Source organism: Brucella rhizosphaerae (assembly GCF_002252475.1).
Classification (GTDB): domain Bacteria; phylum Pseudomonadota; class Alphaproteobacteria; order Rhizobiales; family Rhizobiaceae; genus Brucella; species Brucella rhizosphaerae.
This window is the reverse complement of sequence record NZ_NNRK01000025.1, coordinates 1-57,671: the sequence shown is the minus strand read 5'-3', so window position 1 is coordinate 57,671 and position 57,671 is coordinate 1. Positions and strand designations below refer to the sequence as shown.

Genomic DNA, 57,671 nt, shown 5'->3' with positions numbered 1-57,671 from the left:
AACTCAAACATTGTCCAGCCTTGCTACGGTCTTACATCTCCGCCACATGGCTCCGGAGAATTTTCGCCATATTTAACCAGTTTATGAGCGTCTCGTAAGCCCTGCATGTTCAATTCGACTGATATTTTGTGATTTTAAGCGGATTGTATCTTCCGTCCCCGAACCAGTCGGAAGCACAGCTATCGCTCAATGTGGTGATGAGCAATCACGCCGCTTCAGCGCGCGGAGCCATCGCGCCAGTCATCAGAGCCACGGCATCCGACATCGAATATTCCTTGGGATCAACCACCGTCAGACGACGCCCAAGCCGGTGGATATGGATGCGGTCCGCCACCTCAAACACATGCGGCATGTTATGTGAAATCAGCACAATAGGCATGCCGCGCGCCTTCACATCCTGAATAAGCTCCAGAACCCGGCGCGATTCCTTGACGCCGAGAGCAGCTGTCGGCTCATCCATGATAATGACCTTGGACCCAAATGCCGCGGCGCGCGCAACCGCAACGCCTTGCCGTTGTCCGCCTGATAGCGTTTCCACGGCCTGACCGATGTTTTGAATGGTCGTCAGTCCCAGTTCCGAGAGCTTCTCACGAGCAATCTTTTCCATTGCACCACGATCCAGCATCCGCAGCCATGAGCCAAGCGGCCCTTTGCGGCGGATTTCACGCCCAAGAAAGAGATTATCGGCAATCGAAAGGGCCGGAGACAGAGCAAGGTTCTGATACACCGTCTCGATGCCTGCCTTGCGCGCTTCCATTGGCGAGTGGAAGCTCACCGGTTTTCCATCCAGCATGATTTCACCTTCATCAGGACGAACCGCGCCCGACAAAGCCTTTATGAGCGAAGATTTACCCGCGCCGTTATCGCCAATAATGGCAAGAACCTCTCCCGGATAAAGATCAAAATCGGCATGATCGAGGGCAGTGACACGGCCATAGCGCTTGACCAGACCACGTGCAGAAAGAACGGGCGTAACTGAGGGTTTCATGCGGCAGCCTTTCTGATCCACTGGTCGATTGCAACAGCGGCGATAATGAGAACGCCGATCAGGAGATATGTCCATTGTGGGTCTGTACCCCACAGGCGCAGGCCGAGTGAGAAGACACCAACGATCAAAGCACCAAACATTGTGCCCAGAATAGACCCGCGTCCACCAAAGAGCGATATTCCACCAATCACCACGGCGGTGATAGATTCAATATTCGCAAACTGACCGGAAGTCGGTGATACAGAGCCAAGTCGCCCGATCATAGCCCAGCCAGCAAGCGCGCAGATGAGCCCGGCGAGAATATAGACTGACATCAGGATCGGCTTGACCGAAACGCCCGATAGTTTTGCCGCTTCCGGATCATCGCCAATAGCGTAAACATGTCGTCCCCAAGCGGTGTGGTTCAAAACAAACCACAGCAGCAAGACCAGAAGGACCATGGCGATAACGCCATAGGTAAAGACAGCACCACCAAAGCGAATACTCTCGCCAAAGAACTGCAGGATCGGTGCCTCGGCGGAAATTTCCTGGGCGCGAATAGTTTCATTCGCCGAATAGAGGAAATTGGTAGCGAGGATCACCTGCCACATGCCCAAGGTGACGATAAAGGGAGGCAGTCGAACATATGCGATCAAAAAACCATTGATAAAGCCGCATAGTGCACCGGTCGCAAAGCCAAACAGAATTGAGAGTTCGGCAGGCAAACCATAGCGAAATGTAAATTGTCCCATCACGACTGACGACAGTACCATGATAGCACCGACAGAAAGATCGATACCTGCAGTCAGGATGACCAGTGTTTGCGCTGCCGCCACGATGCCGGTTATCGCAACCTGTTGCAGAATGAGTGTCAGTGCAAAGGCGGAAAAGAATTTGCCACCAAGCGTAATGCCAAATACCAGCAACGAAATCACCAGCACGATCAGTGGCACAGCCGCTGGATTTTGATGCAGAAAACTGCGGAGACGATAGAGCACTGAACTATCGCCAGTATCGAAGGATGCAACATCGCTCGCACTTCGCGACAATGTATTTTCATACTCCTGCATCGATGGCTTTACGGGGGCGGATGTCGCCTCTGGCTCACTCATGTCAGTCTCCTGCTGTCTGGTGCAAGAGCACCCGGCAAAAACTGCCGGATGCAAGGGTTGAAAGCATTGCCTACAAAAGTGCGCAGCAGTTTTGCATCAGATAATGCGTAGAACAAACAATCAGAGCACCTCTTATGGTTAGTCAAAACCCGAAGCGCTCCGAGCTGCTAGCCCCAGCACTTTCCCAAAGCCGTTTTGGTGTCGATCGACTCCACACCTTCTACAGGTTTGTCAGTGACCAGCGCCACGCCGGTATCAACAAAAGTCTTGCCCTCAGTCGGCTTGGGCTTTTCGCCAGTATCAGCGAACTTCTTGATCGCTTCGATGCCAAGGGCCGCCATCTGCAATGGATATTGCTGCGATGTGGCGCCGATCACTCCGGCTTCAACGTTTTTGACGCCGGGGCAACCACCGTCGATCGAAACAATCAGAACGTCTTTTTCACGTCCCACTGCCTTCAATGCTTCATAAGCACCAGCGGCAGCTGGCTCGTTGATCGTGTGGACGACATTGACGGTCGGATCTTTCTGAAGAAGGTTTTCCATGGCGCGACGCCCACCTTCTTCATTACCATCTGTAAGATCACGGCCGACGATCCTTGGATCATCTTCATCGCCGAGTTTGGTCTTATCCTTCGGGTCAATGCCGAAGCCGACCGCAAAGCCCTGATCGCGCAGAACATCCACACTCGGCTGCGATGCTGTGAGATTAAGGAAGGCAACACGTGCATCCTTGACCTTATCGCCAAGCGTTGCTGCGGCCCATTTGCCAACCAGCTCGCCTGCAAGGAAATTGTCAGTCGCGAAAGTCGCATCAGCCGCATCGGCTGGTTCCAGAGGCGTATCCAGCGCAATGATCAGCGCACCTGCATCGCGCGCTTTTTGCAGCGATGGCACAATACCCTTTGTATCGGATGCGGTGATCAGAATGCCCTTGGCACCATCTGCAATACAGGTTTCAATAGCAGCAACCTGACTTTCAGAATCGCCATCAATCTTGCCAGCATAGGTCTTGAGATTGACGCCAAGTTCCTTGGCTTTGGCAATCGCACCCTCTTTCATCTTAACGAAAAAAGGATTGGTGTCGGTCTTGGTGATCAGGCACGCGCCAACGTCAGCGGCATTGGCTGGCCCGACTGCGGAAGCGGCAACGCCAAGCGTAAAGGCAGCAAATGCTGCCGAGAGAACTGTCTTCTTCATGAACTCCTCCCAGAGTGAAACCGGTTCCTCTTCCCCCGGTATACCCAAAGCAAAACACGGCTTCTCGATAGAGTCAATTAATAAATCCACTTGATTTATTAATCTGCTGTGCCACTCTCTGACTGGTAGATTGAATTTTGCCGATCTGCTTTGCGGACGCCATCAGAACCTAAGTTAATGTTTTTATTTAATATGTTCTACAAAAGAGGGCTTTTTCTGCTGCATCGAATGAGATAGGCCAATCGACGTTAGAGCGTGTCCCTCAAAAGAGGAAACCGGTTTTGGGAGACATGTGTACAAACAAAAAGCTAACGCGTGACATTGCGCTTTAGAATATGCGGGACCTGGGAGAGGATATGGTCAGGCACAATTCAGAACGTGGTTCTGACCAACGCGGCGGACCAGCCGCGGCAGGCGCCGCCATGCCGCAATTTGCAGAACCCGGAGCCAGCATCAATCGCGGTTCCAATCAGATTGGCGTGCGCGCCTATAATGAGCGCCTCGTTCTGGCGCTCGTGCGTCGACATGGTTCGATGGCACGCGTGGATATCGCCCGCAAGACGGGTCTGTCAGCGCAGACGATTTCGGTCATCATTCGTGAGCTGGAAAAGGACGGTCTCATCACGCAGGGCGAACGTGTACGTGGTCGGGTCGGGCAGCCTTCCATGCCCATGCGGCTTGCCGCAGATGGTGTCTTTTCGTTTGGGCTTAAGATCGGACGACGCAGCGCCGAAATCATACTGATGGATTTTCTGGGTGAAATCCGTCAACGCCGCCACATCACTTATCGCTGGCCTGTACCGGATCAGATCCGCCAGTTTGCATTCGACAGTATCGAAGCATTTACTGCCGCGCTCGACCCAGGTAAGCGTGAACGAATTGCCGGACTTGGCATTGCACTGCCTTTTGAACTCTGGAATTGGGTAGAGGAAGTGGGCGCACCTGCCGCCGATATGAATGCTTGGCTTGATGCCGATCTGATCAACAATTTCGGCTCCGCCCTACCCTTTCCTGTTTATCTGCAGAATGACGGAACAGCCGCATGTGGCGCGGAACTGACATTCGGACGTGGGCCTGAGTTTACCGATTTCGTCTATTTCTCCATCGGGTCTTTCATTGGTGGTGGCGTTGTTTTGAATAACACGCTCTATCCCGGGCGCACGGGCAATGCAGGCGCACTCGGCTCTATGCCAATGCGTATGCGTGGAACTGATGACGCCCGCGAAACCATGCAGCTGATCGACACCGCGTCGCTCTTTGTGCTCGAACGTATGTTGCAGGAGAACAATATCTCTTCCGATGATCTCTGGCTTTCACCAGAGCACTGGTCGAATTTCGGCCCTTTGCTTGATGAATGGATTGCGTTGGCCGCGCGTGGGTTGGCTCATGCTGCTGTTGCAGCGACTGCCGTTATTGATTTCCCGGCGGCTATTATCGATGGCTGGCTGCCAGAAAGCGTTCGTCATCGCATCGTAGAGGCAACGAAACTTGAACTTGCCCGCATTGACCTGCAAGGCCTCTCCGCTCCGGAAATCGTAGAAGGAAAAGTTGGCGTTCATGGCAAAGCAATGGGCGCTGCCAGTCTCCCTCTTTCGCACCGCTATCTCTTCGATCAGAGCGTTCTTTTCAAAGATGGATCCTGAATTCTGCATATGGTGCTGCCTGTAACTGGCAGCACCATAGTCGGACGCAAAAATCAGAATGAACGCTGGAAGCGCACTTTCAAACCAAGCGCATCCTGGCCATCAAGCGAGGTGCGCTTGTTGTTCCATTGAACGTAAGTGAGTTCTGGCGTGATGTTGAAACCTGGCACCAGAGCATAGCTGACATTGCCAGTAGCCATCAGAGTTTCACTGGCATCATAACCAACCTGCAGATTGAGTTTTGCCTTCTCCGTCGCCTGATAGGCCAGGCCACCCCACAAAGCCCAATCACCACCCCAGGTACCGTAGAAGCTGTCTACAATACGATAGACTTCGCCATTCGCATTGGCTTTGTAGTGGTCATCATTGGATTTATAGGCAAACTGCGACCACAACGAGAACTTGTCGTTCACTTTGAGATCGACTTTTACCTTGCCTGCCCATTCTTCATTGCGAGCATCATAGGCAGCGACGCCAGTTATGCTGCCCCATGATTGCGCGTATTTCAGACCACCAACCACATGCGGCATATAATCGTCGATTGTTACATCAACATCCGCATCGGTATTCCCCCCCTGTTCGAGCGACAGGGTTGCAGAAAAGCCCTCTTTATTCTTGTAGGTATAGCTGATCAGATTGGTGCGGTAGCCACCTGCGAGAATGACGTCATCATTGAGCACATTGCCCAGATAATCCGTGAATGTCACGAACGCCGATTGGTCAAGACCAACGCGCAGACCACCAAGCTCAATAAAGCCCAAACGCAGAGAGCCCGACGATGAAGAGTCTGCTCCATTATACCACTGGTAACGCACTTCAGTGACCGTCTTGAGTGTACCGAGTTCGGTTTCAGTGCCGGTAAAAGTACGAAACGTAAAGCGGGTCAGCTGTGCATAAGTGTCCATATCTCTGGTGCTTGGAACGCGCGCATAAGCATTGTCGCCGCCGCTTACATCATAACGGACATAACCGGCAAATCGCAGACAGGTTTCCGTACCTGGAATATAGAAATACCCTTTGCCATAAGCATCACAAACGCGAACATATTCAACAGCTTCAGGCTCTGGAGCAACAATGGTGTCAGCCGCCGATGCCACTTGTGACATTGCCAGCACTGTGACTGATGCAGCTAGAATTTTCTTCATGTGAGTAGTGTCCCCTTTATTTTTGACAATAGGAGTTTTTCGGCGGAAAGAGACTTTCCGTCGTTCTGAGAACAAGCTGTCGGAACTCGCTAAAACCGGCCGCCCGCTATGGCTGTGAATGCTGGGTATTCGACTAAATGTGATGGCACATTGCGTTCCATCACAAACTCAAAACCCCCACTTACTTTTCTAAAGCTTGCAGTGACGCGCCATCATTTCGGCCACATCATCGCGCCCCTCTTCACGCAGCTTTTTGACGGCAGCACTCATATCCGCCGATCGCTCGTCCTGACCGAGCTTGAACTTGATCTCCAGCTTCTCAATAGGCATCTCATAGCCGACGATATTGGGCAGACGGCGCTCAAGGCCACCGGGGCCCAGTTCCTTCATTTGCCAGGGCTTATCGCGCCCCTTTTCCATATGTTTGACGAGTTCGTGGAGATGTTTCGCAGTCGCCGCTTCCGACAATATTTTCGGTGTTCCGTGAATGTGAGCAACCATGAAACTCCATGTCGGCGCACTGTCTCTTTCCGGATAACCGGGATACCAGGATGAGGAAACATAGTGACCAGCGTCCATCAGGATTGCGATAGACGGCAGTCCGCGTTTTAGAAACTCAACATGATCATTGGATGCTGCAACATGTGAAACAAGTGTACCGCTCTCGCCTCTTGTTCTATCCATCATGAAGATCGGATGTGAAATTGCGACACCGCCCTCATGGCTGGTGATCAAAGTGCCGAGCACCGTTCTGTCAACAAGATCGAAAACTTCGTTCATGTCGGCCGGCTGGAAATAGGGCTTTGTATAGAGCATCGTTTGTCTCTTGGTTTCAGGCGTGAATTGCGGGTAGTCGATCAGACCATGGGCACATGGCTTCCAATTGGCCCGCGAGTTCAAATAACAGGTTGTCCGCCCCGTAAGGTGCAATGAACTGGCTGCCAACAGGGAAGCCATCGGATGTTTCATTAAGTGGAACGCTCATCGCTGGCAGACCAGCGGCATTGACCGGGTGTGTGAAAGCTGTGAGTTCCAGAAACTGCCGAACAAAGACTTCCCAGTCAGGCGAGCGCACGTCGAGCATTCCAAGCGGAAAGGATGCAACCGGCATAACCGGGCTTAGCACCACATCGCATCCTTCAAAAAGACGACCGAAACTGCGCGCCGTGCTGTTTGCCGTCAAACGCGACTGAATGACTTCCGTTGCCGCCAAACTATCGCCATAGGTGGCTAGTCCAAGATTTGAAGGCTCGAAGTATCGATCATTGGCGGGCTTTGCCATCGTCGCAGCAACATCAGCCACTTCAATCGCTGTGTAGACAGCAATCAATTTTTTCACGGCATCTGCCAGTTGAGCACCGTCAAAATCTGGTTGAACGGAAACGACTTTGTGGCCAAGCTGTTCACACAACGCAATTGTCGCCTCGAGCGCTGTGGCAGCATGATCATCCAGATGTTCACGAAGAGCGGACTGCTGCCAAACCCCGATGCGCAGCTTACGCGGCACGGTTTTGGCACTTTCAACAAAGAGGTCAGTCTTTACCGGTGCAGCATAAAGTGAACCCGGCTCTAGCGCGTCTGTCAGATCGAGCATCATTGCGGAGTCGCGAACAGAACGCGTCAGCACGTGGTGGCTGACCATCCCGCCCCAGTTTTCCGTTGAAACTGGACCGCATGGGACACGCCCACGCGATGGACGAAGTCCGAAAAGCCCGCTGCAGGATGCAGGAATACGGATCGAACCCGCTCCGTCATTACCGTAGGCCACCGGCACCATACGTGCCGCAACCGCTGCCGCCGCACCGCCAGATGACCCCCCAATGCTTCGCTGAACGTCCCATGGATTAAGCGCTGGACCGTGCAGAGAGGATTCCGTTGCAATATTGCAGGAAAACTCAGGCAGATTGGTCTTTCCCACAACGACCAGACCCGCAGCCTTGTAGCGCTTGACCAGTTCATGATCGCGCTGCGAAATATTGCCTTCAGCCGCCCGGCAACCAAAAGACATGGCCGCCCCTTCATAGGAAGGGCAATCATCCTTCAGCAAAACCGGAACACCACTGAGCGGCCCTTCCGGCAGTGCTTTAAGCTGTTCTTCGGCCTGATCGCGCATCTCGTGGATGACTGCGTTGAGCTGAGGATTGCAGCGATCAATTGCTGCAAATGCTTCCTGAACGGCTTCGCGCGGCGACAGAATTTTGGCGCGAATGGCCTCTCCCAGACCAACCGCGTCGGTCCGGGTATAATCAAACGATGTAGACGTCATGAGACTATCCTGATGTGCTAAGCTTTAGAAACGGAGCGTGTCACTGCGCCTTGCTAACCGTCCAGAAACGGCCCGTGTCGCCAGCCCAGCCCTTATAATCATTCACTTTTGGGCCAGATGCGGTGATAGAAGGCAGATTGACGAGGCCAAGGATCGGCACCTGCTCGGCCATCAGTTTGTTAAGTTCGCTGAAGAGCTTTTTGCGCTCCTCAACATCGCTCGTGACTGAAACCTGTTTGAGAAGTTCTTCTGCCTTGGCGTCATCCCACTGGCGTGCAGCGTCGACCTTCTTGTCACCGATCATCGACTGGAAAGACAACAACGGATCGAGACGTGCGGAATAAGCGAAGACTGCAAGTTCGTATGCACCACGACGATATTGATCGAGCTGTGTCGCCCAATCACGCACTTCGAGCTGCGCATTGATACCAGATCCCGCGAGGAATGCCTGAATGATGGTGGCGACCTGCACACGGTTCTGGCGGTTGGCAACCAGAAGACTGATCGACTCGCCCTTGTATCCAGCCTTGGTCAGCAGTTCCTGTGCCTTGGCGGGATCATAAGCAGGCCAGGCCGCCGCCTGATTGTCGGAATAGATCGTATTTGGTGCGATGACCGACGGGTTCGGCGTATACATACCTTCACCAATAGCAGCAGCCAGCTGATTAAGGTCGATGGAATGCGCTATCGCCTGACGCATCTGTGGATCTTTGAGCTTGTCAGAAGCCGACTGGATCTGAAGCACCATCCATGCAAGTGTCTGCTGGACATTGACCTTCATGCCCTTCGCTTCCAGATCCTTGACGATAGTTGGCTCTACTTCATCGATGAAATCGATTTCACCTGAAAGCAAGCCATTCGTGCGTGTGCTTGCATCCGGAACAGTCATGAACTGAATGGTCTTTACGTGACCCTTTTTGTTGCCGGCCAAACCATCCGCTGCGCCAGATAGTGCTGCGTAATCGTCAAAACGGTTCAGGTCCAGAAAACGACCGCGTTCCCACTTGGAAAAGGCATAAGGACCAGTGCCAATCGGCTTTACAAACTTACCATCGGCATCAACGGATTCAGGGCTTAAAATCCATGGCGTGCACTGAATGGTCGCCATGGTGATGATGAAGTTTGGCGCAGGCGATGCGAAGTTGAAGCGCACAGTGCCGTCATCAACAGCTTCTATCGACTTCAATTCAGAATCCACTTTGCCGTTATAGCGGTTCACACACTGGAAACTCGTTTCAGGTTTAAGATAACGCTCGAAGTTCCAGACAACATCTTTGGCAGTCAGGTCTTTACCGTTCTGGAATTTCACACCCTTGCGCAATTTGAAATCATAGACCGTGTGATCAGCGTTTGCAGTCCAGCTTTCCGCCAGCATCGGCTTGATCGCCAGATCATCGCCATAGGCAACCAAACCCTCCACAATGTGCGCTACGACCAAATCGGCATTGGCGTCTCGGTTCACGCCCGGATTGATGCTTGCAACATCGGAGTGAAAGGCCACGCGTAAAGTCTCGTCATCTGCGGCTTTTGCCTGAAAGGATGTGGCACAGAGGCCAAGAAGCGCGATGCTGAACGCTGAGCGTAGTGAAGTTGGATTGAACATTTTGATTTCCCCTTTTTATTTTTGATTTTGTGGCGTGGTCAGTTTTGCGACCTCAGAACATCTGCGAAGAACGCTTCGACAGGTTCCAGCACTTTGAAAGGCTCGTGTGCCACGCCCGGCACTCTGTCTCTGCGAACTGCAATGCCATGTGTCTCGAAAGACCGGGCCAGCGCCTCAATACGGTCGATACGGCAATCGCCCTGCAAATCTGCACCATCTATCCAGAAGGCGCTGTCGCGCGGAATGGCGATTTCCCAGGTTGCAGTATCTTCCTCGCCGATAACCGTTTGAACCGTCACCGCTTTCATCGCTTCAAGATCAATACGACAACCAAAACGCGCTTCAACATCGCGCACGCCCGTCCACCAGTCATAATCCTGATTGAGCAGTGTCACGACGCCGGGTGCACCTATGGATACGGCCTTGAGCCGTTGCGGATGCAGCATGAAAAAGCGCTGGCAGAACTGCCCGCCGCCAGAAAAGCCATACATGATCGCGCGATTACTCTTGAGGCGATATTTGGCCGCCACTTCATCAATCATCGACAGCAGAATGAGATCAAAGCGAATACCGTGAAACTCGATACGCTTGTAATTGGCGAGGTCGCCCTGCACGACAATGCCCGCAGGAAACAGCGGTGCCAGCACAATGCAGCGGTTCTTCTGCGCAAAATTTGCAAAATGATCGCGATATTGCGCCGCGGTGCGTCCAGTGCCGTGAATTATAACGATCAGCTCGTGTGTTTCCGTACCGTCTTCATCATAGTCTTCCGGCACATAAAGGCAGTAGCTGAACCGCTGATCAAACTGGCTCGCAAAGAAAGTTGTCGCTCCAAAATCATAGAAACTGAGCTTTTTGCCATGGCCCTGCCGCTTGGTTACAGGCTGTTCTTCAATGATGGACATGACCGCCCTCCTCCCCGGATTTCGTATGTGTACCGTCGCCACGCCACTTCAGTTTGACGCCGCCCTCGCCTGTCAATTCGAGCATCGGAATGGCTGATAACAGACGGCGGGTATAATCGTTTTGCGGCGTGTCGAATATTTCATCCCGCGTTCCCTGCTCGATGATGCGTCCTTCATTCATGACCACGACACGGTCCGCAATCTGCTCCACCACGCCCAGATCATGGGTGATGAACAGACAACCAAATCCATAGCTCTGCTGAAGCTTTGCAAAGAGATCGAGAACTTGCGCCCGCACCGTGACGTCGAGTGCCGAGACGGCTTCATCGGCAATCACAAAAGCCGGACGGCGCGCAAGTGCACGCGCTATCGCCACGCGCTGGCGCTGGCCACCCGACATTTCGTGAGCATAACGACTGGCATAATCACCACCGAGCCCCACATCTTCCAGTGTTTCGCGAACCCGCTCGGCCTTTTGAGGCGAAGTAAGTTCTCTTGAAAACCGCAGCGCCTCACCAACCAGTTCGCCTACTTTCATACGCGGGTCGAGCGATGAATAAGGATCCTGAAACACCATCTGTGTGTGGTAGCGATAATCCTGATAATGCGCTGAACGTCTTTCGACTGGTTGTCCTTTGAACAGCAACTTACCTTCGCTTGGCTTAATCAATCCGGCCATAACGCGCGCGGCTGTGGTCTTGCCCGAACCCGAACCACCAACCACTGCAACGACCTCATTTGACAAAACATCGATGGTCACGCCATGCAGAGCGCGCTTACCGTTCGCTTTTTTGAACCAGCCACCGCGACCCTCGAAGTCGACAACGAGATCGCGCACACTGATCAACGGCTCAGCCGGTGGAATCACACGCGCAGGTCCGCGAACCGGCAATGTAGAAAGGAGCTTGCGAGTGTACTCATGCCGGGGTTTTGCGAGAACATCTGCTGTATCGCCTGTTTCAACCACTTCGCCATGACGCATGACGACAACGCGATTGGAGTAACGCGCAATCATCGGAAGATCGTGGCTGATGAGAAGAACGGTCGTGCCGCGCTCACGCGTGAGATCGACCAGCAGTTCCATGACTTCCCGCTGGATAACTGCATCGAGCGCCGTTGTCGGCTCGTCGGCAATCAGCAGATCGGGCTGCATCAGCATAGCGCAGGCAATCATGATGCGCTGGCGCATCCCACCGGAAAACTCATGCGGAAACGCCAGGACTGCACGATCAGGATCGGTGATACCAACACGCTGCAACATGGCTCTGATCCAGTCGGCATGTTGTGCCTTCTCCGCCGGAAAGTGGAGCTCAAGCCCTTCTTCAAGCTGTCGACCGATGGTCAATGATGGAGTGAGCGACGTCATTGGCTCCTGAAAGATCATGGCGATGCCATCACCGCGCAGACCGCGCAAAGCAGTCTGTGACATCGCGGAAACATTCTGCCCCTTGAAGCGGATCGCACCGTGGCTGGTTTTGATCGATGACGGCACCAACCCCATGATCGCACGTGCGAGCATTGTCTTGCCAGAACCGGACTCACCAACAATGCCAAGGATTTCACCACGCTTGATGGAGAAGGACGCGCGCTTGACAATCTCCAGCGTGCTGTCGCCAACGCGCAGGCTTACATCATCGATTTGGAGCAGTGGTGCGGAAGTCATGAACGCTTCCTCATGCGTGGGTCGAGGCGGTCGCGCAACGCGTCACCAAGAAGATTAATACCGAGCAGCGACAGCGAAATTGCAAGGCCTGGAAAAATGCCAAGCCACACGGCCTGCTCAATGAAATTCCGGCTTCCGGCTAGCATGTTACCCCATGTGGGTGCTGGCGGCGGCACACCCAAACCCAGAAAGCTGAGCGAGCTTTCTGCAAGAATTGCCCAGCCGCACATAGACGTCGCCATGACCAGAACAGGCGCAAGGCAATTGGGCAGAATATGGCGCACCATCGTGTAAAGTTCCGAGTTCCCCATAACGCGGGATGCCTCGACAAACTCTCTTTCACGCAGGCTCAACACCGTACCGCGCACAACACGGATAACCGATGACATATAAGCCAGAGCCAGTGCGAGGATGATGCCGTTCTTGTTGGCACCAAAGACTGCCAGAAGACCAAGAGCCATCAAGATGCCGGGGAACGCCAGCAGCGCATCATTGACCATCATAAGCAACCGGTCGAACCAGCCACGCAGAAAGCCACTGGTCGCACCAATCAAAACCCCACCCAAAGTGGCGAGAAAGACTGTGAAAACGCTGATGGAAACGCTGGCTGATGCGCCTTGCATGAGGCGGCTTAGCTGATCACGTCCAAACTCATCCGTACCCAACCAATGTGCAGCATTTGGCGATGCAAGACGTGCCGAAAAGTCGAGCGCGAGCGGATTATAAGGTGTCCAGACTGAACCAACGATTGCTATCGTCAGCAGCGTTGCAGTCAATGTTCCACCAATTAGTGCGTTGAGAGAGATATTTTTCATTTTGCCGTCACCTTCGGGTCGAAGAACGGATAGAGAAGATCCACGATCAGATTGACCAGCACATAAACACAGGCTGTAAACAGCAAGCAGCCCTGAATAACCGGATAATCGCGGGCAAAAATCGCATCAACCAGAAGCCTGCCGAGACCCGGAATGGTGAAAACCGTTTCCACTACAGCAATGCCACCAAGAAGATTTCCGAGGATCAAACCAAGCAATGTCCAGGTGGGACCGAATGCATTGCGAAAGGCATGGCGCCACATGACCGTCGCTTCCGAGAGGCCCTTGGCACGCGCATGCGTGATGTAATCAAGGTTCAGCACTTCAAGGGTTGATGCTCGCGCCATGCGCAGGATGACGCCAATTTCATGCAGAAACAGCGTTGTGATTGGCAGCACCAGATAGAGGAAAGCCTTCCACGGGTTCTCGCCAAAACTGACATAGCCGACAATCGGCAACCAGCCTAGTTTCAGGCCAAAAGCGAGCAACAGAAGCAAGCCCATCCAGAAAGCGGGGATCGACAACAGCAATGTGGCACAGGTCACAAGTGTCAGATCCGTCAGGCTATTCTGCTTCCACGCCGCAATCATTCCAAGTGGAACAGCGACGAGCGTGGAAAGTACCACTGCAGACAATACAATACGCGCGCTGACGGAAAACCGCTCCAGAACCAGCGACAACACTGGCTGCTGATTGGCAATGGAAACACCAAGATCGCCATGCAAAACATTGCCACCCCAGATCAGAAACTGGGTCAGAATACTGTGATTAAGCCCCAGCTGTTCGCGCAAGGCAGCCAATGTCGCCGCATCCGCAGAATCGCCCAGCATCAGGGCCGCAGGATCGCCCGGTATCAACCGGACAATCACAAACACAGCCACTGCCACGATCAGCAATGTTGGAATGGCCATGCCTATTCTGGAGAGCGCAAAGCGCAGCATTTCTTTAGCCTTCGATAAAGAGGGATTTTGCGCGCGGCGCGGCATCGGAAGGAAGCGGCGTATAATCCTGCAGACAGTAGGTTGCGAACTGTCGATTCAATGCCGGCAAGGGCGCGATTTCCATCATGCCAAGAGCTGCTTCCATCACCACCATGGCAACCGTTGCCGTGATATTGTCGTGGTTGCCGGGTCGTGGTGGACGGCACACGGCATAAGGTGTCAGGAAGTCATCAAACAGTGCCTCTTTAAGTTCAGCGCGACCAATCTTGCCGCCATGCGCTTCAAGACACTGACGTACGCGCCAATCGCGGTAGAAACTTTCCGGCACATATGGAATGCCGGTATCGCGCAACTTTGTCAGCGCAATCGGGCTCACCCAATGATTGGCATGAACGATCAGATCGTTTTCCGGCAGGATCGGGAAGGATTCATCCGGAGCACATTCGAAGTCGATACCAAAGCCCGCGCTTGTCGCGATCATGATGTTGTTTGAGCAAGACTTTGGCGTTGAGGCCACTGCTTTGATCGCCTTGGCGAAGTGCTCCTGCTCAAGCACCTTGCGACGTACTAATCCCAGCGGAACACCCAGCTTCTTATAGTCGCGCTCGCATTCGAGATAATTGGCAGTGATCGAGATACCGGCTTCGTTAAAGCCGCTACGCGCCAGACCACCAGCCTCTACAAAAGTAACAAAATCTGGACCGCTATTGTTGCGGACACGCAGCACAATTCCGGTTTCCACACACTCCGAACGCCAGTCCCAGTTCTGGCCATGCACCAGATTACCCGATGCACTTTTTGCAGGCATGATGAGAGCGCCAGTGCAACCATCATCCTGCTCTTCCGGATCAGGTGCACCCGTTTCCGCACGTGCCATCGCAACGACTTCCGTACGCGCATTGATCATGACGATCTGCTCGAAAGGAACGTCTGCCCCCTTGCCGATACCGCGCATTTCCTCGACGTAAGAAGCATCGAATTCTTCGATCCGTCCGGCGAAATCCTCAATCAGGCTCTGTTTACGCTCAGGCGAAAGACCGAACGCATCAAGTGTGCCTGAGTAAAGGCCAGCACTCCGCCGGATGCGCTCTGCAGCCAAAACCCCATATTGGCGACCGCGCTCTTCCGGTGCACCAGAAACTGTAATGAAAGGAAATGGGGTAATAGACATTGTCGTTCCATTTTTTGTATTTTGCATCTTCTTAATACAATTCACATTCAATCATTGCGGAGTCAACAGTTTTTTATTAGAATATGGAACAATTTGATTTATACCCATCACATGCAGAGTCAGCCTGTCATTCCAATGGGATAGGCATTACGAGAAAGAAATGGCCTATTGCGAAATATCCCGTATTCTTTGAACTTACATTCATGGGAGAACGCACATTCAGGGGGTGTTGGGCGTGAATATGAACGTTAGGAGATCGACAGAGGGCGAATCCGGTCTGAGCAGCCTTCAGGCGGAAGTTGCGCATAAAATGGTCTCGCTCATATCCGCCGCTCGCTGGAATATTGGTGATCGGCTGTCTGATGCGGCGATTGCCAAGGAGCTTCGCGTATCGCGTTCGCCCGTTCGACAGGTGCTTAACCTGCTGGTGCAACAAGGTATTGTGAGTCAGACCCCAAATCGCGGCTACCAGCTGCATCGCCTTCCTGAACCGGACGAACTCAACGACAAGCTGCTGCCACCCTCGGAGGCGGAAGAGCTTTACAGACGTCTGATGAGTTCACGCGCCTCTGGTGTTGTCGGAGATGAAGTCTCGGAAGCAGAACTTGCGGACCAACTCGGTGCGACGCGCGGTGTGGTCCGGCGTGTATTGATGCGCTTTGCAACCGAAGGTCTGGCGGAGCGCCTGCCTGGCCATGGCTGGCGATTTGCGGAATCCCTCGACAATGAGCGGGCTGTCAACGAAAGCTATGCCTTCCGTCTGGTGATTGAGTGCGGGGCGCTTTCACAAACCGATTATTTCCCTGATCCGAACCAACTTGCTGCGCTACAACGTGAGCAAAAAGAAATACTCGTATTGCCGCTCCAAAGCCTCACCCGGGACCTTTGGTTCAATGCCAATGCGAACTTTCACGAAACCATCGTTTCATGGGCAAACAATCGCTTTTTCACGCAATCCGTCCGCTGGCAGAACCATCTGCGCCGTATGACGGAGTATTCTGACTTCGACCGTTTGGGCGAAGAACGTATTCGCAAGGCCTGTACAGACCATTTGGGTATCTTGGACGCCATCGAGAATAAGGATTTCGAATTCGCGGCAGCATTGTTGAAGCGCCACATCAGCCGATCTGGTGCCGAGGACGTGTAAGTGGTGAGACAAACTTAAGTGCAGAGTTCGCGTCGCTGGGTCAAACTCGTTCCAGCGCTATCGCAATCCCTTGCCCAACACCGATACACATTGTCGCCAATGCGTATTGGCCACCAGTCAGTGAAAGTTCAAGCGCCGCCGAACCTGTAATGCGTGCGCCTGACATGCCCAGCGGGTGCCCTAATGCGATTGCTCCACCATTTGGATTGACGCGGCTATCGTCATCAGCAATTCCGAGTTCCCGCAGAACGGCCAGCCCTTGCGACGCGAACGCTTCGTTAAGCTCAATCACATTGATCGCATCAATCCCGACCCCAAGCCGGGTCAGAAGTTTTTGTGTGGCAGGCAGAGGGCCGATGCCCATGATCCTTGGCGGAACACCGGCCGCCGCACCACCAGCGATACGTGCAAGAGGTTTCAGGCCATATTTCTGAATAGCCGCCTCAGAAGCAATGATTAACGCCGCCGCACCATCATTGACGCCGGATGCATTGCCTGCCGTCACAGTGCCACCGTCTCGAAAAGGCGTGCCCAGCTTTGCAAGTGCTTCCATCGTGGTGGCACGCGGATGTTCATCCCTATCCACAACGACCGGTTCGCCTTTACGCTGCGGAATGCTTACTGAGACGATTTCTTGCGCAAGACGTCCATTGGCCTGTGCTGCGGCAGCTTTCGCCTGACTGCGCAGCGCAAAGGCATCCTGATCTTCACGTGAGATCTGGTAATCTTCAGCAACATTTTCGCCGGTCTCCGGCATGGATTCGACGCCATATTGCTTTTTCATCAGCGGATTTACAAAGCGCCAGCCGATTGTTGTATCAAAGATTTCCGCTTTACGGGAAAATGCAGCATCGGCCTTCGGCATCACAAATGGGGCGCGGCTCATGCTTTCGACGCCACCTGCGATGATCAACTCCGCTTCGCCCGCTTTGATTGCACGCGCGGCACTGATAACCGCATCCATGCCTGAGCCACACAGGCGATTAATGGTGGTGCCGGATACACTCTCGGGTAATCCAGCAAGAAGCAGCGACATGCGTGCGACATTGCGGTTGTCTTCGCCTGCCTGATTGGCTGAGCCGAAAATAACATCGTCGACGGCTTCCCAGTCGACCAATGCATTGCGTGCCATCAATGATCGGAACGGAATAGCTCCGAGATCATCCGCTCTTACAGACGAAAGCGAACCGCCAAAGCGACCGATAGGCGTACGGACATAGTCACAAATATAGGCGTCACTCATTATGAAGTCTCTTGGCTCTGGAAAAATTCTGGACGCATTCAGGCCTGCAAATGCGAAACGAATTTCGTATTCTGGTAAGCATCCAGCGCGTCGGCACCACCTTCGGTTCCGTAACCGGAATCGTTGATGCCGCCGAATGGCACTTCCGGCAGAGCCAGACCATAATGATTGATGGTGATCATCCCGCTGCGCACGGACGATGAGATTTTCGCGGCATTGGCTGATGATCCGGTGAATGCATAGGCCGCAAGGCCATAGTTAAGCCGATTAGCCTCACTCAACGCCTCGTCCAGTGTCTGAAAACTATTGAGAAGAGCCACAGGACCAAACGGTTCTTCATTCATGATTGCGGCATCGCGCGGCACATCGGCCAGTACGGTTGGCTGGAAAAAATTGCCGCGATTACCGATGCGCTCACCACCTGTAACCACAGCGGCGTTGTGTTCTTGTGCTTCGCCTATCAAGCGTTCCATAGCATTGACCCGGCGCGCATTGACCAGCGGCCCCATGGTCGTTTCGGCATCCAGACCATTTCCAACTTTCAACGCGCTTGCATAGTTGGAAAGTCCCTCAATGACCCGTTCGTAAGCCGGTTCTTCGACCAGAAATCGAGTTGGTGCGATACAAATCTGTCCCGCATTTCGAAACTTTGCCGCAGCCGCTACCTTGATCGCCTGATCAACGTCAGCATCTGCCATGATGATGACCGCCGCATGCCCGCCCAGCTCCATCGTCGCCCGCTTCATATGCAAGCCGCTTAATGCCGCGAGCTGCTTACCAACCTGCGTAGAACCGGTGAACGATACTTTTTTGATAACCGGATGAGAGATCAGATAAGATGAAATTTCCGCCGGATCGCCATAAACCAGATTGATGACGCCGTCTGGCAAACCAGCATCAGCAACAGCACGCACCAACTCGGCTGGAGCAGCAGGCGTATCTTCCGCAGCTTTCAAAATAATAGAACACCCAGCAGCAAGTGCTGCCGATATTTTACGAACCGACTGATTGATCGGGAAATTCCATGGTGTGAACGCCGCTACAGGCCCGACCGGTTCCTTAACCTCGGACTGCATGACATGGGCAAAACGCGGCGGGACAATGCGCCCATAGCTGCGGCGCGCTTCTTCTGCAAACCAATCGATCAAATCGCAGGCAGCCGCAGCTTCGGTGCGTGCTTCCGCCAGAGGCTTGCCCTGCTCCATCGTCAGCAAATGGGCTACGATTTCGCCACGACTGCGAAAGATATCAGCCGCCTTTCGCAAAACTTTATAGCGATCAAAGGCCGAGACCTTACGCCAAATCTCAAACCCGCGATCGGCAGCAGTCAATGCATCATCAAGATCAGTGGTGGTGGCTTTGGCGATATGCCCAATGACCTCATTGGTGGCAGGATTTAGAACCTCTATCGTCTCGCCACGCGACCCATCACGCCATTTTCCATCAATGAAGAGCTGCACGTCGGAATATTCAACCTGAGTTCCCATCGCTCTCTCCTATTCTTAAACTGTCGGCTGGTATTGGTGAATGACGCCCGCATCGATCAGCTCAGCCAGCTTGACCTTGTCCATGCTGAGAACATTCTCCAGAATAGAAACACTGTCCTCACCCAGCATCGGTGGTGCTTTGTAAGATGCCTGCTTTTGGGCTTCCAACCCCTGTGCTGGCCGCACCAGAGATACCGGCCCCAGATAAGGGCTCTCCAAGGTTTGCACGACTTCGCGCGCCAGCACATTCGGGCTTTCAAAAGCTTCAGGAACGGTTTTCACCTGGCCGGCGGGAACACCCGCTCGCAGGCACTCAGCCATCCAGAATTCGCGGGTATTGGTGGAGAAGCGTTTTGCCATAGGCGGGATCAGATCGACCCGATTTAAGGCGCGACCGCTTGCTGTCTTGAAGCGTTCATCTGCTGCAAGTTCAGGCAGATCGATGATCTTTTCGCAAAGGATAGCGAACTGGCGATCATTGCCAACCGCAAGCGCAAAAGCACCATCTGAACATTCAAAAATCTGATAGGGAACGACCGTGGGATGCGCGTTGCCAAAGCGCTTGGGTACGTGACCGCCATTCAGGTGCGCGCTGCCGATATTGATGAGCGTATTCAGCGCGCATTCAAACAAGGAAATATCGACAAACTGCCCGACACCAGTGGTTTTGCGCTGATAAAGTGCCGCAAGAATGGATTGTGTACCGACCATCCCGGCAACAATATCCGTCATGGCGACACCAATACGCATCGGTTCACCGTCGGTTTGTCCGGTTATCGACATCAAGCCACTTTCAGCCTGAACCACAAAATCATAACCCGGGCGCTGAGCTTCAGGTCCAGTCTGACCATAGCCGGAAATGGAGCAGTAGATGAGCGCAGGGTTAAGCGCCTTCAGAGTATCGTAATCGATCTTGAGGCGCTCGACGGTTCCGGCGCGAAAATTTTCGACGACGACGTCAGCCTGTTTTGCCAACTCGTAAATAATTTTCAGGCCTTCAGGTGATTTTAAATCGAGCGCCAGGCTTTTCTTACCGCGGTTCGCGCAGAGAAAATAAGTGCTAGCCCCCTTATAATTGGGAACGGACCATGCACGCGTGTCGTCACCACCCTGAATATTCTCGATCTTCCAGACCTCGGCGCCCAGATCAGCGAGGCTCATCGTGGCCCAGGGACCGGCAAGAACGCGAGAGAGATCGAGAACTTTTATTCCAGCCAATGGCAGGGCAGCGTTACTATCGCCCTGAGCCGGAACCTTCAGTTCATTCATTATTGTCAAGGTCACGTCCTTCTCAAACAACCCCGCAAATGGCGGGAGCCGATAGCCAAAATTCATTGGCGGAATTACTGTTATGATCGCCATTCCTGCGGAAAGTGGCAGGCCACACCATGGCCATTTCCCTGCATCTCAAGCTCCGGTCTGATCTCTGCACAGATCGCTTCAGCCCTGAAACAGCGCGTACGGAACGGACAACCAGACGGCGGATTGATCGGGCTTGGCACATCGCCTTTCAGGAGAATTTGCTGTCGTTTTCGCTCAATAACCGGGTCAGCCAGCGGCACCGCCGACATCAAAGCCTGCGTATAGGGATGAAGCGGGCGGCTATAGAGTTCGCTGGCCGGGGCTTTTTCAACGATACGTCCAAGATACATGACCGCGACCGTGTGCGAGATATGCCGGACAACCGACAGGTCATGGGCAATGAAAATATATGAAGTCCCAAACTCGGCCTGAATTTCCTGAAGAAGGTTCAGAACGCCAGCCTGCACGGACACATCGAGCGCCGAAACCGGCTCATCAAGCACCATGACCTGCGGATTAAGTGCTAAGGCTCGCGCAATCACGACACGTTGACGCTGACCACCGGAAAGCTCGTGCGGATACCGCTTGCCGTGCTCGGGGTTAAGCCTGACCAGCCGCAACATCTCCTGCACACGTTCTTTGCGCTGCTGCTGTGACAAATCGCTGATACGCAGAGGTTCAGCGATGCTTTCCTCGATCCGCATACGCGGATGGAGTGAAGCAAACGGGTCCTGAAACACAAATTGCAGATGCTTGCGCGCCGCACGCATTTCTTTTGGCGAAAACTGCGCCACGTTTTGTCCCTGAAACAGAACCTCACCGCTGCTCGGCTCAATCAGGCGCAGCAGACAGCGCCCCAGTGTGGATTTTCCACAACCAGATTCCCCGACCAAACCAAGGGTTTCGCCCTTCGCCAGATCAAACGAAATATCGTCGACCGCTTTCACCTCGGCAATGTCACGCTGAAAGACCGTTCCACCTTTGATCGGAAATGACTTTCGAAGATTACGAACCGAAAGAGCTGCATCGGATAAGGATGGAGTTGCCGTCTGTGATGAAAAATCAGGGTTCATAGTGCGGCCTCTTTCGTGACCGGCATATCGGCCTTGCGTTGATATGCAGGCAGGCTGTCAGCAAAGTAGCATGCCGATATGTGACGTCCGAAATGCTGGTATGCGGGTGGTGTTGTTTTGCAGATATCCTGCGCATGAGCGCAACGCGGATGAAAGGCGCAGCCGGTTGGAAACGCACCCAAAACAGGTGGCGCCCCTTCAATGGAATAAAGCTTGCCACCGCTGTCGCTGAGCGTCGGGATCGAAGCAATCAATCCGCGCGTATAGGGATGGCGGGGATTATCGAAAAGTTCGAAAACATCGGCTTCTTCAACCACTTCGCCCGCATAGACCACCGCAACGCGGTCGGCATGACCCGCAAGCACACCCAAGTCGTGCGTGATGAGAATTAACCCCAGACCCAGCTTGTTTTGCAGCTCACGCAGGACCGCCATAATCTGTGCCTGCACAGTCACGTCGAGCGCAGTTGTCGGCTCGTCGGCAATCAGCAGGTCGGGGTCATTGGCAACTGCCATGGCAATCATGACACGCTGCCGCATCCCGCCCGAAAACTCATGCGGATACTGCTTTACCCGCTGATCCGGTTGCGGGATGGAAACAAGCTCGAGCAACTCGATAGCGCGCGCCATTGCAGCCTTACGGCTCAGTTTTCGTTGATGAAGCTGCAATGCTTCAATCAGCTGATCTCCGATCTTCATCACCGGATTAAGCGACGAGAGCGGGTCCTGAAAAATCATGGCAATTTTCGAACCGCGCAGGCTTCGCATTTCTCTGCGCGATTTGCCGACCAGCTCTTCACCCAGAAAAGTGACCGAGCCCGTCACTTTTGAATTTGGTGGATTTAGTCCGATAGAAGCCAGCATCCCGATGGATTTTCCGGAACCGGATTCGCCGACAATTCCCAAAACCTCGCGTCGTTTCAATTCGAGATTGATGCCTCTGACGGCATCAAGCACTGTACCGTCACGGCCAAAGCCGACGCGCAAATTTTCAACCCGAAACAGACTGGCGCTCTCATTTGGATTTGTCATTTTGCTCTCCAATCACTTCGAACGCGGGTCGAAATAGTCACGAAGACCATCGCCGATGAAATTGAACCCCAGAACGATTGTCAGGATGGCAATTCCCGGACCCATGGCGATCCACCAATTGTAGAAATAGACGGCACCTTCCGCGATCATCGAGCCCCATTCCGGCGTCGGTGGCGTTGCACCCAGCCCGATAAAGCTGAGTGAGGCTGCGAGCAGAATGACCTGGCCAAGATCCATCGTGGCGCTGATCAATATGGGGGTCCAGCAAAGCGGCAGAATATGCTTCATGAGAACACGCGTGCTGCTTGCGCCCGATGCAATAGCCGCTTCCACATGCTCACGTTCACGCACTTCCAGCACCTGAGCGCGCATCAGCCGTGCATAAACAGGCCACCAAACAATAACCATTGCAATGGCAGCGTTTTCGAGACCGGGTCCGAGCGAAGCGGCAACTGCCATGGCCAACAGCATCGGTGGAAAAGATAGTGTGATATCGACCAACCGCATGATTGCAGAGCCGATCACCCCCCCCTTATAACCGGAGATCGCACCCGCAAATGCGCCGATAATGACGGCACTCGCCACCACCACAAGAGCGATTGGCAGTGAGTGCTTTGCTCCATAAAGCGTTCGCGTCAGCACATCGCGCCCAAGAGCATCTGTACCAAACCAGTGTGACCAGCTCGGCGCTTGCAGACGACGTCCTACCATATCCAGCGGATCATACGGCGTCATGTAAGGCGCAAAAAATGTCGCGAGAATCCAGAAGCCAACAACCACGATCCCGATGGCGACCGGCAAGGTAAGCCAGCGCGGTATTCTGAAGTGGCGCGGTGCGGCGTTTACAGTTGCAACCATTTGTTCCCCCTATCCCAGTCGAACGCGTGGATTTGCGAGAACATAGGCGACGTCGGTCAGAAGGTTCGTCACAAGGAACATAACGCCGCCAACGATGGTCACACCGATGATTGCCGGGAAGTCGAGCGACCGGGCTGCTTCAACCGCATAGGACCCCATTCCCGGCCAGGCAAAGATTGTTTCGGTCAGCACAGCACCCGTAATCAGATAAGCAAACGAGTAGCTGATGACCGTAAGAACCGGCACAAGAATGTTGCGAAGAGCATGGCGGAACACGACCCGGAATTCACCAGCGCCCTTCGCGCGTGCAGTCAGAATGAATTCCCGCCCGATCACATCAAGCATATTGGCGCGTACCAGACGTGAGATCGTGCCAGCAACCGTCCAGCCCAGCACAGTTGCTGGAAGAATGAGATGAGCGACTGCATTTTTGAATGCTGCAAAATTTCCTGCAAGCAGACTATCGATGGTCATGAAACCGGTCAGAGCGACAGGTGGTGCCATACGGGGATCAAGCCGACCTGGTCCGGGTAGCAGCTCAAACTTCACTGAAAAGATAAACAGAACAGCGAGACCCAACCAGAAAACAGGTAGCGACGAACCCAATAGTGCAAAGAGACGCGCCACATGATCAACAGCGCTGTCGCGATAATATGCCGCCAGAATCCCCAACAGGATGCCGACGACAGAGCCTATAGCCATTGCTGACAAAACCAGTTCCATCGTGGCGGGTAAACGCGCCATGAGATCCGTACTGACAGGGCGCTTCGTCACGAAAGACGTTCCCATATCCCCGGTCACAAGGTTTTTCAGATAGATGACGTAGCGCTCGGGAAGGCTCCGATCGAGCCCCCACTTCGCTTTCGCAGCGGCCACAACCTCTGGATTATTCATCTGCTGCTCCGCCACAATCGATGTAAGCGGATCGCCTTTGGTTATCGTGGTGAGCGCAAACGCCATAGTGACGATGCCCAGAATTAGAAATGGCATCGCAATTAGGCGCTTAAAGAGATAATTTGACATGCACGGTTCCCATTCTGGAAATCTGGCGCAGTTTTTGTGCGTCCTTGCGCATAGTATTGACAAGCAAATTTGACGCCGTCAATATAAATGAAATTAAATTTCATTTTCTGGAACGGCAATCCTGCAAACTGAAATCGACAACATCGTCCAGGAGACAACGTGAAGAAAAGAGCGAAGCACAGTTCAGTGGACCTCGATAAAGACAGCGCTCAGGTTTCCAGTGCCCTCGTTCGAGGGCTGGAGATTTTGCGCAGCTTCACCCCCAATGATATTTCTCTTGGAAATCAGGAGCTTATTGACCGTACAGGACTGCCGAAGGCTACTATTTCGCGTTTGACGCTGACACTCGTCAATCTCGGCTACCTCAATTATGACGATAATCTGGGACGCTACAGCATCGGCCCTGCAACAATTTCGCTTGGTTATTCGGGACTGAGCTCGAACGCTGTTGTCTATATGGCCATGCCACTGATGCGAAGGCTTGCGGAAAAAACGGGGGTTGCTGTTGCCATGGGCCTGCGTGAGCAGCGCGAAATGGTCTATATCGCCAATGCCCGTTCCGAAAACCCAGTCTCGCTGCGCCTGAATGTAGGCTCAAGATTGCCGATCTGGCGTACGGCCATGGGGCTTTCCTATTATGTCGGCATGGAAGAAGGGCAACGCGACATTCTTCTCGAGCAAATGATCGCTGCTGAACCAGAACATGCTGAGAAAATCCACCGCCTGACAAATCAAGCGCTTGAGGACTTTGCAAAGGATGGCTTCGTCGCCTCATGCGGCGACTGGTACAGCTATATCAATGCTGTTGGAATTCCGTTTCGACCGACAGATGGCACCCAGCTCGTTGCGATCACCTGCGGCGGCATAACCGACATTGCACCACGCGATGTTTGCTATGCCGAAATCGGACCAGCGCTCAAACAGCTGACCCTTGAGCTGCAAGACCGGCTGATCGGCAAGACAAACGCGCTTTCACACACTTCCTTACCCTAAACATCGCCAGCGGCGACGTAGCAGATTGTTGCAGGAAATATCATGGCCACCGATATTCTATATCCAAAAGTCAGTCTGGAAACCAATTCCGGCACAATCTCACGCTGGCATGTAAAGGACGGTGACGCTGTCCGACAAGGGCAGCTGCTGTTTGAAATCGACAACGATAAAACGGTCGTGGAAGTCGATGCCCCACACGACGGAACGCTGAAGATTCTCATGATGTCGACCTCCGATGAGATAGACGTTGGCCAGAGTGTTGCCAGCTTGTTCTTACAAGGCGAAGCTATGTCCGTCGCCTCACCAAAACCCGCCTCGGAAACCACTGCCAAACAAATCGCTCAAACAAATGAAGTTTCAGCGCTGTCGGCACCGGATATCCGTTCAAACACCACACAGACCGGCAGAGCCGTTGCAACACCACTTGCAAAACGCCTCGCTGGTGATGCCGGAATTGATCTTTCACAGATCAATGGCAGTGGTCCGAGCGGGCGCATACAAAAGAAAGATATCATTGCTGCGATGGAGACTGGCAATGTTCTGCCACGGCAAAATAGCGGCAAACAGAGCCTTTCTCCGGGCGAGACAGTCCTGAACGCCGTCTGGTTGCGCAAGGGCGAAGGCATACCGCTGGTTCTTCTGCACGGCTTCGCGTCCGATCATAACAACTGGCGCGGACTTTTCGCCGGAAGCCAATGGCAGCAACCTTTGCTCGCCATCGATCTGCCCTCACATGGAGCATCCCCACTGGATGCGGTTGCAGACCTTGATGCAGTAGCCGCCCTCGTGGAAGCCACCATCAGGCAGCTCAATCTCGCGGAAACCATTATGGTGGGACACTCCTTTGGCGCAGCCGTCAGCGCAAGGCTGGCAACCCGGGGCAATATCGACATACGCGCTCTGGGGCTGTTTGCACCCGGAGGTCTTGGTCCTGAAATTAACGTGGGATTTGTCGAGAACTTCGTGCACGCCAAATCGAGAGAGAGCGTCACCCCATGGCTGCATGAGCTGGTTCATGCAAAAGACGTTATCTCAGAAACGTTCATTTCTGCTGTCGTGCAACAGCGACAGAATCAGCACCTGAGCGACGCTATGGCAGCCTTTGCAAAGCGCTTTTTTGCCGATGGAACGCAGACAATTTCGATCACAGACGATCTTGCCTCGCTGGAGATACCAGTCCGCGTGATCTTCGGAAAACAGGATCGCATCCTGCCTTTCAAACATAGCCGCAATCTACCCGATAATGTCGCTCTCCATGCATTTGAAGCGTGTGGGCACATGCCTCATCTTGAAAAACGCAGCCTGTCGCTGCGCATCCTCAGCGAACTTGCAAGTTCGGTTCGCTGATAAAATCGGCATAAAATGAAAAAGGCCGGAGAATGTTCTCCGGCCTTTTCTGTTTCAGGTAATCAGCTTACTTGGCGAGTGAAATTTCAGCCAATGGCAAGTTGCAGCAGGCAGAATAGCGAACACCGTTCACTTTGCTGTTGTAAGCCAGAATGACATCCGGGCTCAGCATCGGAATGATGACATTGGCAGCGGCCATTTTCTCACCAGCCTTAAACCAGACCTTACCCGCCTCATCGGCAGGCGCTTTAAGAGCATCGGCCATGACCTGCTGGATGTCGCCAATTACGAATGACGGATCGCGTGCCTCACCAGCGCGCTTGGCCCACAGACTGCCTTTAGCCAGACCGAAAGCATCGACATATTGCGATGTGCCGTAGAAATCAGGTGCATAGTAAACCACTGTCAGTGGTGTACCGTCTCCATTCACCTTTTCACGCCAGGTGGCGAAAGAAACCGGCTGCAATTCAACCTTGATATTAACCTTCGACAGATCCTGCTGGATTTTCTGCATCATCTGCGTGAAATCCACACCATAAACATTGAGGTTCGGATAGGTTGCTTCAAGCTTGAAGCCATCAGGATGTCCTGCCTTCGCAAGCAGTTCCTTGGCCTTGTCTGGATTGTATTCAGGGATTTTGTGGTCCGCGCCACCCGGAAAGCCGATCGGAATTGCTGCGCCAATCAACTGGCCTTTGTCACCCAACATGAAATCGAGCAATGTTTCCCGATCAATCGCCGTGGAAATTGCCTCGCGCACTTCAGGTGTCAGCGGCACTTCATTCGACTTCGCACCCGGTGAGAGCGCGATGTAAATAAAGTTATAGGAGTGAATGGAGTCGATCTTCACATCTGGATTGCGGATCGTCTTGGCAGTTTCGGGATCGATCTGCATTGCGATATCAGCAGAGCCATTTTCAAGCATCTGCGCCTGTGCAACCGCATCCTTCACCTGACGTATCACGACCTCCGCAACCTTCGGAGCTTCGCGCCAATACTTCTCGTTTCGCTTCAGACGAAGTTCGGAATTGGGTTCATACGCAGCCAGAACGAATGGCCCACTACCGGCCGAATTGGCCAGGAACCAGGCCTCAGCATTATCCTTTTCGGCAGCATCCGCACCGTTGACAGCCTTCGCTTCTGCGGTCGCAACCTTGCTGTTTACGATACCGAAATACGGCGAAGCCACCACATTGAAGAATTCCGAGTTGGGTGCCTTCGTCTTTACAACAACCGTTGCTTCATCAGGCGTTTCTATGGAGTCGATTGTATCGGCGAGAAACGACGGGCTGCCCTTAACATTCTTCAGGCGTTCCCACGACCATTTGACGTCCTTGGCTTCAACTTTCGAACCATCAGAAAATACGGCCTTCGCATTGATCTTGAAGGTAAACTCGGTCTGATCACCATTTGCTGCATAGCTTTCGGCAAGAACAGGAATAACCTTATTGTCCTTGTCCAGCGACAACAGACCTTCATAGACTGCCGAATCGTAAATCTGGCATGTGTCGCAGAAGGTCCTGTGCGGATCGAGCGAGTTAATGTCCATATTACGCGCGATCACCAATGAATCCGCATTTTGCGCATAGGCCGCCGGTACAGCAGTCAATAGCGTTGCTGCCATCATCAGGCTTTTGAAATTCACAGTTAGAAGGCGATTAAGTCCCGTTTTCCCATTTTTCATTTTGTTCCTCATTTTTCTCTTTTTATGATCAATCCATCAGGCGGTACGCGTGATCTGCTCCAGCGCCGCCCGAACCTTTTCCGCCGACCCGAGAGCCGCCTTATTCAAGACCAGTGAAACCACAGGCGACGACAGACTGCCCGTCACATGAAGAATTTCGTGATCAAGATCGTTGAAGAAGCGCCGCTGGATTTCTGCGGCCCAATGCCGTCCCAAAGACAACCCGCTCGCCACCTGCTCGGTAATCACCACGCGATTGGTTTTCGCAATAGATTGGCCAATAAGCTCCCAGTCGATGCCGGTCATATCGAGGCTGCGCATGTCGATAATCTCGGCATCAATACCGGATTCATCTGCAGCTTTAACCGAGGCCTGCACCATTACCGAAGTGGCAAGCACGGTACATGCCGAACCTGATCTGACGATCCGCGCCTTTCCAAGGGGAATGCAATAATCGCGATCATCCTTGGGTAGGAGGCTCTCGCGCTGGTAAAACTCGACATGTTCGATGATGGCCACAGGATCGTTAGACTTTAGTGCGCTGTTCATCAGCCCGACATAGTCAAAGGAATTGGTTGGTGACACGACGCGCCAACCCGGGAACATGGCAAACAAAGCCGATGGATCGCCCGAATGCTGCGAACCGTAGCCGGTGTGTGGCGACACACGAACGCGCAGGACAATCGGCACCGGAAAGCCATCACCGAACATGTGCCGGACTTTTGAGATGCCGTTTGCGATCTGGTCGGCTGCAACGAAGCAGAAGTCACCAAACATGATTTCTACGACAGGCCGCAGCCCGCGCAATGCTGCCCCCAACGCGACACCCGTAAAGCCATTTTCAGCAATCGGCATCGCCAGAACTCTACCGGGAAACTGTTCAAGTGCGTTCTTGGTGAAACCGCTCACACCACCGGCAAAGCGATGAACATCCTCGCCCATGACGATAATTGTGGGATCTTTCTCCATCGCCCGGCCAAGGGCATCAGACGCGGCAGCCGCAAAACGTACCTTTTCCAGCTCGTCTGGGGAGTAGTCTTCTATTTCACGAAAACGGGCGTCCGAAAATTCTTTGCCATCTCCAAGGATGCCTTCATCGACGCTCTCCGGCGATGGCCATAAAGCCTCTGGGATACGCAACACATTGCTGCCGGGTGCAGCTTCTGTCAGGCGTCCGCCAGCAACCTGCACCGCAGCGCTGACTTTTTCATCGATCTGGGCAAGTTCGGCATCGCCTGCAATACCGAGTTCCTTTAACCATCGCTCTGCCTGCGCAATCGGATCGCGACGCTTCCACTCTTCCTCTTCGTCACCCGTGCGATAGCCGAAATCGCTGCCAGCCTTGCTGCCGCTCTGATGAAGATAACGATAGCATTGCGCTTCGATGACGACAGGGCCGCCGTCTTCTTCGATGATGCGGCAGGCATCGCGCATGGCCTGATGAACGGCGACAACATCCATCCCGTCGCACTCAATGCCTGCAAAACCGAGCATCGGACCGCGCGATGCGATACGTGTTTCGCGGGTGGCATCCTGAATGTGGGTGGACACGGCGTAGAGATTATTCTCGACGTAGAAAATGACCGGCAACCGGTAAAGTGCTGCGATATTCATCGCTTCATAAGTGGCACCTTGCAGCGAAGCACCATCGCCGAAGAAAGCGACCGATATGCCTTTTCTGCCAAGAAGCTTGTCAGCAAGCGCATAACCGGCGGCATGCGGAATATTGCCGCCAACAATAGCGCTCGTTCCTGCAATACCCGAGGCTGCATCACGCATATGCATGGACCCGCCACGCCCACCGCAATATCCGGGATTAAGCCCCATGATCTCAGCCATCAGGCGATAGACGGCATCATTCATGTCGTCGGTAAAATCAGATTGAAGAATATCGAAATCTGATGGCGTCTGTGCGTTGATCAGCTTTGTGAGGACCTGATGATGCGCACGATGGGTGCCATTGATCTGATCGTCTGAGCCAAGCATCGACATGGCGCCAACTGCAGCGGCTTCCTGACCGATACTGGCATGAGCTGGCCCGTGAACAAGTCCAGCTTTTTCAAAGTCGAGTATTTTTTCTTCAAAGCGCCGGATGAGCTTCATCTGGCTATACCATTTCAGCAGATCACCGGCTTTTGCAGCGCGCCAGTCATCTTCCGTGACATTGAGCCGATACCAGGGCGCAGACGGTTTCAGGTCAATTTTTTCGGCCATGATAAGGTTCCCTAATTGTATTCTGCCAATGGCAGTTTCAGTTCGGCCCTGCGGCGCAACCATAGGCTGGCGCGATATCGCGGGTCACCGGTTCTTTCATGAATGCGATCGAGAACACGGACAATCATATCCGCACCGATCCTGTCACCCCATTCGAGTGGTCCATACGGATAACCGAGCCCCAGCCGCACCGCAGCATCAAGATCATCTGCTGATGCAATGTTCTGATGAACGATGTCGGCCGCAATATTCACGATCATCGCCAACACGCGCTGGCAAACCGTTCCGCATGTGTCTTCGACGAGCGAAGCTTTGACACCATCGGATTGCGCAAGAGCCACAGCCTGCACTCGTGTATCATCACGCGCTCCCGGCGAAGCGACCAGCGTCCGATGCTTATCGATACCGAATAGCGGATCAAACCCAATGACATTGGCAGCGTCGAGGCCTTCGCGGACGATTGTCGAGGTCAGATCATCACCAATCAAACCAATCAGAACGAGTGCACTGGAACTCGCATCATCACTGATTTGAACGCCCGCCAGCCCGGCAACTTTATGCAGCGCTTTTTCGGGTGTATCTCCGATAATTGTCACAGATTTCGGCAGGCTACCTTGTGTATTGTTCGCCGCAACAGGCTTTGAATCGTCAGAATAATCATAAAAGCCCCGACCACTCTTACGCCCAAGCAGGCCAGCATCGAGCCGTTGGCGCGTCAGCACCGACGGGCGATAACGCGGCTCCTGATAATACTGACCGTAAATCGCTTCCATGACCGGATGAGACACATCAAGGCCTGTCAGGTCGAGAAGCTCGAAAGGCCCCATACGGAAGCCTGCGGCATCACGCAGAATAGCGTCGATCGTCGTGAAATCGGCAATATTTTCGCGGATCATCGCAAGTGCTTCAGTGCCATAGGCGCGGCCCGCATGATTGACGATGAACCCCGGTGTATCGGCGGCCATTACGGGTCGATGGCCTATCCGATCCGCCAGTTCTTTCAGACACTCAAGGACCGCATCATCTGTCAGAGCACCCTTGATCACTTCCACAACCCGCATCAGCGGAACGGGATTAAAAAAATGAAACCCGGCTATTCGCTGTGGATTTTCAGCTTTCCCAGCAATTGCGGTGACGGACAAAGACGATGTGTTTGTTGCAATAATCGTCTGCGGCGATAGATGTGCTTCCAGTGATGCGATCAGTTCGCGCTTCACCGCGAGATCTTCGACGATGGCTTCGATGACCAGATCGGTCGAAGCCAAATCGTTGAAGGCATCGATAGAGACAATCAGATCCAGAATGCCAGCAGCTTTGCTCGCTTCGATTTTTCCGCGCTCAACCCGGCTATACAGACGCTTTGAAAGCTCCTGTTTCGCAGCTTCAGCTTTGCCGGGAAGCTGGTCGAACAGATAAACTTTAAGATCAGCAGCAGCCATTGCTTCGGCAATGCCAGTACCCATTATCCCGGCACCAACGATACCGACCACATTGATGGGGCCAAAACGCTGCGACATCATCTCCATCTCAACGCCCCTTGAACTCAGGCTTACGCTTGGACAAGAAGGCATCAATGCCTTCGCGCTTGTCTTCAGTATCAAACAGCAGCTGAAACGCCTTGCGCTCCAGTCTTAAAGCGGTTTCCAGAGGTGCATCCTCACCATGCATGACCGCTTCTTTAATCTGCTCTGCGGCAAGCGGCGGCATCAGCGCTATTTTCCCGGCGAGCTTCAGAGCTTCCTCCAGCGCCTGCCCCTCATCCGTCAACCGACTGACAAGACCATATCTTTCTGCATCCACTGCCGACAACATTTCGCCAGTCAGGGTGAGTAACATGGTCTTGTATTTACCAATTGCTCGCAAAAGCCGTTGTGTGCCACCAGCGCCCGGCATAAGCCCCAGCTTGATTTCTGGCTGACCGAAATTCGCAGTCCGCGATGCAACAATAATATCGGCGTGCATCGCAAGCTCGCATCCACCACCCAGCGCGTAACCTTCAACGGCAGCAATCACAGGCTTCGGGCAACGGGCGAGACTTTCCCAGTAACGGTGAAGCCGCTGCGCCAGGATTTCTCCCGCACCGGTCTGCGCGAATACTTTCACGTCTGACCCAGCGGCGAAATTTCCGCCTCTGCCTGAAATGACGATAACCCGCGTTTCGCGATCAGCTGCAAGTCGGTCAACGGCTTCTGCAAGCTTTTGACGGATATCCATATTCAGAGCGTTGAGTGCTTCTGGACGATTGATTTCCAGTAAGGTCACACCAGTCGCCGGACGGCTCTCAATCACGACATCGGTAAGCTCGGTCATCCTCTCCCCAACTTCCCCTCAATCAACTCCAGTCACAGCCAAAACAGCAAATGGAATTTAATTTCATTTTATATTGTTTCGAACTTTAATCTATGAAACATTCCCTTAGCAATAGGATATTTCTGCAAAACGCGACGTGTTTCATCTTTGTTGAAATCACGCGTGAAGGGGCAACTTATGATCCGCGATCCGGAGACCTTCCAATCACTCACAAATGCGATCAGACGCTTCGTTCGTGAGCGACTGATGCCTGCCGAAAAACAGGTGGAAGAGACAAACAGCATCCCGGATGATGTCATCAATGACATGCGTGCAATGGGCCTGTTCGGTCTGTCAATCCCCGAAGAATATGATGGGCTCGGCTTGACGATGGAGGAAGAAGTCCTCGTCGGATTTGAGCTCGGCTATACCTCGCCGGCATTCCGCTCTGTCATCGGAACCAACAATGGCATCGGATCGCAGGGGATCATCGTTGACGGAACCGACGACCAGAAAAAGTACTGGCTACCCAAGCTTGCGAGCGGCGAGATTATTGGCTCCTTTGCTTTGACGGAACCCGATGTTGGTTCCGATGCAGGCGCTGTTAAAACCACGGCTGTAAGGGACGGCGATGATTACATTCTCAATGGCGTGAAGCGCTTCATAACCAATGCGCCGATTGCTGGCGTTTTCACTCTCATGGCACGAACGGGCGAAGCTGGACCTTCCGGCGTCACGGCCTTTCTGGTTGACCGCAACTCGCCCGGTCTGAGCGTTGGAAAAGCCGATCACAAGATGGGGCAACGCGGTACTCAAACCTGTGACGTTTATCTGGAGAATGTTCGGGTACCCGCAGAAAATATCATCGGCGGAATTGAAGGCCGCGGCTTCAAAACGGCAATGAAAGTGCTCAATCGCGGAAGACTTCACATATCGTCCGTATGCACGGGCATGGCGGAGCGTTTAATTGATGAGGCAGTCGGTTTTGCCAAAAGTCGTGTTCAGTTCGGCAAGCCTATCGCCGAGCATCAGATGATACAGGCTATGCTCGCGGACATGAGTACGGAGGCTTATGCGGCACGCTGCATGGTGCTTGATGCCGCTCGGGCTTTCGACGATCAAGACCCGGCCATCATCCGAAAAGCTGCAAGCTGCAAGCTTTATTGTTCGGAAATGGTGGGGCGCGTTGCTGACCACGCTGTCCAGATACACGGCGGGTCCGGTTATATGCAGGATTATGCGGTTGAGCACTTCTATCGTGATGTGCGGCTCTTCCGTCTTTATGAGGGCACTTCGCAAATTCAGCGGATCATTATCGCGCGCGAAATGACGAGGGCCTGAACCATGGAAGTCACTGGAAAAAGCAAAATTCTCTTCATCCTGGCACATCCGGTCGGTCACGTCCGGGCCAGCCATGTCTTCAACGCCTATTTCAGCAAAACTGGCAAAAATGCTGCGGCAGTGCCGCTGCATGTCCATCCAGATGACCTTGCGCAGATCATTGATGCAATCCGCAAACTCGGGAATGTGAGTGGGTTCGGAGTGACTATTCCGCACAAGATCGCAATCATTCCCCTTCTCGACGAAGTGACTGATGCCGCGCAGGAAATCGGCGCTGTCAATTTTGTTCGACGTGAAGAAGGCGGGCGTCTTGTTGGGGACAATATTGACGGTCCCGGCTTTATCGAAGGACTGCGCAACAACAATATCGACCCTAAAGATAGGTCCGTATTAATGCTGGGTGCCGGTGGTGCCGGGCGTGCCGTGGGTTTTGCTCTGGCCAAGGCAGGTGTGCGGTCTCTATGGGTCACCAATCGCAATCAGGCCAAAGCCGCAGCACTCATCGAAGATATACAATCCGCCTATCCCGACTGCACAGTTCAAAGTGGACCGGATCACGGTAGACAATTCAACCTGATCGTCAACACAACCTCGCTCGGCATGGCCGATGACGACGAACTTCCAATTGATCTCTTGGATGTTTCACCAGACATGATTGTATCGGATATCATCGTCAATCCGCCTATGACGCGCCTGTTGCAACTGGCTCAGGCAAAAGGATGCAGGATCATCAATGGTGTGCCAATGTTGGATGCACAAATGGTTCTGGCCTGCAAACATATGGGCATTTGAGTAGTGACGCCGAATTGATATATTCGACTGCTGGACAACCATGCATCCAGCGATTGGAGCTGATTGATGAACTTTGTAAATGAACCGGATGGCAACTTGTCTGAGACCGATGACGTAATAGCGGAAGAAGCTCAGGCAGAATCTGGTGATGTTCTATCGAACACCGTTTACAACACGCTCAAATCCCAACTGATGCAGGCGCAGCTGCTGCCTTTGCAGCGGCTGAAGGTTCGTGATCTGGCGCGTTCATTGGGAACATCGGAAACGCCGGTTCGTGAGGCGCTTATCCAGCTCTCCCGTGAAGGCGCAATCGAGATCAAGCCGCGCTATTATATCCGCGTGCGCAAGCTTTCGGCCGACGAGTACGAAGAAATTCGCGCGATGCGCCTTGAACTCGAACCCATGGCTGCCGAGCGCGCGCTACCGCATATCACTGAGGATGACATCATCCAGCTAGAGGACCTTCATCGCCGTTTGATTGCCGCAGAACAAAGTGGCGACTGGCCAGAGGCTTTGCAGACTAACTTCGATTTCCATTTTATCATCTATCGCCGGTCAGGCATGAAGCATCTGATAGACGTGCTCGAAGCGCTCTGGATGCGCATCGGTCCGATCCTTTCGGAGCTTTACCCGCACGCAATGCCGACCTATGCCGGTCAGCACCAGCATGAAGTCGTTCTGGCAGCACTGCGCGACCGCGACTCTTATGCCTTGCGCATGGCAATCCGCATGGATCTTCTTGAGGGCGGGGCGGCCCTCATCCGGCATCTGAAATCTTCAGCCTATACCGATTAATCCAAACAAAAGCCGACGCCATAACGGCGCCGGCCTGAGATTGCCTGTAGCCTTGCTTATTCAGCAAGCCAGTTCTGCCAGCGCTCACGCAACATGCTGCGGTTCTCGCCAATCCACTTGAAATCCGGCACGAGCAGCAATTTATAGTTATCTGGTGACGTCGCGTAATTCTTCTGTTCGGCCTCAGGCAACAAAGCCACGCCTTCCTTTGAATGCGTCGCATAATTTGCTGTTTTGATGAACGCCGGATGCCCCTCGGCATGACCATAGAAATAATTGATGAATTTCAGCGCGCCTTCTGGATTTGGCGCGTCTTTGAGGATCGCGAAATAGCCCGTATCCATTACGGCATCGTTCCAGCTTACATTGAATGGTGCACCGTCATTCATGGCGCTCAAGGCCCTGCCGGAATAAGACATGGTCATGGCAACTTCCTGATCGCGCATGATCTGCGCCACCTGATTGCCAGTCTTCCACCAGACGCTGATATGCGGCTTTATTTCATCGAGTTTTTTGTAAGCGCGATCCAGATCCATCGGGAAGATTTTATCGCGCGGCACGCCATCAGCGATCAGCGCAATTGCAGGCAACCACCAGTCACGATCGCCGGTATCAGGCAATCCGCGCGGACCAGGAAAGGTGTTCACGTCCCAGAAGTCAGCCCAGGTCTGAGGAACCTTATCTTTGTAAACTGACGTGTCATATGCAAGCAGCATGCCACCGGTCGTTCTGGCAACGCCCTTTTCCTTGCAAGAGCCTTCAACGCCTTTGGCTTCAACATTCGGCAACTTGGAGCAATCAATCGTCAATAGAAGATCAGCCTTATCGACCAGATCAGGACCTGTCGCGGTCACGATATCAAACTCATATTTGTTGGTGCGCTTCATGGCTTCAACGCGCGCCCACTGGTCCGGCACTTCTATGTCAAAAGGCACGACATCGGTGCCGCTCTCCTCCTTGAACGGGCCGTAAAATTCCTTTTCGAGTGTCAGCCGCATCTGTCCGCCTGTCGTTGCATAGACAACGCTATCGGCCTTTGCGGCCAACGCTCCACTGGCAAGCAGCAATCCGGCACACATCAAAAGTCTGGTTGTTTTCTTGAACATGTTTCCCTCACATCTATTGTTTTGTTTATTCTTCTGACACGGTCTGTTGCGAGCGCATTGCAAGCGCCCGAAGTCCGGCTGCACCTACCAGAACTACGATTGAGAGCAGCGTAAGCATGACAGCAATTGCGGGGATGATCGGCGTCAGGTTTTGCTCGATATCGTCGAACATCATGCGCGGCAGGGTCTTGTCCCGCACACCTGCGAGAAAGAAAGAGATAACTGGCTCGTCAAACGAAATCACAAAGGCAAAAAGCCCGCCTGATAGAACATTTGGCCATATGAGCGGCAAGGTGACGGCGCGAAACGCTGCGAACCGATTGGCACCACAGCACATTGCCGCGTCTTCCAGGGCAGGATCAACTTGCGAAAGTGCTGCAACAATGGTGAACACGCTGAATGGTAAAGCGATAATCGTATGGGCGATGACGTAGCCAGCCGTTGTTTCAGTCAGTCCAACGCTCTGAAACAGCAGATAAAGCGCAATTGCCAAAGCAATATGCGGAACGACAATCGGCCCAATCAACAAGGTCTGGAACACCGTCGCTAATGCACCCTTCCCGCGCACGATTGCATAACTGGCGCAAAGGCCGATTACAGCGCTTGAAATTGCCGTGAAGAACGCAATCCGGGCACTGAACGCGGTGGCACTCATCCACTGCGCAGACTGGAAGAAGGCTCCAAACCACTGCCAGGTAAATCCTCGTGGCGGAAACGTGATGTAATCCGTTTCACTGAAAGCCATCGGCAAAATGATGAGGATCGGCACCACGAGAAAACAAAGCACCAGATAGACATAGGCATTGAGGAGCAAATTGCGGCTGTTCATGCGCTGCCTCCCATCATTCGGTTGAACTTGAATACGCGACCGAAGATCAGCGAAACCGCCATAACAAGAAGCGTGAGTATACCGACCAAGGCTGCTGCAAATGGCCAATCCAGCGTTTCGCGAAGCTGCTGGGAAATCAACGTTGCGATCATCATCTCCTTGGGCGATCCAAGCAGGGACGGCGTAATGAAATATCCAAGTGCAGTCAGAAAGGTGAGGATCATTCCGCCCATTACACCCGGCAGGGTCAACGGAAAAATCACCTCAAAGAAGGTCCGAATTGGGCCTGCACCAAGAATTGCCGCGGCTCGTGCATAATCGCGGGGCACATTGCGAATGGCGCCATAGATCGGCAACACCACGAATGGCAACAGTACATGCGTCATCGCAATCAGGACAGCGGTTTGCGTGTAAAGAAGCTTCAGCGGCTGATCGATGAGGCCAAGCTGGAGCAGTCCCTGATTGACCAATCCATTGCGCTGTAAAAGCACCGCCCATGCAGCCGTTCGCACCAGTACCGACGACCAGAACGGCAACAGAATACAAGCCGTTATAAAGATCAGTTTGGGTCCGCTCGAATGCGCCATAAGCCAAGCAATCGGATAGGCCATCAACAAGGCGATCACGCTGACCAGCGCTGCGATCAATACGGTGCGCCCCAGCACATTCAGATAGACCGGATTGGAAAAGACCCGCTGATAATTATCAAACGAAAGCGATGGCTCCGTAACAGACAGAGCCAGCAGGCTGACCAGCGGATAAATAAAGAAGAACAATAAGAGTGTGAAGAAGGGCAATAGCAGGAGAAGCATCCCGCCTTTCGAAAGCTTGCGTCCGTCCGGCTCGAAAAACATTTTCAACATCGGCTTAGCTCGCTCGGGAATAGACGAGGCTGGCTTCAGGCGCAAAACCTAAACGCAGTTTTTGCCCGGCACCAATGTCGGGAATGGCAGCGCTCGCCAAACGTGCACGCAGCTCAGTGCCATCGGCCATTGCACCCAGAATAGCCGTATCGGGGCCAGCATAGATGACGTCGCGCACGGTAATCTCCAGCCCCTGCTCCGCAGGTATCAGTCGTTCCGGACGAACGGCCATCAGCGCTTCGCCTGATTTGGCTCCCATGACGTTTTCAGATGGTATCGAAATCACAGTACCGTCTGCCGCGCGGGCATTCACGCCATCCCATGTGATAGGGATCAGGTTCATCTCACCGATGAAGCTCGCCGAAAACAGATTTGACGGGCGATTGTAGAGTTCGCGAGCCCCCGCGATTTGCTGGATATGACCACCTTGCAGGATCGCAACCCGGTCGGCCATGGTGAGTGCTTCGCCCTGATCATGGGTCACAAACACGATTGTCATACCCAACTCGGCATGAAGGCGCTTGATCTCGATCTGCATTTCTTCGCGCAGGTTTTTATCAAGCGCCGACAAAGGCTCATCCATCAGAAGAACACGCGGCGAATAAACAATGGCGCGGGCCAATGCGACGCGCTGCTGCTGCCCACCAGAGAGTTGTTTCGGACTGCGATTGGCGAAGTCTGCCAGCCGCACACGGGCAAGCGCCTCACGAGCGATACGATGCCGCTCTTCCTTCGGCACACCGCGCGTTTTGAGTGGAAAGGCCACATTATCGAGCACAGTCATATTCGGGAACAGCGTGTAATGCTGAAACACCATACCAATATTACGCTTATGCGGCGGAACGCGCGTATAGTCGTTGCTACCGAACAGGATACGGCCCTTATCGGGACGCTCAAATCCAGCCAGCATCATGAGGATTGTCGATTTTCCGGAACCAGACGGCCCAAGCAAGGCAAGAAATTCACCGGGCGCGATCTCCATATCGAGATCGTCAACAGCCGCGAAACTTCCGTAGGTCTTCCTTACACCCTGAATGCTGATGCCCAGCCCGGAATCGGGCGTGCTTTGATGGCTAGCCATGCTTTCCCCTGATGTTTTTGTTGTTGGCTGAGCTTAACCCGCATTCCACTTCATTGTCTAGAATGATATATCAAATTTATTAAACTTACCAGCCAAGCAGCAATCTTCCCGCTGTTTTCTCTCGGAAAACTTCGATTTCTATTACAGAACCCGGACATTCTCGCGGAAAAATCCATAAAATACGCTACAATAATAATATTTGTATCACTTTGCGGATTCGATCTTGACATATCGCCATTGTCGGGATCATTTTTGATATATCATAATTCGACGTGACGAGCGTAAAAACGTCGTCAAATGGGAGACAACCAATGCATGCGCATTCCACTTCGGCCCAAACCTTGAGCGCCCAAAATCTCGACGCCGAGCTGCGCGAGCGCGCCGAACGCGTCATCCCCAACGGCATGTGGGGACATCAACGCGCCGCATCTCTCCCGGAGGGCTACCCTCAGTATTTTGCGTCTGGTGAAGGTGCCCATGTGACAGACGTCAATGGCAGCAGCTATATCGATTTCATGTGTGCATGGGGGCCAATCATACTGGGCCATCGCAACGCGCTTGTGGATGCTGCAGCGCTCAGCCAGATACAGGCGGGCGACTGCCTCAACGGCCCGACGGCCCATGCAGTAGAACTTGCAGAACTGCTCGTTGAGACAGTGCCACATGCAGATTGGGCATTGCTTCAGAAGAACGGAACGGATGCCACGACCAACTGTGTTACCATTGCACGTGGTGCCACCAAGCGCCGCAAGGTACTGGTTGCCAAAGGCGCTTATCACGGCGCTGTGCCATGGTGCACACCATCGATAATTGGCGTGACGGCGGAAGATCGCGCGCATCTCATCCACTATGTTTATAACGATGTTGAAAGCCTGATAGCGGCAGCCAAACAAGCCGGCGATGATCTGGCTGCAATCATTGTTTCTGCTTTCAAGCACGATCTTGCTATCCCCCAGGAACTCCCGACATCTGAATTTGCGAAGACAGCGCGCGCATTGTGCGATGCAGCGGGTGCAGCACTCATTCTCGACGACGTTCGTGGTGGCTTCCGCATCGATCTTGGCGGAAGCTGGCGTGGCACCGGCGTAGAGCCGGATCTGGCTGCCTATTCCAAAGCAATTGCCAATGGTTATTCGCTTGCAGCCATTACTGGCACCAACCGCTTTCGCGAAGCAGCGGGACAGGCTTACATGACCGGCTCGTTCTGGTATGCGGGAGCATCCATGGCTGCCGCAGTTGCGACCATTAAGGAACTAAAGCGGATTGATGGCCCTGCGCTCATGAAACATGCGGGCGAACGCCTGCGCAATGGACTGGATGCACAAGCCCGCGCTCACGGATTTGAGCTTCTGCAAACCGGACCTGCCGCAATGCCTCTCGTGCAGTTCGTCGGCGACACCGATGCGCAACTTGGCGCTCGCTTCTGTCGGGAAGCTTTAAACCGTGGCGTCTATCTGCACCACAAGCACAATATGTTCATCTCCTGCGCGCACACGGATGCAGTAATCGACGATGCCTTGTCCCGAACGGAGGATGCCTTCAGGGCAATCTCCACCAGATAAGGACAAAGCGTGAGCGAACAGGCAAGCGACGACCGGGACAACCTTTCTGACATTGTGTACCAGCAGCTCAAATCAGGACTGCTGCGCGCACAATTCAAACCACATCAGCGGTTCAAGGTTCGCCAACTGGCACAGTCATTGGGCACGTCGGAAACGCCTGTTCGCGAAGCGCTGATGCAATTGTCACGCGAAGGCGCGATTGAAATTAAGCCGCGTTTCTACATTCGTGTGCGGCGTCTGAGCCTGGCTGAGTACAAGGAAATCCGCGCAATGCGGCTCGTCCTTGAACCACTGGCTGCGGAACACGCACTGACGAATATCACAGACGAGACCATCGCAAAGCTGGAGGCGATCCATTGTGAGCTGACCGAAGCTGAGCGCACCGGGGATTGGGCAGTAGCCTTGCAGATCAACTCGGATTTCCATTTTGCGCTCTATAAGCAAAGCGGCATGGCGCATCTTATCGATGTGCTTGAAAGCCTCTGGATCAGGGTCGGCCCGCTCGTATCCGAACTTTACCCCGCAGCAAAGCCAACCTATCCGGGGCGTCACCAGCACGAGAACATCATCACGGCTTTGAGTAATCGCGATAGTTACGCCTTGCGTCTCGCCGTTCAACTCGACCTCATCGAAGGAGGCGCCGCACTTTTGAAGCGCCTTCAGCAATACGAACAAGCAAATCCCGGCGAAGACCAGCTCGCAAGTGATCGTTCGTACTGAACAGCCATCAGAGAATTTGTGATTGAAGGAGGAAGTCCGAAATGCCCCGCGACAAGTTTAATTTTCCCGAGATGGGACCGCATGCAATCAAGCCATGGGCGGTCCGCAAAGGCTATGCGGACGAGCATTTCCTCTCCGATTATCGCTATCAGTTTCCACGTGAAGACCCGAACCTTCCCGAAGTTTTCGTCTATACCGAAAAAATGTCTTACGATCCCGGCGAGACGGTCGAATTTCATGGCTCCACCACAGCCAAAACATGGTCCATCCAGATATACCGGGACAGCCATGAGCCACAGATGATGGACGAGGCTTTCGACCTTCCCGGAAGCTTCACCAAAACATCGGAAACCGCCTATATGGATGGTTGCGACTGGCCGGTTCTCTATCGCTGGAAAGTTCCGGAAGATGCTCGCTCCGGTTTCTATCGCGTTGTCTCGACATGTATGCGTCCGGATGGCGAACGCTTCGTCCAGCATCATTTTGTCGTTGTGCGCCCCACACAGAAGACCCGCTCGGGCCGCATTCTTCTCATGTTCGCAACGGGTACCTGGACTGCCTATAATGACTGGGGTGGTGCCAATCACTATTTTGGAACATGGGGTCCAAACAAAAACGAGGGTTCCCCCATATTGAGCCTGCGCCGTCCATGGTCAAAAGGGATGATCTGGCTGCCGGAGGGAGCTGCACGCGTCTGTAATCCTGTCTGGCAGGACATGGGCGATGCTACCCGTTACCCATCTAAGGAATGGGGTTATACGATGGGCTTCTCGCAGTTTTATTCCTCTGCGGGCTATGCACAATACGAACGTTATTTTGTGACCTGGGCTGAAGCGGCGGGTTACCAGATCGACTACATTACCCAGACCGATCTGCACAATAATCCTGCTATTCTTGACGACTATAATTGCCTCGTTACCGTTGGCCATGACGAGTATTGGTCATGGGACATGCGCAAGACCGTCGAAGAGTTTGTTGCACGCGGCGGGAATCTCGCGCGCTTTGGTGGCAATTTTCTCTGGCAGATCCGCCTGGAGAATGATGGACAGACGCAAGTGTGCTGGAAGACCAAGGCACCGACGCAAGACCCCATCATGCAGACCGACCAGAAACATCTTTGCACAGCGAACTGGGCAAGCGGCGCGGTCAACTGGCCCGGAGCATCCACGGTTGGTGTTAACGGCGAAAACGGAATGTATGGCAGCTGGGGTGGTTTCTCTCCACGCGGCTCACGCGGGCTCACCGTCTATCAACCGGAACATTGGATATTCGAAGGCACGCATCTGCGCTATGCCGACATCTTCGGCCATGAGGCACAGATCTTCGGATATGAAGTCGATGGCCTCAATTATTCGTTCAGGAACGGCTTCCCATACGCCGTGGAAGAACACGGCGTTCCGACTGAAAAAATCAATATCCTGGCCATGACACCAGCCTCAATCTATGAATACGAGCTCGACGGCCAGGGACATCGTTACTACGTTCGCGATAGCGACCTGAAAGGCATCTGCGAAATGGCGCCGGATGGATATGAATCCGCGCGCAAGCGATTGGCGCATGGGGCAGGTATGCTGGTATCGATGAAGCAGGGCGATGGGGAAGTAGTAACCGCCGGGCTTTGCGAGTGGGTGATGGGGCTGAAGCGCAACTGCGCCTACACAACTACCATTACCCGCAATGTGCTCGACCGGTTTCAGGAAGCAGGCCCCGCTGGTACGTAATTGATAAAACAACCAGGCCCGAATATCTCATTCGGGCCTGGTTGACCGCCGGTCAACGCGGCATCGGCTTGCTGCCATAATATCCATAGCGTGCACGTACTTCATCAAGCTCATCGGCGCTCAGGATAGCCGGGTCACCGATCTGACAAGCCAAAATATACTGACGCGCCAGAGTTTCGAGCTTTTCTGCCAGAAGCGTTGCGTGAGCCATATCCCGACCCCACACGACCATCCCGTGACTAGCCATCAGACAGGCGCGATGATTGCCCATAGCACGAACGATTTCATAGGCCAGAGCGTCGGACCCGAACACCCGATAATCAGCGCAGGGAACTTCGTTCCCTCCAAAAGAAGCGATCATGTAATGGAACGCTGGCAATGGTTTCCGCAGGCACGAAAGTGCAACGCAATTATCTGCATGGGAGTGAATGACGGCTCCTGCCTCGGGATGATTGCGCATAATCTCTGTGTGAATGCGCCATTCGCTCGAGGGAACCCTGCCCGCCAGATGCTCGCCTTCCACAGACACAAGGCTCATGTCTTCGGGCTTCATAAGCGATGTGGCACCGGTCGGCGTCACCCAGACATGTTCGCCCTCCCGAATGCTGATATTGCCGCTGCTACCGTGATTAAAACCCTTGTTTTCCATATGGCGCATCGCATCCACAATAGCGTGACGCGCGGTAAGGTTCTGATCGTAATCGGTTGGCATCATTCATTCCCCATCTGTTGGCAACCAAGATTTTTTGATGATGTCTGGTGGATTGAATTTGACGTTTGAAACAGCATGTATGTCAGTCGGGATTCAAACGCTAAATTCAATCCACCAGAGCGCGTTTCGATCTGATTAAATCAGATCAGCGCTCAGTTTGTTTGTTTTCACGCACATCTTTTCTGAAAACCGTTCCACACTTTTCGAGATGCGCTCCAACTTCATAATCCCAGCAATTGACGTGGTCTATCAAAATGATAATTATTTGGAATTAAATTTCATTATTAAAGAAGTAGCATTGGGTATGGCCTGATATGAGGACGAAAATGGGGAACACAGCCACTCTGGGCATTATTGCCGACGACATGACTGGCGCATTGATGGTCGCAGCCTATTACGAGACAGCAGGCATCAAAACTGCAGTTGTCACTGAAATCGATGCGATCCGGGAATGCAAAGGCGAAGCGGTTGTCATATGGGCTGGAAGAACACGTCTGGCCGACCCGGACGAGGCACGTCGACAGATAACACACGCCGCAGATGCTTTCGATGCCATTGAATGTGATCAGGTAATTTACAAAGTCTGCGCCAGTTTCGATTCAACGGAACAGGGAAATGTGGGTCCTGCGGCAGACATATTACGCGCTCGCTATAATCCAGGCAGCCTTTTGTTCTGCCCCGGCTTCCCGAAATTCAACGCCACAGTACATCAGGGCTATCTCTTCTATCGAAGCCGTCTCATTTCTGAATCCGTCAAGCGCTACGACCCCGCGACACCTATGAGTGATCCAGACATGGTACGCTTCATCGGCAAGCAAACCGCCGAACCGGTTGGCCTCCTGCCTCACTCCATTCTGCTCAAAGGCGGAGATGCTGCGCAAGCACATCTTGATGCGCTGGCAAAAGCAGGCACTTGCTATTGCGTCGTCGATTCCAGCGACGATGGCGATGTAAAAATCGCTGCCAAACTCGCAAGGTCTCAGCCGACTATGGTCAGCTCCGACGCAGTTCTCATCCAGCTTGGGATCGACCGTTTTGCGCCCCGGCCTGCCACAACTGTTGCTCCACCATCACCAAACAACGGCACCGCCGCGGTATTGGTTGGAACCGTTGGGCCGATTGCGGACATGCAGATTGCCGTCTTTGCCGAAAAGCATCCGGTTCTGACGCTCGATCTCATAAGAGACGGCAGCATTGCCGAAATGGTTTCAAAATCCATGCAATGGGCGCAAGCTCATCATGGCAATCAGCCTTACTTGATATCAACGGCTGTGAACGACGCGCGCGTGAAGGAAATTCAGGCCGAATTGGGCGTTCGCGGCGCCAGTGAAAAAGGCGAGCGGCTGATATCCGAACTGGCTTCAGCTATTTCCGAACTCGGCATAGACAAGCTTGTTGTCGTAGGTGGAGAGACCTCCGGAGGGGTCATCGAGCGTCTCGGCTTACAACGGCTTCGTGCTTTCCCTGATAATGGCATCGGGACAGGGTTTTGCGTCAGTGAAGGTAACGAACAGATCAGGTTCTTTTTCAAATCGGGCAAAACGGGAACTGAAACCGTTCTTCTGGATGCTTTGGCCGTTATGTAATTTTCATTCGGAATGAAAGCCGCCTTTTAGCGCGGCTTTCGCTGACACTCTGGTGTCAAATTCTCGTCTACTGCTTGCTTCGAGCATGAGCATTTCCTCCGGCACCCTCAATTTTCGATATACACGCGATCCAACCCGGCATTAGCCGACCGTGTCCACCTTGCAGGCAAGTGTTGCACCTTGGGACGTGACGGCAATCTTCTCCATGCTTGTGACAAACGTAATTTCATAGCCTTCTCCTACAAAGCTATTCCTGGCGGCCTCTGCATCTCTCTTGAGGATACGCTCGCGCCCAAACGCATTGAGAGTGATGTGCTCCGGATCGTTCTGCGACGTGATGATCTCAATCACGTTATCATGGTCGCAAATATAGGAAATATAGTCTTTGTCGCTTTCAGCGAAGGCGACAGTTGGCAACAAAACGAGGGCGACACTGAGGGATAAGCGCATATTGAACACACCTTTAAATAGCAGCATTAAACAAACCGACACTCTCGGTTTGCATAGAGGTAATCCAATGACATAGATGGGCTGGTTTAGTCTTCTTGCATGTTCGCTGGATTGGCGGTTTTAATGAGAGCAGCTCCGACCTTACTAGTTCGCTTTTGACCCATCCTATGTTGAGATCACCACATGCCACAAACAACAGCAACTGTTGAGACGATAACCGTTCAAAACAAAGCCAAATGGCTATTCTCCCAGCTCGGACAACTTATCATCGCCGTGGGACTAATATCGCTGATATTCAACTATGCGTATCGTTATGCAGTTGATTGGACAGTTTCATCGCCGTTATTTTATGTATCGACTCTTGTCCTGGCGCTTATCGTATTCGTTGCGGTCCGCCGTGATTATGTATTCGTTAGTAAATACACATTCGGGCCAACCGCATTTTCAGTGCATACAGTATTTGGTGCCGGGAAAATCTACCCTCTGACAGAATATGCATGGATTCCAGCGCTACATAAAACGGTCAATTTCCCCGAGAAGAAGGCCGCCCTATCCTTCTATGTCAGAAAGATAAAGGACGGAAAAGACGTCCGAAATTATTCATGGGCGGGCTTTTCCAACGACGACTTTGCCAGAATTTCGGCGAGATATGGATATCAGGCCCAAACTGATTTTAAGCAGAAAGACTTCGGCAAAGCTTGAATTGCCATACCTGCGCACGCCCCTGGCTCGTAGAAGCAGGACTTATGCGCTGACATCTCATCGCAGTGGCTGCCCTCACTCAATGCGAGATTAGCCCCACAAAGTCACTAAGTGCTGGAATGCTATAGGGCACCGTCTATAGGCACCCAAGCATTTCCATATCCTACCACATCATAAAACGGGCGACATCGGCATCGGCAACCTTGCCGTCCATAACATCTGCGATAGCCTGATCGACGATGCCCACGGCCTCCTCTATCTCCGGTTCAGTCAGCGTCAGAGGCGGCATAAATTCCAGAACATTGGCATTCAGACCAACATAGGTGAAAGCCGCACCAAGCTGATAGCCGCGATAGATAATCTTTGCGGTCGTGGTAGCGGGAACCGGCTCGCGTGTTGTCCGATCGGTGACAAGATCGACACCGATTGCCAGTCCGCGCCCTCGTACATCGCCGATGATTGCGTGCTTATTGCCCAATTGGCGTAGGCCATCAGCAAACAGATGCCCCATACGCTCTGAACGGGCGGCAAGTCCTTGCTGTTCGATGGTGTTAAGGACAGCGTGTCCGGCAGCGGTCGCCACCGGATTTCCGGCTGTTGTCTGCAGCACAAAGGCCGGCGCATGATCCATGACCCATTGCGGGCCGACGACCGCAGAAAGCGGCAATCCACCGCCCAAGCCCTTGCCGAACACCACCATGTCCGGTTCAAGCCCTTCATGCTGGAAACAATGCATCAAGCCGGTGCGGCCAAGACCAACCTTGACTTCATCGACAACCACAAGAATTCCATGTTTGCGACAACGATCCTGCAGCGCTTTCAAAAAGCCCGGCGGCGGCACCACAAGGCCACCATCAGACAGGATCGGCTCGATGAAAACGGCGGCAACCTGTTCCGGTGGACAACTCGTCGCGAAATGATAATCGAGAAGATCGAGCACGGCTTCTGCTGAAAAGCGCGGTCGAAATGGATCGGGATAGGGGAGTAGCAGCACGCCGGGGCGCGGCAGCGTATGCGTCATGGCGGTATGGCCGCTAATCCCCATCGAACCGGTCAGGTTACCATGATAAGAACCGATGAAAGATATGATCCGTGAGCGTTTGGTGGCAGCCGTAAGCACACGCACCGCACAATCATTGGCGTCTGATCCGGAATGGCCGAACCAGACACGGCGCTCACCCTCACCCGGCGTGATGCGCAGCAAATCCTCGGCAAGCGAAACAGCAGGCTCGTTCGGGTAAAGCAACAGGCTTGCACCGGCCATATCGCGAACCGATTTTTCAACTGCCTCAACAATGGCCGGATGGCCATAGCCCAATGCGGCAGGCCCGGCAGAGCCTGACAAGTCGAGCACCGAGCGTCCACCTTCCTCGATCAGACGGTTTCCCTTACCGCCGATCAGGCTCAGCGGTGAAAACCGCAAGCGTCCAATTTCGGCGATGACACGCGCGTCGCGTTCACGCAATGAAAGCGATGTCTGCATCATTTTCACTCCTGATGTGAGGGAGCAAGCAAAGCCTTTGCCAGACGGTCCGTCCATTCGGCTATGCCCTGCGGGGTCGATACGAGATCCTGACGAATTTCAACGAGAATAGCGTCATGCCCGCGATCCTGACCATGTACCGGAATGGCGTAATCATCGTCGCGGCTCACCGTGTAAGGAACATTGCCTTCCACATTCATGGTCGGGTCGCTGCGCAATCCATCGATCACGATTTGCGCAAGTTCATGCGAGCGATCATAGAGAATACCCGCATGCCACGGTCGGACATTGCCTTTAAAGACCGGCGTAAAAGAATGAATAGCGACGATCTTCACCTTGCGCCCGGCTTTTTCGCGCGCAGTAATATGCGCTGCAACGCGATCATGAAATGGTGTGAAAATGCGTGCGGCACGGCGCGCTTTCTCATCATCACTCAGACCGATATTGCCCGGAATATCCGTAGTTTCTGAAAGCTGCGGGATACTGGAACCTGCCTCAATCGGACGATTGAGATCAATCAGCAAACGCGAATAGGTCGACAGGAAAGCAGGTGCATTCAGACGCTCGACCAAACCCCGCGTTACTTCGGCAGCGCCGATATCCCACGCGATATGGCGCAGCCGATCAACGCCGGAAAGGCCCAGATCGGCATATTCGGATGGCATGTGATGCGAGGCGTGTTCACACAACAATACGATGTCGGAACTACCGTCTTCATTGTGTATTTCGACAGGATCGGGCCAATCGATGGGTCGTCGTTCAAGGACATGATCTGACATCAATATAGCGTCCGATAAAGCGCACAGGTCTCGTCTGCATCGAGATCGGCAACGCGGGAAAGCTCCGCCTGCTTGACACCGACAAATGTTTCGATGAACGCCGGAGCAAACCAGCCGCAAACGGTTTTGTCTGCCTGAAGCACGTCAAGCGCCTGTGTCAGCGTTTCAGGCAAGCGTACAAGACCAAGATCGGCTCGTTCCTGATCGCTCATCAAGGTCGGATCACCGGCTACCAGTGGCGGCGTGGCGAGGTCGGCTTTAAGCCCTTCCAATCCTGCCCAGACGATAGCCGCCAGCGACAGATATGGATTGGCGGTGGCATCAGCCGCGCGATATTCAATGTTGAACTGCTTTGCCGGATCACGTCCGCCAATGGTGACAGTGGGGCAGATGCGCAGACTTGCCTCCCGTTCCTTATCGGCAAGCCAGGTATAGGAAGAGCTCCAGCTATGTGGCTTGAGACGGTAAAACGAAGACGGATTTGAAGCGGTTAACACGGTGATTGCGGGCAGATGGCGCAGAACGCCCGCGCAAAATGCACCAGCCGCTTTCGACAACCGACCCGGCTTTTGCGGATCATAAGTAGCCGGTTCCCCCTTCTCATCCACAAAGCTGAAATGGATATGAACACCGTTTCCCACCGCATTGGGTGCAGTTTTCGGGGCAAAACTTGCCTTCCATCCAAGATTACGTGCGACTTCACGGGTGATTTCCCGGATCGCTACCGCACGATCAGCAGCCGTCAGACCATCGGTCGGCGCGTGCGTTACCTCGAACTGATCTTCACCGAACTCGGCGATAATGACTTCCGGCGCAACACCCGCCTCTTCCAGCGCGGCCATCAATTGCGGTGCGAACGGATCAGTGCGGCGCAATGCCTCCATTGAAAGCGAATGGGCTTGTGGAAAATTACCGCCGAAAATCTGGAATTCCTGCTCGAATGTAGACACCAGCGACAAGCCGGTCAGCGCCTTTAAATCAGCGAGTGCCTTACGCAGCATGGAACGGGTGCAACCCAACCAGGCATTGCCATCGAGATCAACGATATCGCCAGCCACCATATCGAATGGGGTCGAGCCGCCTGTCAGATCGGTTCTGTAACGCGCCTTCAGATCGGGCAGAATACGCAGATCGCCCGACGATCCCCATGGGTTTTCAGCGACAATGGAGTTGAATGGAGTCAGCGACAGATTGGCCTGCAGCCAGCCGATGCCGGTGGCCGCCTGTTTTTCCAGACGGCTCTGTGCAATGGAGCGGCCACGGGTCACGCCCGACAAATCTGTCGTGACGATAGCAACCAGTGGTTCAAAAGCTGTTGTCATGACCGCTTTCCCATCTGGTTGAAACGTTCAACAACAGTTTGCGTATCAGCCTGCCAGCAATAACCGCCGAATGCCTTCAGCGCGCCCTCGTGGCGCTCAGGTGTCGCCGAAGCACAGGCGTCGCTGACACAGGTCACCAGATATCCGCGATCGGCGGCATCACGTACCGCCATGTCGACACACTGGTCGGTCATGATGCCAGTGATGATCAGATATCGTACATTCAGATTCTTGAGAACGTAATCGATATTGGTGGAATTAAAGACGCCGGATGATGTCTTAGGCAACATGATCTCATCGCGCACAGGCATCAGCGAGGGCACGGGCAGACCTTCCGGACGGCTTGGTGCAACGTGGATGGGTGTCATCTTGTGATCGAGAGAACAGTCGCGGCCATCTTCGGTCAGGCTTTGAATGATCGTGTGCAACACTTCCACACCGTTGGCGCGCGCTGCAGCCAGCAGCTTTTCATTGTTTGGAATCGTGACGCCCGATGTCTGCTTGATAAAATAGTGGTCAGCGTCACGCTCAGGATGCGATGGATCGAGACCGGGCTCAAGCCATATACGCTGCATATCGACGAGCAGAATAGCTGTCTCACCGGCAACGAATGGAGCGTCGCGTCTTATAGTCGAATGTACCATATCAGGTGTTCCCTCTGTTTGTTCTTGAACCTGTGGTGATTGTGCTTGGGTCTATCGTGCTTTGGGGCCCGGAAAATCACGCATCCCTGGCTCCTCATCCAGGATATTGCGGCCGTTATCCCTGACACTGTCGAGCGTGACGGTATTTTGTCGCCGCACCTCTTCAAGCGCTTCGATGCGGTCATGCGTGGCTTCGCTGATCGTGGAAAGAATGTGGGTAACCAATGCTTCCATCTGCACGATGGATGGTCCCAGCGTATCGTAAGGCGACGTCACTTCCTGCGGGCTGACAATTGTTGCCTCCGCGTATTCCGACACCGGTGAAAGCCAGGGATCGGTGAACAGAACAATCTTCACACCACGCGCCGCTGCCTGTTTGGCAAAAGCCACGACATCGAGCTGATAGCGGCGATAATCGAACACGACCAGCACATCGCGCTTGCCCATATCTGCAAGAATATCAAACTGTTGTGCTGAAAGGGTGCCCATATCGACAACGCCGCTGCGGAACTGATAAATATAGCTGGCAAGCATTCCGGCGACATGGCGGCTGAACCGTCCGCCCAGAAACATGACCTGCCCTTTGGCTTCCATGATGATTCTTGCGGCTCTGTCATAGGTGGTGACGGGCGTCGTCGTCATCGCCTTATCGAGCGCATTTATGACCGACTGGATATAGGTGATAACCACAGCCTGATCGGCGCTCGCGGCAGCCTGATCAGCTCGTTTCGCCTCCATCATCAAAAGCGGCGAATGCAGTCGCGATTCAATCTCCGCCAGAAGTCTGGCCTGAAAGTCTGCAAAACCATCAAAGCCCAGCTTCATCACCAGCCGGATAACTGTTGGATCGCTCACCCCTGCCCTGCGGGCCAGACTGGTGGCAGTTCCAAGACCGGACGTCGGATAGTCTGTCAAAAGCAGCTTGACGATCTTCTCCTCCGACGGAGTGAGCGCCAGATCGCCGCGCATCAACACGTCCCGTATCGCCATGTTTTCTCCCCTGCCTTTCCCGTCCCGCCTTGCCTGTTTCGCAAGTTATGCAGATTCAATTACAGAAATTTTAATTCTCGTCAATCGTGAAGAGATATTGACATAAAATAAAAACTGGCCTTACTTTGAAGAAAAGCAGAACCCAATTCTGCGGGGAACAACATGACAACAAGCACACATTCATCGTCGCTGCAGTCCGACACGCAGGCCCGCACGCTGGCTGATACGCCCGTTACAAATCGCGGCTTTCTGTCGGCAGCACTGCGCAACGCATTGGTCGACAGCACGGCAATGGTTCTGTTGATTATTGCGGTCGCCATTGTCGCATTCATTTTCGGTGGCCCTGCTATTCAACGGGTTGTCGCCTATGCCGCGATCATGCTGACAGCAGTTGTGGGTTTGCAGATTTTTTCAGGTAACACTGGCATCGTTTCGTTCGGTCATGCAGGTTTCATGGGCATCGGCGCCTATATCACAGGCATCCTCACCATGCCTGCGGCGATGCAAGCCACCACCTTACGCGACCTGCCTTCTTTCATGGCAGGCTATGAATTGCCATTTCTCGGTGCGCTGATTGTAGTGGCGCTAGCGGCCATAGTCATTGGCTTCATCACTGGGATACCGCTCTTACGCTTGTCCGGATCCAGCGCGCCTATTGCAACGCTTGCTCTGCTCATCATCATTTACACAGTGTTGGTAGCAGCCCGCGAAATCACTCGCGGCAGCCAGCCATTTTACGGCGTTCCGCGCGACGTGGGCCTGTGGACCACGGTGCTGGTGGCTTCAATAGCACTGACTGTCGCCCGCATTTTCCGTGATACACCGTTCGGACTGGCCGCACGTGCAGCTTCCGATGACGAACGCGGAGCGGCGGCAGTCGGCGTCAATCATCGTGCTGCATGGTTGTTCTCATGGGTACTCAGCATCATTGTGGCCATGGCAGCGGGTGCAATGATGGCGCAATTTCTTGGCGCCTTTTCGCCGCGCGACTTCTATTTCGACCTTGGCTTTACCATCCTTGCTATGCTGATTGTTGGGGGCATGCACTCAGCACTCGGTGCCTTTTCCGGGGTGATAGCGACCACTGTCGTTATCGAAATCGTGCGGCGCTTTGAAGGTGGCGGCGATATTCTCGGCTTCCATGTTCCGCCGGTCTTTGGTCTGACGCAGGGAGCCTTGGCGCTCGCGATGATCCTCATCATCTGGCGTCGTCCGGAAGGACTGTTCGGCAAGGGTGAGTTTAATTTGCTCCGTCGTTTCGGTCTCGCGGGAAAGCAAACTGCTGCCGCAGAACCTGCACGCAATCCCGATGCCACCCCCATCATCGCCAGCCACCTGACACGTCGTTACGCAGGCGTGGTTGCCGTCGACGATGCGTCGCTGGAATTCCACACCAACATGATCACCGGGATCATCGGCCCGAACGGGGCAGGCAAGACGACCTTCATCAACATGATCTCTGGCGATGTTGTTCCCAGTTCCGGCCACGTCTCCGTCAGCAGCGATGCCATTCCGCATTCCGCATTCCGGTTTGCTCGCAAGGGTATAGCGCGTACGTTCCAGAATATTCGTATTTTCCCGCGTATGACCGTGATGGAAAATGTGGTGGTCGCGGCAAGACAGGTCGAACCAAGCCTGATGCTTGCTGAAGCAACAGCAATGCGCGAACTGCAGCGCATGGGGCTTGCCGATTTTGCCGACCGCAACGCTGCGGGGCTTGCTTACGGCTTGCGCCGACGATTGGAAATCGCCCGCGCGCTCGTTCTAAAACCACGCTTTCTGCTCCTCGATGAGCCAGCTGCAGGCATGAACGCGGTCGAAACCGCCGACCTCATCGCCATTCTGGCTGAAATCCGTAAAGAGCGTCAGATCGGCATCATTCTTATCGAACACGACATGCGGCTGGTGATGGGCTTATGCGAGCGGATCGTGGTGATCGACCATGGCAAAGTCATAGCCGATGGCGTGCCAGCAGAAGTTCAAAAGAACCCGGACGTCGTTGCAGCTTATCTTGGTAGCCGCAGCGCTCGTACCAAACAGCACCACAACGAAAATTAAGACTATAACAAAGGGGAAACAATAAAATGTCTCAATACAAACTCATCAGACGTTCCATCCTCGCAGCATCAGCCTGCGGCCTCGCAATTGCTGCGGCTTCGACGGCCAAGGCTGAAGATATCATTATCGGTGTCGCCACTGCACAGACTGGCGGCCTTGCACCTTATGACCAGCCTTCGCTGGCCGGCTTTCGCATGGCCATCAACGAACTGAACGCCAAAGGTGGCCTTGGTGGAAAATATCAGGCGAAGCTGATCATCAAGGACACCCGCACCGACACAGCACAAACAGCAACTGTCGCGCAGGAACTTATCGACGCTGGTGCAAAGATAATGATCACACCCTGCGATGCTGATGCCTCCATTGCAGCTGGCCAGCTGACGCAGCCACTCAATATTCCAACGCTCACATTCTGCGGCACAGCCCCCATTCTCAGCGTCGCGGTGGGCGACGTGATGTTCGGCACCTATCCGGCTGACAATGTGCAGGCCACAGCAGTCGCAGATTTTGCGATTTCTGAAGGCAAGAAGTCGGTTTATCTGCTGACTTCGCCCGATACGACCTATGTCGCCAATCTGCCGGAATATTTCGGCAAAGTGTTTGAGAAGAAGGGCGGCAAGATCGTCGGTCGCGGCACCTTCACGATGAACCAGCCAGACTTTTCCGCCGAGGTGACCAAGATCAAAAATCTCGCCGAAAAGCCCGACCTGATCATGACCGCAGCTTATGAACCGGATTTCCCAGCCTTTATTCAGCAGTTGCGCGCCGCTGGCGTTGATACGCCAGTGTATGGCGCTGATGCGCTCAACACACCTACCATCAAGGGTCTTGGTAAGCTGGTGGACGGCGTGGTTTTCACTGCCGCAGGTTATGCGGAGCCGGGTAGCAAGCTTGAAGCTTTCGACAAAGCCTTCGCAACAACCACCGGGCATGCGCCGGAATCCACCTATGAAGTCAACGGTTATGAAATAGGTCTGATCCTCGACGCTGCGGTGAAAACGGCAGGTTCTGACGACCCACGCGCCATCCGTGATGCCATTGCTGCCACCAAGGATTTTGACGGTGTGACCGGTAAAATCACCTATGCGGGAACAACAGGCATGCCGCTGCGGCCTGTCGTTCTGATGCGCTATGAAGGTGGTGTGCCACAATATGTGAAGACAGAAATCCCGGCGGCTGCAGACGTTCCTGCTCCCTGAGCAAATGCGTCACTGAAGCCTTACTCAATCGGGATACTGCAATGCTGACACTGGACGCTCTTAAAATTCGATATGGGGAGGTTGAGGCGGTACGCGGCGTCGACCTCAACGTCGACCGCGGCGAAATCGTCGCGCTCGTCGGTGCCAATGGCGCGGGCAAAAGCTCAACGCTTGGTGCCATTGCCGGTCTTGTGCCGGCAGCGTCCGGTAAAATCACATTTGAAGGCAAGGAACTGAAAGGCCTTGCCTCTGAAACCATCTCCCGGCTTGGCATAGCGCTTGTCCCGGAAGGCCGCAGAATTTTCGCCAGTCTCACGGTAGCAGATAATCTGCGGCTAGGCGGTGCCGTGCATCTTACCAGTACAGAAGCGAAAGCGCGCGAGGAAGAAATTCTGGCGCTGTTTCCGATCCTGCGCCGATACTACCGCATCAAGGGCGGCAATCTTTCCGGTGGTGAGCAGCAGATGCTGGCTATTGGTCGGGCGCTGATGTCAAAACCCAAGCTGATCCTTCTTGATGAACCTTCGCTGGGGCTCGCCCCACAGATTATCGACACGGTATTCGATCTCATCGCCAGTCTGCGTGAACAAGGGCTCACTGTTCTTCTCATTGAGCAGAATGTGGCGCTAGCGTTGGAGATCGCTGACAAAGCGACAGTGCTGGCAAATGGCGAGGTCGTTCTGTCGGGAACCGCCAAAGAACTTGCCCATTCCGATCTTGTCCGCCAAGCCTATCTGGGAGCGTGAATACGATGATTATGCAACAAATCATCAATGCCATCAGCCTCGGCGGCGTCTATGCCTTGCTGGCGCTTGGCCTGGCGATTGTCTTCTCCATCGTCGGCCTGATTAACTTCGCGCATGGCGAGCTGATGACGATTTCAGGCTATGCGCTTTTAGGTGCCCTGTTCATGGGCGTGCCATTCGGATTAGCTGTCGCAGTTGCGCTTTGCGCCGGAGCGATTGCCGCTGTGCTGATGGAGCGCATCGCTTTTCGTCCCATGCGCGGGGCAAGCGTCACCAGTCTGCTCTTAACAAGTTTTGCCGTGTCCAGCCTGCTGAAAGTCTTCTTTCAAAATGGTGTATCGGCGCGCGCGCAGCCTGTGCCCATGCCAAGCTGGATGACCGGCGCTTTCCAAATCGGTGACATGACGGTCGGCGTAGGCCCGGCGATTTCGATCTCTGTCTCCATTCTGGCATTGATTTCGCTGGAAATATTCCTCAGACGCACCGTGACGGGCACAGCGATGCGCGCAGCCGCAGAAGATTTCAATGTGGTGCGCCTGATGGGCATTCCAGCTGGCAGGATCATCGCCACAGCCTTCCTGCTTTCGGGCTTGTTGGCGGGCCTTGCATCCATGTTATGGATAGCGCAGCGTGCGTCTGTCGATCCGTTGATGGGGTTCACACCAGTGTTAAAGGCTTTCATTGCAGCGGTCGTTGGCGGCCTTGGCAGTCTTTCAGGTGCGGTTGCTGGCGGCTTTCTCCTCGGCTTCATCGAAGTGCTGTTGCAGGTAATCCTACCAGCCGAACTGGCGCCCTATCGTGATGCCATGGTTTTATCCGGTGTGATCGTCATCCTGCTCATTCGTCCAAACGGACTGATCCCCGCCATGCGCATACAGAGAAGCTGATGTATACAAAACCAGAATTTGCACCAATTTCAGAAAACGAAGTGTTCGATCTTATCGAGGCAACCGTTTTTGCAACCGTGGTTACACCGGGCGATGCAGGTCTTGTCGTGTCGCATCTGCCGTTTGTGCTCAAACGATCCACTGGCGGGGAAGCGAAACTCCAATCGCATCTGGCCCGTGCC

The 57,671-nt window shown here is 53.7% G+C and carries 52 protein-coding genes (1 of these 52 running past the window's edge); 17 read left to right on the top strand and 35 right to left on the bottom strand.

All coding sequences use genetic code 11. The features are described from left to right. From CEV32_RS07825 to CEV32_RS07810, 4 genes are all read right to left on the bottom strand, one after another. Positions 1–11: the 5' end (the start) of a hypothetical protein gene (locus tag CEV32_RS07825; protein ID WP_094575927.1), read on the bottom strand. 184 nt of this gene lie to the left of the window's left edge; 11 of the gene's 195 nt are visible here — the first part of the coding sequence; it begins with the start codon at positions 9–11; the stop codon falls past the left edge of the window. A 194-nt stretch (positions 12–205) separates the two neighbouring features. After that, entirely contained in the window at positions 206–988 is a 783-nt protein-coding gene (locus tag CEV32_RS07820; RefSeq protein WP_094575924.1) for an ATP-binding cassette domain-containing protein, read from the bottom strand. Beyond that, positions 985–2,079, bottom strand: coding sequence for an ABC transporter permease (locus CEV32_RS07815; protein WP_094575921.1), 1,095 nt, complete (start codon positions 2,077–2,079; stop codon positions 985–987). The genes CEV32_RS07820 and CEV32_RS07815 overlap by 4 nt, the downstream gene beginning before the upstream one ends. A gap of 167 nt (positions 2,080–2,246) precedes the next feature. Then, the gene (locus CEV32_RS07810; RefSeq protein ID WP_094575918.1) at positions 2,247–3,278 is read right to left on the bottom strand and encodes a sugar ABC transporter substrate-binding protein; all 1,032 of its coding nucleotides are present in this window, start codon (positions 3,276–3,278) and stop codon (positions 2,247–2,249) included. A gap of 356 nt (positions 3,279–3,634) precedes the next feature. Here CEV32_RS07810 and CEV32_RS07805 point away from each other — a divergent pair, with 356 nt between their 5' ends. Then, positions 3,635–4,921: an ROK family transcriptional regulator gene (locus CEV32_RS07805; protein WP_094575915.1), complete on the top strand. Its 1,287-nt coding sequence runs from the start codon at positions 3,635–3,637 to the stop codon at positions 4,919–4,921. A gap of 53 nt (positions 4,922–4,974) precedes the next feature. On the opposite strand, the gene CEV32_RS07800 is transcribed toward CEV32_RS07805, so the two are convergent. The 9 genes from CEV32_RS07800 to CEV32_RS07760 all read right to left on the bottom strand — a co-directional run bounded on the left by CEV32_RS07800 (position 4,975) and on the right by CEV32_RS07760 (position 15,430). Continuing rightward, a complete protein-coding gene (locus CEV32_RS07800; RefSeq protein ID WP_094575912.1) occupies positions 4,975–6,066 on the bottom strand; it encodes a porin in 1,092 nt (363 codons plus the stop codon). A 189-nt stretch (positions 6,067–6,255) separates the two neighbouring features. Beyond that, positions 6,256–6,882 (bottom strand): FMN-binding negative transcriptional regulator, encoded by a 627-nt coding sequence (locus tag CEV32_RS07795; RefSeq protein ID WP_094575908.1) that lies wholly within the window; start codon positions 6,880–6,882, stop codon positions 6,256–6,258. A 16-nt stretch (positions 6,883–6,898) separates the two neighbouring features. Continuing rightward, complete coding sequence (locus CEV32_RS07790) at positions 6,899–8,332, bottom strand: amidase (protein WP_094575905.1); 1,434 nt, start codon at positions 8,330–8,332, stop codon at positions 6,899–6,901. A 40-nt stretch (positions 8,333–8,372) separates the two neighbouring features. After that, the gene (locus tag CEV32_RS07785) at positions 8,373–9,935 is read right to left on the bottom strand and encodes an ABC transporter substrate-binding protein (protein WP_094575902.1); all 1,563 of its coding nucleotides are present in this window, start codon (positions 9,933–9,935) and stop codon (positions 8,373–8,375) included. A gap of 38 nt (positions 9,936–9,973) precedes the next feature. Further along, complete coding sequence (locus CEV32_RS07780; protein ID WP_094575899.1) at positions 9,974–10,840, bottom strand: hydrolase; 867 nt, start codon at positions 10,838–10,840, stop codon at positions 9,974–9,976. Then, on the bottom strand, positions 10,827–12,503 hold the full coding sequence (locus tag CEV32_RS07775; RefSeq protein ID WP_094575896.1) for a dipeptide ABC transporter ATP-binding protein: 1,677 nt from the start codon (positions 12,501–12,503) through the stop codon (positions 10,827–10,829). The genes CEV32_RS07780 and CEV32_RS07775 overlap by 14 nt, the downstream gene beginning before the upstream one ends. Continuing rightward, the gene (locus CEV32_RS07770) at positions 12,500–13,318 is read right to left on the bottom strand and encodes an ABC transporter permease (RefSeq protein WP_094575892.1); all 819 of its coding nucleotides are present in this window, start codon (positions 13,316–13,318) and stop codon (positions 12,500–12,502) included. The genes CEV32_RS07775 and CEV32_RS07770 overlap by 4 nt, the downstream gene beginning before the upstream one ends. After that, positions 13,315–14,259 (bottom strand): ABC transporter permease, encoded by a 945-nt coding sequence (locus CEV32_RS07765; RefSeq protein WP_094575889.1) that lies wholly within the window; start codon positions 14,257–14,259, stop codon positions 13,315–13,317. The genes CEV32_RS07770 and CEV32_RS07765 overlap by 4 nt, the downstream gene beginning before the upstream one ends. A gap of 4 nt (positions 14,260–14,263) precedes the next feature. Further along, complete coding sequence (locus CEV32_RS07760) at positions 14,264–15,430, bottom strand: C45 family autoproteolytic acyltransferase/hydolase (protein ID WP_235818766.1); 1,167 nt, start codon at positions 15,428–15,430, stop codon at positions 14,264–14,266. A 241-nt stretch (positions 15,431–15,671) separates the two neighbouring features. On the opposite strand from CEV32_RS07760, the gene CEV32_RS07755 reads away from it, so the two are divergent. Beyond that, the gene (locus CEV32_RS07755) at positions 15,672–16,577 is read left to right on the top strand and encodes a GntR family transcriptional regulator (protein WP_094575885.1); all 906 of its coding nucleotides are present in this window, start codon (positions 15,672–15,674) and stop codon (positions 16,575–16,577) included. Between the two features lie 40 nt (positions 16,578–16,617). On the opposite strand, the gene pcaF is transcribed toward CEV32_RS07755, so the two are convergent. The 7 genes from pcaF to CEV32_RS07720 form a co-directional block, all read right to left on the bottom strand. Beyond that, a complete protein-coding gene (gene pcaF, locus CEV32_RS07750) occupies positions 16,618–17,820 on the bottom strand; it encodes a 3-oxoadipyl-CoA thiolase (RefSeq protein WP_094575884.1) in 1,203 nt (400 codons plus the stop codon). A 38-nt stretch (positions 17,821–17,858) separates the two neighbouring features. Then, positions 17,859–19,307, bottom strand: coding sequence for an NAD-dependent succinate-semialdehyde dehydrogenase (locus CEV32_RS07745; RefSeq protein WP_094575882.1), 1,449 nt, complete (start codon positions 19,305–19,307; stop codon positions 17,859–17,861). 15 nt (positions 19,308–19,322) lie between these two features. After that, positions 19,323–20,576: a CaiB/BaiF CoA transferase family protein gene (locus CEV32_RS07740; protein WP_094576465.1), complete on the bottom strand. Its 1,254-nt coding sequence runs from the start codon at positions 20,574–20,576 to the stop codon at positions 19,323–19,325. 80 nt (positions 20,577–20,656) lie between these two features. Then, complete coding sequence (locus CEV32_RS07735) at positions 20,657–21,682, bottom strand: ABC transporter ATP-binding protein (RefSeq protein ID WP_094575880.1); 1,026 nt, start codon at positions 21,680–21,682, stop codon at positions 20,657–20,659. Beyond that, positions 21,679–22,713 carry an ABC transporter ATP-binding protein gene (locus tag CEV32_RS07730; RefSeq protein WP_094575878.1) on the bottom strand — a complete coding sequence of 345 codons (1,035 nt, stop codon included), beginning with the start codon at positions 22,711–22,713 and terminating at the stop codon, positions 21,679–21,681. The genes CEV32_RS07735 and CEV32_RS07730 overlap by 4 nt, the downstream gene beginning before the upstream one ends. A gap of 12 nt (positions 22,714–22,725) precedes the next feature. Beyond that, positions 22,726–23,571, bottom strand: coding sequence for an ABC transporter permease (locus CEV32_RS07725; RefSeq protein WP_094575876.1), 846 nt, complete (start codon positions 23,569–23,571; stop codon positions 22,726–22,728). A gap of 9 nt (positions 23,572–23,580) precedes the next feature. Then, complete coding sequence (locus CEV32_RS07720; protein ID WP_094575874.1) at positions 23,581–24,594, bottom strand: ABC transporter permease; 1,014 nt, start codon at positions 24,592–24,594, stop codon at positions 23,581–23,583. Between the two features lie 159 nt (positions 24,595–24,753). Here CEV32_RS07720 and CEV32_RS07715 point away from each other — a divergent pair, with 159 nt between their 5' ends. Then, the gene (locus CEV32_RS07715; protein ID WP_094575872.1) at positions 24,754–25,587 is read left to right on the top strand and encodes an IclR family transcriptional regulator; all 834 of its coding nucleotides are present in this window, start codon (positions 24,754–24,756) and stop codon (positions 25,585–25,587) included. A 42-nt stretch (positions 25,588–25,629) separates the two neighbouring features. Continuing rightward, positions 25,630–26,934 carry an acetoin dehydrogenase dihydrolipoyllysine-residue acetyltransferase subunit gene (locus CEV32_RS07710; protein WP_094575870.1) on the top strand — a complete coding sequence of 435 codons (1,305 nt, stop codon included), beginning with the start codon at positions 25,630–25,632 and terminating at the stop codon, positions 26,932–26,934. A 67-nt stretch (positions 26,935–27,001) separates the two neighbouring features. On the opposite strand, the gene CEV32_RS07705 is transcribed toward CEV32_RS07710, so the two are convergent. The 4 genes from CEV32_RS07705 to CEV32_RS07690 form a co-directional block, all read right to left on the bottom strand. Beyond that, entirely contained in the window at positions 27,002–28,561 is a 1,560-nt protein-coding gene (locus CEV32_RS07705; protein ID WP_094576463.1) for an ABC transporter substrate-binding protein, read from the bottom strand. Positions 28,562–28,654: 93 nt separating this feature from the next. Then, a complete protein-coding gene (locus CEV32_RS07700) occupies positions 28,655–30,832 on the bottom strand; it encodes a dehydrogenase E1 component subunit alpha/beta (RefSeq protein ID WP_094575868.1) in 2,178 nt (725 codons plus the stop codon). Between the two features lie 11 nt (positions 30,833–30,843). Further along, complete coding sequence (locus tag CEV32_RS07695; protein ID WP_094575866.1) at positions 30,844–32,358, bottom strand: 3-hydroxyacyl-CoA dehydrogenase; 1,515 nt, start codon at positions 32,356–32,358, stop codon at positions 30,844–30,846. Between the two features lies 1 nt (position 32,359). Further along, positions 32,360–33,142 (bottom strand): enoyl-CoA hydratase, encoded by a 783-nt coding sequence (locus tag CEV32_RS07690; RefSeq protein ID WP_094575864.1) that lies wholly within the window; start codon positions 33,140–33,142, stop codon positions 32,360–32,362. 177 nt (positions 33,143–33,319) lie between these two features. On the opposite strand from CEV32_RS07690, the gene CEV32_RS07685 reads away from it, so the two are divergent. The 3 genes from CEV32_RS07685 (at position 33,320) to CEV32_RS07675 (ending at position 36,049) form a co-directional block, all read left to right on the top strand. Next, positions 33,320–34,462 carry an acyl-CoA dehydrogenase family protein gene (locus CEV32_RS07685; RefSeq protein ID WP_094575862.1) on the top strand — a complete coding sequence of 381 codons (1,143 nt, stop codon included), beginning with the start codon at positions 33,320–33,322 and terminating at the stop codon, positions 34,460–34,462. A 3-nt stretch (positions 34,463–34,465) separates the two neighbouring features. Beyond that, the gene (locus tag CEV32_RS07680; RefSeq protein WP_094575860.1) at positions 34,466–35,254 is read left to right on the top strand and encodes a shikimate dehydrogenase family protein; all 789 of its coding nucleotides are present in this window, start codon (positions 34,466–34,468) and stop codon (positions 35,252–35,254) included. Between the two features lie 66 nt (positions 35,255–35,320). After that, positions 35,321–36,049, top strand: coding sequence for a GntR family transcriptional regulator (locus CEV32_RS07675; protein WP_235818765.1), 729 nt, complete (start codon positions 35,321–35,323; stop codon positions 36,047–36,049). Between the two features lie 56 nt (positions 36,050–36,105). Here CEV32_RS07675 and CEV32_RS07670 read toward each other — a convergent pair whose 3' ends face one another. From CEV32_RS07670 to CEV32_RS07655, 4 genes are read right to left on the bottom strand one after another with little or no spacing between them, the layout of a single operon-like run. Continuing rightward, positions 36,106–37,155: an extracellular solute-binding protein gene (locus CEV32_RS07670; RefSeq protein WP_094575858.1), complete on the bottom strand. Its 1,050-nt coding sequence runs from the start codon at positions 37,153–37,155 to the stop codon at positions 36,106–36,108. Between the two features lie 25 nt (positions 37,156–37,180). Then, positions 37,181–37,984, bottom strand: coding sequence for an ABC transporter permease (locus tag CEV32_RS07665; RefSeq protein ID WP_094575856.1), 804 nt, complete (start codon positions 37,982–37,984; stop codon positions 37,181–37,183). Further along, a complete protein-coding gene (locus CEV32_RS07660; protein ID WP_094575855.1) occupies positions 37,981–38,847 on the bottom strand; it encodes an ABC transporter permease in 867 nt (288 codons plus the stop codon). The genes CEV32_RS07665 and CEV32_RS07660 overlap by 4 nt, the downstream gene beginning before the upstream one ends. 4 nt (positions 38,848–38,851) lie before the next feature. Further along, positions 38,852–39,928 (bottom strand): ABC transporter ATP-binding protein, encoded by a 1,077-nt coding sequence (locus CEV32_RS07655; RefSeq protein ID WP_094575853.1) that lies wholly within the window; start codon positions 39,926–39,928, stop codon positions 38,852–38,854. 311 nt (positions 39,929–40,239) lie between these two features. On the opposite strand from CEV32_RS07655, the gene CEV32_RS07650 reads away from it, so the two are divergent. The 3 genes from CEV32_RS07650 to CEV32_RS07640 are packed head-to-tail and all read left to right on the top strand — an operon-like array spanning position 40,240 to position 43,931. Beyond that, a complete protein-coding gene (locus tag CEV32_RS07650) occupies positions 40,240–41,490 on the top strand; it encodes an aminotransferase class III-fold pyridoxal phosphate-dependent enzyme (protein ID WP_094575851.1) in 1,251 nt (416 codons plus the stop codon). A 9-nt stretch (positions 41,491–41,499) separates the two neighbouring features. Continuing rightward, positions 41,500–42,210, top strand: a complete 711-nt coding sequence (locus CEV32_RS07645; RefSeq protein ID WP_094575849.1) for a GntR family transcriptional regulator — start codon at positions 41,500–41,502, stop codon at positions 42,208–42,210. A gap of 41 nt (positions 42,211–42,251) precedes the next feature. Continuing rightward, positions 42,252–43,931: a N,N-dimethylformamidase beta subunit family domain-containing protein gene (locus CEV32_RS07640; RefSeq protein WP_094575847.1), complete on the top strand. Its 1,680-nt coding sequence runs from the start codon at positions 42,252–42,254 to the stop codon at positions 43,929–43,931. Positions 43,932–43,983: 52 nt separating this feature from the next. Here the strand turns inward: CEV32_RS07640 and CEV32_RS07635 are convergent, their stop codons facing one another. After that, positions 43,984–44,643: a class II aldolase/adducin family protein gene (locus CEV32_RS07635; protein WP_094576459.1), complete on the bottom strand. Its 660-nt coding sequence runs from the start codon at positions 44,641–44,643 to the stop codon at positions 43,984–43,986. A gap of 365 nt (positions 44,644–45,008) precedes the next feature. On the opposite strand from CEV32_RS07635, the gene CEV32_RS07630 reads away from it, so the two are divergent. Further along, positions 45,009–46,229, top strand: a complete 1,221-nt coding sequence (locus CEV32_RS07630; RefSeq protein WP_235818779.1) for a four-carbon acid sugar kinase family protein — start codon at positions 45,009–45,011, stop codon at positions 46,227–46,229. Positions 46,230–46,370: 141 nt separating this feature from the next. Here CEV32_RS07630 and CEV32_RS07625 read toward each other — a convergent pair whose 3' ends face one another. Continuing rightward, entirely contained in the window at positions 46,371–46,679 is a 309-nt protein-coding gene (locus CEV32_RS07625; protein WP_143128799.1) for a hypothetical protein, read from the bottom strand. A 183-nt stretch (positions 46,680–46,862) separates the two neighbouring features. Between CEV32_RS07625 and CEV32_RS07620 the strand changes: the two genes are divergently transcribed. After that, positions 46,863–47,381 carry a hypothetical protein gene (locus CEV32_RS07620; RefSeq protein ID WP_094575841.1) on the top strand — a complete coding sequence of 173 codons (519 nt, stop codon included), beginning with the start codon at positions 46,863–46,865 and terminating at the stop codon, positions 47,379–47,381. A gap of 163 nt (positions 47,382–47,544) precedes the next feature. Here CEV32_RS07620 and CEV32_RS07615 read toward each other — a convergent pair whose 3' ends face one another. Genes CEV32_RS07615 through CEV32_RS07595 form a run of 5 tightly spaced genes read right to left on the bottom strand, consistent with a single transcriptional unit; the run spans position 47,545 to position 52,599 of the window. Then, on the bottom strand, positions 47,545–48,867 hold the full coding sequence (locus CEV32_RS07615) for an aspartate aminotransferase family protein (RefSeq protein ID WP_235818764.1): 1,323 nt from the start codon (positions 48,865–48,867) through the stop codon (positions 47,545–47,547). Between the two features lie 2 nt (positions 48,868–48,869). Beyond that, entirely contained in the window at positions 48,870–49,643 is a 774-nt protein-coding gene (locus tag CEV32_RS07610) for an N-formylglutamate amidohydrolase (RefSeq protein WP_094575839.1), read from the bottom strand. Beyond that, positions 49,643–50,965, bottom strand: a complete 1,323-nt coding sequence (locus tag CEV32_RS07605; protein ID WP_094575837.1) for a type I glutamate--ammonia ligase — start codon at positions 50,963–50,965, stop codon at positions 49,643–49,645. The genes CEV32_RS07610 and CEV32_RS07605 overlap by 1 nt, the downstream gene beginning before the upstream one ends. Continuing rightward, positions 50,962–51,609 (bottom strand): cysteine hydrolase family protein, encoded by a 648-nt coding sequence (locus CEV32_RS07600; RefSeq protein WP_094575835.1) that lies wholly within the window; start codon positions 51,607–51,609, stop codon positions 50,962–50,964. Before CEV32_RS07600 ends, CEV32_RS07605 begins: the two co-directional genes overlap by 4 nt. A gap of 51 nt (positions 51,610–51,660) precedes the next feature. Then, a complete protein-coding gene (locus tag CEV32_RS07595; protein WP_094575833.1) occupies positions 51,661–52,599 on the bottom strand; it encodes a MurR/RpiR family transcriptional regulator in 939 nt (312 codons plus the stop codon). A gap of 162 nt (positions 52,600–52,761) precedes the next feature. Between CEV32_RS07595 and CEV32_RS07590 the strand changes: the two genes are divergently transcribed. The 5 genes from CEV32_RS07590 to CEV32_RS07570 form a co-directional block, all read left to right on the top strand. Continuing rightward, positions 52,762–54,657 (top strand): branched-chain amino acid ABC transporter ATP-binding protein/permease, encoded by a 1,896-nt coding sequence (locus CEV32_RS07590; protein WP_094575831.1) that lies wholly within the window; start codon positions 52,762–52,764, stop codon positions 54,655–54,657. Between the two features lie 26 nt (positions 54,658–54,683). After that, positions 54,684–55,856, top strand: coding sequence for an ABC transporter substrate-binding protein (locus CEV32_RS07585; protein ID WP_094575829.1), 1,173 nt, complete (start codon positions 54,684–54,686; stop codon positions 55,854–55,856). A gap of 41 nt (positions 55,857–55,897) precedes the next feature. After that, on the top strand, positions 55,898–56,602 hold the full coding sequence (locus CEV32_RS07580; protein WP_094575827.1) for an ABC transporter ATP-binding protein: 705 nt from the start codon (positions 55,898–55,900) through the stop codon (positions 56,600–56,602). Between the two features lie 5 nt (positions 56,603–56,607). Next, entirely contained in the window at positions 56,608–57,489 is an 882-nt protein-coding gene (locus CEV32_RS07575) for a branched-chain amino acid ABC transporter permease (RefSeq protein ID WP_094575825.1), read from the top strand. Continuing rightward, positions 57,489–57,671, top strand: a 183-nt coding sequence (locus tag CEV32_RS07570) for an FMN-binding negative transcriptional regulator (RefSeq protein WP_143128798.1), incomplete at its 3' end; no start/stop codon positions are given. The genes CEV32_RS07575 and CEV32_RS07570, both read left to right, overlap by 1 nt.

Bases quoted from the DNA above. Each gene is read 5' to 3' on its own strand.
- CEV32_RS07610 (WP_094575839.1), bottom strand. From the start codon at position 49,643: ATGTCAGATCATGTCCTTGAACGACGACCCATCGATTGGCCCGATCCT.
- CEV32_RS07655 (WP_094575853.1), bottom strand. From the start codon at position 39,928: ATGGCTAGCCATCAAAGCACGCCCGATTCCGGGCTGGGCATCAGCATT.
- CEV32_RS07625 (WP_143128799.1), bottom strand. From the start codon at position 46,679: ATGCGCTTATCCCTCAGTGTCGCCCTCGTTTTGTTGCCAACTGTCGCC.
- CEV32_RS07685 (WP_094575862.1), top strand. From the start codon at position 33,320: ATGATCCGCGATCCGGAGACCTTCCAATCACTCACAAATGCGATCAGA.
- CEV32_RS07760 (WP_235818766.1), bottom strand. From the start codon at position 15,430: ATGTCTATTACCCCATTTCCTTTCATTACAGTTTCTGGTGCACCGGAA.
- CEV32_RS07705 (WP_094576463.1), bottom strand. From the start codon at position 28,561: ATGATGGCAGCAACGCTATTGACTGCTGTACCGGCGGCCTATGCGCAA.
- CEV32_RS07665 (WP_094575856.1), bottom strand. From the start codon at position 37,984: ATGAACAGCCGCAATTTGCTCCTCAATGCCTATGTCTATCTGGTGCTT.
- CEV32_RS07575 (WP_094575825.1), top strand. From the start codon at position 56,608: ATGATTATGCAACAAATCATCAATGCCATCAGCCTCGGCGGCGTCTAT.
- CEV32_RS07710 (WP_094575870.1), top strand. From the start codon at position 25,630: ATGGCCACCGATATTCTATATCCAAAAGTCAGTCTGGAAACCAATTCC.
- CEV32_RS07600 (WP_094575835.1), bottom strand. From the start codon at position 51,609: ATGGTACATTCGACTATAAGACGCGACGCTCCATTCGTTGCCGGTGAG.
- CEV32_RS07670 (WP_094575858.1), bottom strand. From the start codon at position 37,155: ATGTTCAAGAAAACAACCAGACTTTTGATGTGTGCCGGATTGCTGCTT.
- CEV32_RS07730 (WP_094575878.1), bottom strand. From the start codon at position 22,713: ATGACAAATCCAAATGAGAGCGCCAGTCTGTTTCGGGTTGAAAATTTG.
- CEV32_RS07595 (WP_094575833.1), bottom strand. From the start codon at position 52,599: ATGGCGATACGGGACGTGTTGATGCGCGGCGATCTGGCGCTCACTCCG.
- CEV32_RS07690 (WP_094575864.1), bottom strand. From the start codon at position 33,142: ATGACCGAGCTTACCGATGTCGTGATTGAGAGCCGTCCGGCGACTGGT.
- CEV32_RS07780 (WP_094575899.1), bottom strand. From the start codon at position 10,840: ATGTCCATCATTGAAGAACAGCCTGTAACCAAGCGGCAGGGCCATGGC.
- CEV32_RS07795 (WP_094575908.1), bottom strand. From the start codon at position 6,882: ATGCTCTATACAAAGCCCTATTTCCAGCCGGCCGACATGAACGAAGTT.
- CEV32_RS07820 (WP_094575924.1), bottom strand. From the start codon at position 988: ATGAAACCCTCAGTTACGCCCGTTCTTTCTGCACGTGGTCTGGTCAAG.
- CEV32_RS07785 (WP_094575902.1), bottom strand. From the start codon at position 9,935: ATGTTCAATCCAACTTCACTACGCTCAGCGTTCAGCATCGCGCTTCTT.
- CEV32_RS07745 (WP_094575882.1), bottom strand. From the start codon at position 19,307: ATGGGAACTCAGGTTGAATATTCCGACGTGCAGCTCTTCATTGATGGA.
- CEV32_RS07815 (WP_094575921.1), bottom strand. From the start codon at position 2,079: ATGAGTGAGCCAGAGGCGACATCCGCCCCCGTAAAGCCATCGATGCAG.
- CEV32_RS07660 (WP_094575855.1), bottom strand. From the start codon at position 38,847: ATGTTGAAAATGTTTTTCGAGCCGGACGGACGCAAGCTTTCGAAAGGC.
- CEV32_RS07605 (WP_094575837.1), bottom strand. From the start codon at position 50,965: ATGACAACAGCTTTTGAACCACTGGTTGCTATCGTCACGACAGATTTG.
- CEV32_RS07775 (WP_094575896.1), bottom strand. From the start codon at position 12,503: ATGACTTCCGCACCACTGCTCCAAATCGATGATGTAAGCCTGCGCGTT.
- CEV32_RS07680 (WP_094575860.1), top strand. From the start codon at position 34,466: ATGGAAGTCACTGGAAAAAGCAAAATTCTCTTCATCCTGGCACATCCG.
- CEV32_RS07740 (WP_094576465.1), bottom strand. From the start codon at position 20,576: ATGAATGAACTGAAGGTTCCGGCTCAGGGCGATAGTAACGCTGCCCTG.
- CEV32_RS07700 (WP_094575868.1), bottom strand. From the start codon at position 30,832: ATGGCCGAAAAAATTGACCTGAAACCGTCTGCGCCCTGGTATCGGCTC.
- CEV32_RS07770 (WP_094575892.1), bottom strand. From the start codon at position 13,318: ATGAAAAATATCTCTCTCAACGCACTAATTGGTGGAACATTGACTGCA.
- CEV32_RS07650 (WP_094575851.1), top strand. From the start codon at position 40,240: ATGCATGCGCATTCCACTTCGGCCCAAACCTTGAGCGCCCAAAATCTC.
- CEV32_RS07675 (WP_235818765.1), top strand. From the start codon at position 35,321: ATGAACTTTGTAAATGAACCGGATGGCAACTTGTCTGAGACCGATGAC.
- CEV32_RS07810 (WP_094575918.1), bottom strand. From the start codon at position 3,278: ATGAAGAAGACAGTTCTCTCGGCAGCATTTGCTGCCTTTACGCTTGGC.
- CEV32_RS07615 (WP_235818764.1), bottom strand. From the start codon at position 48,867: ATGATGCAGACATCGCTTTCATTGCGTGAACGCGACGCGCGTGTCATC.
- CEV32_RS07735 (WP_094575880.1), bottom strand. From the start codon at position 21,682: ATGAACCCTGATTTTTCATCACAGACGGCAACTCCATCCTTATCCGAT.
- CEV32_RS07580 (WP_094575827.1), top strand. From the start codon at position 55,898: ATGCTGACACTGGACGCTCTTAAAATTCGATATGGGGAGGTTGAGGCG.
- CEV32_RS07640 (WP_094575847.1), top strand. From the start codon at position 42,252: ATGCCCCGCGACAAGTTTAATTTTCCCGAGATGGGACCGCATGCAATC.
- CEV32_RS07790 (WP_094575905.1), bottom strand. From the start codon at position 8,332: ATGACGTCTACATCGTTTGATTATACCCGGACCGACGCGGTTGGTCTG.
- CEV32_RS07755 (WP_094575885.1), top strand. From the start codon at position 15,672: ATGAACGTTAGGAGATCGACAGAGGGCGAATCCGGTCTGAGCAGCCTT.
- pcaF (WP_094575884.1), bottom strand. From the start codon at position 17,820: ATGAGTGACGCCTATATTTGTGACTATGTCCGTACGCCTATCGGTCGC.
- CEV32_RS07765 (WP_094575889.1), bottom strand. From the start codon at position 14,259: ATGCTGCGCTTTGCGCTCTCCAGAATAGGCATGGCCATTCCAACATTG.
- CEV32_RS07805 (WP_094575915.1), top strand. From the start codon at position 3,635: ATGGTCAGGCACAATTCAGAACGTGGTTCTGACCAACGCGGCGGACCA.
- CEV32_RS07630 (WP_235818779.1), top strand. From the start codon at position 45,009: ATGACTGGCGCATTGATGGTCGCAGCCTATTACGAGACAGCAGGCATC.
- CEV32_RS07620 (WP_094575841.1), top strand. From the start codon at position 46,863: ATGCCACAAACAACAGCAACTGTTGAGACGATAACCGTTCAAAACAAA.
- CEV32_RS07800 (WP_094575912.1), bottom strand. From the start codon at position 6,066: ATGAAGAAAATTCTAGCTGCATCAGTCACAGTGCTGGCAATGTCACAA.
- CEV32_RS07725 (WP_094575876.1), bottom strand. From the start codon at position 23,571: ATGGTTGCAACTGTAAACGCCGCACCGCGCCACTTCAGAATACCGCGC.
- CEV32_RS07635 (WP_094576459.1), bottom strand. From the start codon at position 44,643: ATGCCAACCGATTACGATCAGAACCTTACCGCGCGTCACGCTATTGTG.
- CEV32_RS07590 (WP_094575831.1), top strand. From the start codon at position 52,762: ATGACAACAAGCACACATTCATCGTCGCTGCAGTCCGACACGCAGGCC.
- CEV32_RS07720 (WP_094575874.1), bottom strand. From the start codon at position 24,594: ATGTCAAATTATCTCTTTAAGCGCCTAATTGCGATGCCATTTCTAATT.
- CEV32_RS07585 (WP_094575829.1), top strand. From the start codon at position 54,684: ATGTCTCAATACAAACTCATCAGACGTTCCATCCTCGCAGCATCAGCC.
- CEV32_RS07695 (WP_094575866.1), bottom strand. From the start codon at position 32,358: ATGGAGATGATGTCGCAGCGTTTTGGCCCCATCAATGTGGTCGGTATC.